Source organism: Paracoccus kondratievae (genome assembly GCF_009301415.1).
GTDB lineage: Bacteria > Pseudomonadota > Alphaproteobacteria > Rhodobacterales > Rhodobacteraceae > Paracoccus > Paracoccus kondratievae.
Window position 1 is genome coordinate 446,863 of the sequence record NZ_CP045073.1, and the last position, 57,394, is coordinate 504,256.

Consider the following 57,394-nt stretch of genomic DNA (forward strand, 5'->3'; position numbering starts at 1 on the left):
GGCGACGATCCGCTTGCCAAGCCGCCTTGCCGTCGCGGCCATAGCCTCGAAAGCGGTAAGGTTGCCGATCCCCTCGATATGCAGGCCAAGTGCAGTGACACGCGGGTCACGCAACAGCGCCTCGCCGACCTCGGGCAGGCCGGTCCGGGCCTGATTGCCCACAGTCACGACATAGCCCACCGGAACCCCGCGCCGCTGCATGGTCAGGTTGATGGCGATGTTCGAGCTTTGCGTGATGATCGCCACGCCGCGATCAATCCGCACCGCACCGTGCTGGTCGGGCCAAAGCGCCGCGCCATCCAGCGCATTGATGAAACCATAGCAGTTCGGCCCCAGAAACGGCATCTCTGCTGCCGCCGCGATCAGCCGCTGTTGCAGATCAGCGCCGTCCGGCAACTCGGCGGCGGCCTCTGAAAAGCCGGCGGCAAAGCAGACGGCCCCGCCCGCCTTCATCTGTGCCAATGCGGCGACAACCGGGATCGTTGCCTCGCGGTTCACGCCGACAAAGGCAGCGTCAGGTGGGAACGGCAAGCTTTGCACGCTGGGGTAGGCCTTGACGCCCTCGATCTGGTCCCTTGACGGATGAACCGGCCAGATCGGACCCGTAAAGCCGATCTTGCGGCATTCGCGGACGATATTGGCACACCATGACCCGCCGCCCACCACGGCGATGCTTTGTGGTCTGAGCAACCGTTCCATCACGCGCCCATAGGACGAAAAAGATCGCGGCTGATGATGTGGCGCTGGATTTCGGAAGTGCCGTCCCAGATCCGTTCGACCCGCGCATCGCGCCAGAAACGCTCGATGGGGAAATCGTCCATCAGCCCCATGCCGCCAAAGATCTGTAACGTCCTGTCCGTGACCCTGGCCAGCATTTCAGAGGCATAAAGCTTGGCGCTCGCTATCTCGCGGTTCGCAGGCAGCCCCTGATCCAGACGCCACGCCGCCGCAAGGGTCAGCCAATCAGCCGCGTCGATCTCGGTGATCATATCGGCAATCTGAAAGCTGACACCCTGAAATTTCGCAATCGGCTGACCAAACTGTCTGCGCTCGGCCGCGTAGTTCAGGGCATAGTCAAAACAACGACGCGCCCGGCCGACACAAAAGGCCGCGACCGTCAATCTTGTGGCGTAAAGCCATTCATTCATGACCCTGAAGCCGCCATCCACCTCACCCAGCACCTGCTCTTTCGGCAGGCGGCAGCTGTCGAAATAAAGCGTGTAATTCTTGTAGCCGCGATGTGAGACAGAGTTATATCCGTCACGGACCTCAAACCCCGGAGTGCCACGGTCCACAAGAAAGCAGGTGATCCGCTTTTTTGGTCCGTACGGGGAATCGTCGACGCCCGTGGCGACAAAAACGATGAAGAAATCGGCATGTTCAGCGCCAGAGATGAAATGCTTTGAGCCGTTGACGATCCAGTCATCACCGCTGCGGACCGCCTGACATTTCATGCCACGAACATCAGAGCCCGCATCAGGTTCGGTCATGGCCAACGCATCCATTTTCTCACCGCGCACGGCGGGGAAAAGGTAGCGTTCGCGCTGATCTCCGACGCAAGCCATCAGGATATTCTGGGGGCGCCCGAAAAAATGCGTCAGCGCCATCGAACCTCGGCCCAGTTCCCGCTCGACCAAGGTGATATCGACATGGGAAAGCCCTGCGCCTCCGACCTCTTCAGGAAAGTTGCAGGCGTAAAAGCCCAGGTCGCGAACCTTTTGCTTTAAAGACTCGGCAACTTCGCGCGGGACCGTTCCGCTGCGCTCAACCAGCTGTTCATGCGGGTAGATTTCGTTTTCAACAAAGTCCCGGACCGTTTTCACGATCATGTCCTGTTCCTGAGTCAGTGCGAAATCCATGGCCTTCTCCCTTGCCGATGCCCCCTGACTATGTAACGGCTCGGCAAGCAAGATCATGCAAAGTAGGTTTATTTTCATGCAGAAATGGCAGGAGGCGAAAATAATTCGGCGAGTCGATGTCCTGCTGTTCGACAGGTTCTCGAACCATTGCCTGGCCAATACGATCGAACCCTTGCGCGCGGCGAATGATCTGGCCGGGGAAAGGCTGTATACGTGGCGTTTTCTCAGCATGACGGGTGCGCAGGTCACCTCTTCCAGCGGATTGCCGGTGATGCCCGAGGCGGGGCTGACCCAGGACGATGGCGCAGACTATCTGATCGTGATGCCCAGCTATGATTTCCGCCAGCACGCGACAGGCAAGGTGGCGCGCGCGCTCCGGGCTGCGGCAGGTAAATATGCAAAGCTGATCGGCATGGATACAGGTGCCTGGTTACTTGCCGCGGCCGGGCTGCTGGATGGACGCCGCGCCACCATTCACTGGGATGAGCTTGATGCCCTTGCCGAGCAGTTTCCGAATGTCGAGGTGTTCACCGACCGGTTTGTCGCGGATGGGAACTGCATTACCTGCGGCGGCGTGACGACAGCTTTCGACCTGATCCTGTCCCTTATCCGCGAACATCATGGACCGATGCTGTCAATCGAGGTTGCCAGCATGTTCATGCATGGCATCAGAAACGACCTCAGGGATATCCGGCCTTTGGACAGCCAGCTTGTCAACGATGCCATCTCTCTGATGCGCAGAGAGATTGAATATCCGCTACGAATACCCGAGATCGCCGGGCGACTTCGGATCAGCCGAAAAAAACTGGAAGAGCTTTTTCTGGAACACACCGGCTCCACCCCGCAATCCATCTACAAATCCCTGCGGCTGCGTGAGGCGCGAAGACTGGCGCAAAGTTCCGGTTTCAGCATAGCCGAGATCGCCACACGCTGCGGCTATGCCGATCCCTCTGCGCTGACACGGGCATTTCAGATCGAATATGGCCATCCGCCAAGTTTTTACCGGGGGCATAGAGGCGGCACAGGTCAGGCCTGACGCATCAGCCAACCTTGTCCTGTGGCAAAGCAGCAAACTCTATTCGCTCTCGGATGACGACGCCGATTATTCCGGCCCATCACTCTTTGCCCCCTTGGATGACTGACGTCGCTTTGGGGCGGTATAATAAGTGTTCAGCTCTGACAGATGCCGGTCGGCATTTTCCAATGCAGCCAATGCACCCTCACGGTTGCGATTGGCCAAAAGCCCGCAAAGCACCTCGGACACGGCCAGCGCAGGGGCAAGAGTGTGAAAAAAGGTCGGGCTTTCCGTAGGGCAAAGGATCACTTCATCTGCCATGGCAGCCAAAGGGGAAACCTCGCTGTCGGTAATCGCCACCATGCCCAGCCCTTTGTCGCGGGCCATGCGCGCCAGCTCAAGCGAATAGCGCGCATAAGGGTTGATCGACACCGCCAGCAGCACATCCTGCGGTCCGGCCCCCATCAGCCCGTCACCGACCGTCCCCGCAGGCCCGTCCAGATGCACGCTGTGCTCTCCCAGCAGCGTCATCACATAATGGAAATGCCATGCAACCAGATGACAAGAGCGCAGCCCCAGCACATAGATGCGGCGGGCCTCGCCAAGACGTGCGGCGGCTGCCTCCAAGCGGCTTACGGCCCCCGGCTCGGTCAGCCGCGCAATCTGCACCGAGAGGCTTTGCAGCATCTGCACGGCCAGCCCGTCTTGGCTTACGCTCGCCCGTTGCTGCTGGGCAGCGAAACCATCAATGCGCTGCCGGATGGCGCGGGCATGATGGGCACGGATGTCGTCATAACCATCCAGACCCAGAAACTTGGCCAGCCGGGTCATGGTCGAGGGCTGCACCCCCGCACTGCGCGCCAGCTGCCGCATTGAGACCAGCGCCACCTCATCTGGATGTTCAAGAATATAGCGCGCGGCCTGCTGCAACTGCGACGGCATTCCATCAAACGCGGCAATGAGTTGAGCCCGCAGGGCGTCTTGATGAGACATTCGTTCCAAGCCTTTGGGTCATGTGCCGTCAGAATTGGTAAAAAACGTGCAAAGTGCAACGTAAAAGCTCAGATTCCGATGCTAGGTTGTGTTGACAAAAAGGATTCCCCTGCGCGTCTGGCTGTGATTCAAGATCATCTCTACGTGGGAGGTGACCTTGGCACGCAATCTGATGTCCGACGACGAATGGGCATTCTTTGAGGGCTTCATCCGAGCCGTCCGGCATCCGAACGGGCGCAAGCCTGCGGACCATCGACTTGTTCTGGATGGCATTTTCTGGGTCGCGCGGACCGGTGCGCCCTGGCGGGACCTGCCAGAGGAGTTTGGCAAGTGGTCATCTGTCTACCGGCAGTTCCGGCGCTGGACGCTCGCCGGGCTGTGGGAGGACATCCTGGATGCCTTGAACCACGCGAAGCTCGCGCCCGACAAGCTCCAGATGATCGACAGCACTGTGATCAGGGCCCACCACCATGCGGCCGGCGCAAAAGGGGGACTCCGAAAGAGGCTCTTGGCCGTTCAAGAGGTGGGTTCTCGACCAAGATCCATCTCCGCGTCAACGGCGCTGGCCTCCCGATAAGGACCGAGATCACGCCCGGGCAGGATTCAGACTACACGGGCTATGATCTGGTGATGGCCGACAACCTTCCGCAGCCCGCCGTGTTGGTCGCCGACAGGGGCTATGACTCTGATAAAATTAGAGAAGACATCGAGAGCCGTAACGCGCTGCCCATGATCCCCATGCGAAAGAACCGCAAGGTGCGCAAGGTCGTCGACATGACCATCTACACCTTGCGCAACATGGTCGAGCGTTGTTTCAACAAGCTCAAGAACAGTCGCCGCCTGGCAACACGCTACGACAAAACCGCAGACAGTTTCCTCGGCTTCATCGACATCGCCTGCATCAGGCTCTGGCTTCGCCATTTGTCAACATGACCTAATATGACCCACCCAGCGTTCTCATCGTCGCTGGCGGTTGAACGCTTTCGCGCCATCGAGCCGCATCTGAATGACGGTGTTACGCTTACGGCATTGGCGCATGCCAGCGTCGCAAGTGAGCGGACGTTGCAAAGGTGGCTGAGCTGCTACCGTACCAAAGGGCTGGCCGGTCTCGAACGTCGACCACGCAGCGATCAAGGCAGACTGCATATGCCTGATCACCTGACTGCGGTAATTCACGAGCTAGCTCTCAAGCGGCCCCGTCCTCCGGTCAGCGCTATTCATCGAAAGGTCGCGGCGCTCGCCGTCGCCGAAGGACATCGGGCGCCCAGCTACTCGTCAGTCGCTCGCGTCGTTCGCGATGTGCCCGAAAGCCGGATCGCAGCAGCAACCAACCCGGCTGCATACCGAGACCATCATGAACTGGTGTATCGTCGGGAGGCGAGCGTCTCCAACGAGATGTGGCAGGCCGACCATACGGTTCTCGACATCCTTGTTTTGGATCAGGCCGGAAATCCGGTTCGCCCGTGGTTGAGCGTGGTGCTCGACGACTTCAGTCGGGCCGTCGCAGGCTATTTCATCAGCCTGGCTGCGCCGTGCGCGCTAAACACCGCTTTGGCACTGCGTCATGCTATCTGGCGTAAAGCTGATCCCCAATGGATCGTCAGTGGCATCCCAGAACAGCTTTATGTCGATAACGGCTCGGATTTCGTCTCCGAACATATCGAGCAAGCCTGCATGGCACTCAAGATTCGTCTTACTCACTCCTTGCCGGGAAGGCCACGCGGGCGCGGCAAGATAGAGCGGGTGTTTCGCACCATCAACGACATGTTTCTGCCCGACCTTCCTGGCCACGTGATCCGAGGCAAGCCATTGTCGGAGCCGGCCTTCTCGCTGGATGAACTTCGTGCCAGCTTCGAGTCATTCGTCTGCCGCGTTTACCATGCCCGTTCACACGGAAGCACAGGCGAAGCGCCCGTCGTTCGTTGGCAGAAGGGGGGCTTTCTGCCGGTGATGCCCGACAGCATCGAACAGCTCGACATGCTGCTGGTGCATGTCCCCAAGTCACGCAAGGTGCTGCGCGACGGCATTCGCCTACTTGGTCGCCGATACGTGGAGCCCACACTGGCGGCCTTTGTCGGTGAAAATGTCGAAGTGCTCTACGATCCGCGAGATCTCACTGAAGTGCATGTCTACCATGAGGGCCATTTCATCTGTCGTGCCCTGAGCCCCGATCATTTAGCCGCGCCATCGCTGCGCGAGATCCAACATGCGCGGCGCAACGCGAAAAGACGTGATATCGGCGCGCTCACCGACATGGAGGCTGCCGATGGCGACCAAGCGGGTCCGGCTCCCCGAACCACCACCGTCCGAGGGCTCCGGCTCTACGCCACTGACGATTGAGTTTCCGACCGAGCAGCCGTTCCTGCCAACCCGAGAACACTCACGCTTCGTGGAGTTCGCAGAGGCTTGCTCGCGCTATCGCTATATTGGCGTATGTCACGGTCGTCCTGGCGTAGGCAAAACGCGATCGGCACGCGAGTTTGCCAGTTTCCCGAACCTGCAAAGCTATGGTGTTCTTGGATCGCTAGCACCTTCACTGGTGGCGGAAATTTCAAAGTGCCAAGCCATTTTCTATACGGTGACGGTCAGCAACACACCCAAGACGATCGATGCGGTGCTGGGCACCAACCTGACCAAGATGGGGTACGCCAGACTAACGATTTCCGCTGGTTCGTCGGAAAATGCCAACTATGAAGCTGCCCGCCGCGCATGTCCTCTCGTGATCATTGACGAAGCCGACCGGCTGACCATCAAGTCGCTCGAACACCTGCGCGATTTAAGCGATCAGAACGGCTTTGGGCTGGTCCTGATGGGCATGCCGGGCCTTGAGAAGCGCCTGGCCCGCTAGGTCATGTTGACAAATGGCGAAGCCAGAGCCTGATGCAGGCGATGTCGATGAAGCCGAGGAAACTGTCTGCGGTTTTGTCGTAGCGTGTTGCCAGGCGGCGACTGTTCTTGAGCTTGTTGAAACAACGCTCGACCATGTTGCGCAAGGTGTAGATGGTCATGTCGACGACCTTGCGCACCTTGCGGTTCTTTCGCATGGGGATCATGGGCAGCGCGTTACGGCTCTCGATGTCTTCTCTAATTTTATCAGAGTCATAGCCCCTGTCGGCGACCAACACGGCGGGCTGCGGAAGGTTGTCGGCCATCACCAGATCATAGCCCGTGTAGTCTGAATCCTGCCCGGGCGTGATCTCGGTCCTTATCGGGAGGCCAGCGCCGTTGACGCGGAGATGGATCTTGGTCGAGAACCCACCTCTTGAACGGCCAAGAGCCTCTTTCGGAGTCCCCCTTTTGCGCCGGCCGCATGGTGGTGGGCCCTGATCACAGTGCTGTCGATCATCTGGAGCTTGTCGGGCGCGAGCTTCGCGTGGTTCAAGGCATCCAGGATGTCCTCCCACAGCCCGGCGAGCGTCCAGCGCCGGAACTGCCGGTAGACAGATGACCACTTGCCAAACTCCTCTGGCAGGTCCCGCCAGGGCGCACCGGTCCGCGCGACCCAGAAAATGCCATCCAGAACAAGTCGATGGTCCGCAGGCTTGCGCCCGTTCGGATGCCGGACGGCTCGGATGAAGCCCTCAAAGAATGCCCATTCGTCGTCGGACATCAGATTGCGTGCCAAGGTCACCTCCCACGTAGAGATGATCTTGAATCACAGCCAGACGCGCAGGGGAATCCTTTTTGTCAACACAACCTAATCCTCCCACAATGGCTGCCTGGGCCGTATTGATCGCAAGCACCCATGCGAGCGCCCATTGTTCGCTCTTCTCGGATGAAGTGGTACTGCCCTTGGACTGATTACTCATAAATTACACCTCGGCTTTCTTGGCAAGAAGTGGAAGCCGCGACCTGCCTTCGCGCACTGCTTAAGCTCATTTGTCGCGGGTGCCGCGCCAGGTCAGCAGGCGCAGCGCATTGGCCGTAACGAGGACCGTAGCGCCCGTATCGGCGAGGATCGCCATCCAGAGCGTGGTAATGCCGAATAGAGTCGTCACGAGGAAGACGGCCTTCAGACCAAGCGCTATGGCGATATTTTGCCAAATATTGCCGAGTGTCGCCTGTGACAACCCGATGAGATCGGCAACACCCGTCACCCGGTTTCTGAGCAGCGCGGCATCTGCGGTCTCCAGAGCAACGTCGGTGCCTGCACCCATGGCAACGCCAACGGAAGCGGCTGCGAGCGCCGGCGCGTCATTGATACCGTCTCCCACCATGGCGATCGGGCCATTAGCTTTGAGGCGACCGATCTCGGCAAGTTTGGCGTCGGGCAACAATTCGGCGCTTGCCTCAAGGCCAAGATGGGCCGCAATGGCGTCGGCCGTGCGCTTGTTGTCGCCGGTCAGCATCAGTGGCCGCACACCTCGATCTGTCAGTCGCTTCACACCTTCGATAGCGTCGTCGCGCGGTTCGTCGCGCAACGCGATCAATCCCTCGATGGTCTTGCCCTTTATAAGCACGACGACTGTCTTGCCCTGGCTCTCCAGTGTGGTGATCGTCTCGGCGATATTCTCTTCGAGGGCAGCCTGTTCGGCGGCATGACGAGGAGACCCGACCGAAGCGAAGCCGTCCTTCAACCGCGCTGTGACCGCTTTGCCGGGTGTGGCAACGCCGCCCCCGAAGGTGACGGGCAGTTCGAGCCCCCGCACCTTTGCCGCCTCCACGATTGCAACCCCGAGAGGATGGCTGGTGCTGCGCTCGACGGCCGCTGCAATGGCAAGGACGGAGTTCTCGTCCCCAATGATCGGCACAATGTCCGTCACCTGGGGATGGCCACGCGTCAGGGTTCCTGTCTTGTCGAAGGCAACAGTTACGACCTTACCGAGTATTTCCAGTGCCGCGCCCCCCTTGATCAGCAATCCCTGACGCGCGCCGGCGGCAAGACCCGAGGCAATAGCCGCCGGCGTGGAAATCACGAGCGCGCAGGGACAAGCAATCAGCAACGTCGCAAGACCCCGATATACCCATGTCATCCAGTCACCGCCGAAGGCGAGCGGCGGCACCACAACGATGAGAGCCGCGACGACCATAGCGCCCGGCGTATACCAGCGGCTGAAACGGTCGATCATACGCGCCGTTGGGGCCTTTGATTCCTGAGCTTCCTCGACCATGTGGATGATGCGGGCAATGGTATTGTCGGCCGCGACATGGCTGATCGACACCCGCAACTCGCCATTTGCATTGATGCTGCCGGCATAGACGTTTGCGCCGGCTTCTTTCAGCACGGGCATGGATTCGCCTGTCACGGGTGCCTCATCGACCTCAGATGCACCGTCAATCACCGTGCCGTCAGACGGCACACGGTCCCCAGGCCGAACAACGACGACATCACCAATGGCCAACTCTTCGGCAGCGACCTGCTCAATGACACCATCACGCTCGCGGAACGCGACCCGGGGCACGAGATCGATCAGCGCTTCAATACCTGCCCGCGCACGGCCTGCCGCCACGGTTTCAAGCAGTTCGCCCACTGCGAACAGAAAGATCACGACAGCAGCCTCTTCGGCCTCGCCAATGGCGACCGCGCCGAGTGCCGCGACTGTCATCAACGTTTCGATAGTGAAGGGCGAGCCGGACATCGCACCGGCGACCGCCCGCCTCGCGAACGGGATAACGCTGATCAGGGCCGCACCTGAATAGAGCCATTGCCCCCAATCCGGCAGGATACGCGCAATGGCGAAGGCAAGCATGAAAAGTGCGCCGGTCAGCAGTACAAGCCGACCCTTGCTGCCTTTCCACCACGCCTCTGTGATGCGCTTCCGAGGCGGACCCGCCTTCGTCTCAGCCTGCTCGATCACTGGCGTGTAGCCGAGCGCTCGGATCTTTTGCTCAATAGTGCCGAGGGCCGTCCGGTCTTCATCGAGTTGCAATGCTAGCGTCTCGTTGGCGTAGCTGACATTGATGTCGCTAACGCCCGGCAGGCGTTGCATCGCCGTCTCGATTTTCAATGCGCACGAGGCGCAGTCCATGCCTTCTATACGCAGTCTGTAAGGGCTCGCTGCCGTCATGGTGTCACCTCGACCATTGATGTGACACCCCAGATAGACCCTGTAGCAACTACAGGGTCAAGAGCCGACCCTGTTTATTCGTTTTTGCGCGGCAATCCGTGCGAATTCGCCGCACAGCTTCATGCAAGAGACTTGTCCCTGTAGTGGGTATAGGGTGCAGATATGCTCCATATGTAAGCTTGATTGGAGCGAAACAGAATGATGCGAAAGCGAGTGCTATGACCACCGGGGCGGGCACGACTGCCAATAGCTGGGCGTTCGTGTTTCTGGCATGGCTCATCGCGCTTGCCGCCTCGCTCGGCGCTTTGTTCATTGGCGAGATCATGGGGCAGACGCCGTGCAATCTGTGCTGGCATCAGCGCGCTTTCATGTTCCCGCTGGCGATCATCCTGGCCGTTGCTAGCTTTAGAGACGATGCCGGCGTTTCTTGGTACGGACTTCCATTGGCTGCCCTTGGCGCGGCGATCGCGGCATTCCACTCTCTGCTTTATGCGGGCATCATTCCCGCAGCCATCGAACCATGTGGACAAGACGGCCCATCCTGTTCGAGCGCGGATATGACAATCCTCGGCGTTTTGCCGCTCCCTTACCTATCGCTCGCCGCCTTCTTGAGCATCGCCCTTCTTCTCCTTCTCGCGCACCGGAAGCGTTCAACATGACCAGACGGTCCATCGTACTTCTCACTGGCCTTGTCGCACTGATTGTCTTTGCCGGCGGTGCCTTTATCTACGACCGCTACGGCGGCAACTCGGCACAGCCCGTTGCAGCAGCGCAAGGGAACGCGCTGGTCAGGGCGCATTCACCGATCATTGGCCCTGCGGATGCACCGGTGACGATCGTGGAATTCTTCGATCCGTCCTGTGAGGCTTGCCGAGCCTTCTATCCTGCCGTTAAGCAGATCATGGCGAATTTCCCTAGTGAGACGCGACTTGTTATCCGATACGCGCCCTTCCATGAGGGATCGGACGAAGCCGTCAGGATTGTGGAAACGGCCCGTCTTCAGGGCCGCTACGCACCCGTGCTGGAGGCCTTGCTGGCGCGACAGCCGGAATGGGCCGTGCATGACGCACCCGATCTCGAAAAAGCCTGGGAAATCGTAGCGGCGGCGGGGTTGGATGTTGAGCAGGCACGGCGTGAGATGTCCTCGGCCGAGATCGATGCCGTTCTTGAGCAGGACCTGGCGGACGTTCAGAGCAATAACGTCCGTCAGACACCAACCTTTTTCGTCAATGGCAGGCCGCTGGAATCCTTCGGCCCGCAGCAACTCTACGATTTGGTGCGTGAAGAGGTGGAGAGCGCCAGAGCGACGCAATAGCGTCAAGATCGACAAACATCGACATCGAACCTACAGTGACCCTGTATTTGCTACAGGGTCATGCAATGAACTCTTCCATTCTGACGATCGGTCATCTTGCAAAGCAAACCGGTACCAAGGTTGAGACGATCCGGTTCTACGAGAAGAACGGTCTACTGCCCGAGCCCTCACGTACCGAAGGTAACTATCGGGCCTATGAGCCGGATCATCTGAACCGGCTGAGTTTTATCCGTCGGGCACGTGACCTCGGCTTCTCACTCGACCAAATCAGAGCGCTTCTCGCCCTCTCCGACAATCGTGGACAATCCTGCGCAGCAGTTGATGCCATCGCTAGCGAACATCGTGCAGAGGTCGACAAGAAGATCACTGATCTGATGGCGCTCAAGGCCGAACTCGACCGAATGATCGACCAATGCGAGTGTGGCATCGTCGCCGATTGCCGGATCATTGAAACCCTGTCGCCAAAATGATCGGAGGCAAGGTCCTTCCGTGAGAACTGCTCTTGCGAACGAGAGCCGACTTCGCGCCAGCCAGCATCAGGACGAGGCTCAAAGGGCGGGCGCGTAGCGCTACCATAGCAGCTTTGCCGACGATCAATGTCTTGATCGACGGCATTTGGCAGGTCGTTCGACAACTTCCGCTTGGAAGAGTTGGCTGATGAAAGCGGCATTTCCGCTCCCACCCTTTCGCGCCATCTGACGATCCGCCAATTAGCGCGACCAAGAAGCCGCCAAATACTGCGCTCGTTTACAACAGACGTTTCTTCAACGAAGAAATAAAACATTTGTTGCCTGATACCATAAGTTTTGGCACAAACGAATCAGGGAGGAGGGGGAGAGCGATTCCCCTTCATCAGCAGGGCAAATAAATGACCAGAATACTCCACCGCTCGATTGCGGCGGCGCTGCCGCATGCCGTCTCTGGACAGGGCGTCTATATTCAGGATGCCGAAGGGCGTCGCTATATCGACGGCTCCGGGGGAGCAGCGGTAAGCAGTCTGGGCCATGGCAATCCCGAGGTGCTTGAGGCCATGCGGGTCCAGATGGACCACATCGCCTATGCCCATACCTCATTTTTCACCACCGACGTCGCCGAGCGGCTGGCCGAGCGGCTGGTGAGACTGGCTCCCGAGGGGCTGGATTATGTCTATCCCGTCTCGGGCGGTTCCGAGGCGGTCGAGGCAGCGTTAAAGATGGCGCGCCAGTATTTCGTCGAGATCGGCCAGCCGCAGCGGCGCCACATCATCGCCCGCCGCCAAAGCTATCACGGCAATACCATCGGGGCGCTCGCCGCTGGTGGCAATGCCTGGCGCCGTGCCCAATTCCAGCCCATCCTGCCCGAAACGCACCACGTTTCCCCCTGCTATGCCTATCGCGACCAGCGCCCGGACGAGACGACCGACGCCTATGCCCAGCGGTTGGCAGCGGAACTAGAGGCCAAGATCATCGAGCTGGGGGCCGATCAGGTCATCGCTTTCGTCGCCGAGCCCGTTGTCGGTGCGACCATGGGCGCGGTTCCGGCGGTCCCCGGCTATTTCCGCCTGATCCGCGAGGTCTGCGACCGGTATGGCGTCCTGCTGATCCTTGACGAGGTGATGTGCGGCATGGGGCGTACAGGCTCGCTTTTCGCTTGCACGGCCGAGGAAGTGCGCCCCGATCTTGTCACCATCGCCAAGGGGCTTGGGGGTGGTTACCAACCCATTGGCGCAGTCATGCTGTCCGAACAGATCTATCGCGCCTTTGCCGATGGCTCGGGGCTGTTTCAGCACGGCCATACCTATATCGGCCACCCGGTCGCGGCCGCCGCCGCCGATAAGGTCGTCGAGATCCTGTCACGCCCCGGAATGATGGAACATGTGCAGGCCATGGGCGAACGCCTGCAAGCGGGCCTGGACGCAACATTAGGTCAATCCCCCCATGTCGGCGATATCCGGGGGCGAGGCCTGTTTCGCGGAATCGAGCTTGTCGCGGACAAGGACGGCAAGGCGTCTTTCGATCCGACCCTTCGCATTCACGCCCGGGTCAAGAAAGAGGCGATGGCGCGAGGGCTGATGTGCTATCCGATGGGCGGCACCATCGACGGGGTGCATGGCGATCATGTGCTGCTGGCACCGCCCTATATCATTCAGCCCGAGGAAATCGACCAGATCATCGACCGTCTTGCCGGCGCCATCGCCGCCGCCACCGCGGGGTAGCGTTGTCATGCAAGCGCGCATCGCCTTTGCCGGTTTCAACCTTGAATCGGTCAGCAGCGTTCCGCAACAGGTCGAGCTGGCCGAGTTCCAGCGCGTCTGTACCCGCGGTGCCGAGATCCTGGTAAGGTTTCGCGGCACCAATACCGTTCCGGGCGGCTGCATCGGGGTCTGTGACGCCGAAAGCGCCGAGCTTGTGCCGCTGTTCCATACGCTTTTGGGCGCGCTGGGTCCGGCAAGCGACGAAGCTGTGGCGCATTATACCGATGAGTTGCTAGAAGGGGTCGCCAAGGCAGAACCGCTTGACGGGATCGTCCTGTTTCTCCACGGCGCTTGCTGGGCCAACAGCTATACAGATGTCGAACGTCATATCATCGACAGCCTGCGTGCCGCCCAGCCTGATCTGCCCGTTGCTGTCGCCCTGGACTATCACGGCAATATCGACGCGCGGATGCTGCAAGGCGCCGATATCGCCGTAGCTTACCGCCATTCCCCGCATATCGACATGGGCGAAACCGGCAAGCGCGCCACCCGCGCCCTGCTGCGCATGATCCGCACCGGACAAAGACCCGGGCTTGCGGTGGCGCGTCCGGGTATCGTCATCCCGTCGATCATGTCGGCCACCTCGCTGCAACCGCTTGCGACCGTCATGGCTGAGGCACGCGAAACTGAGGCCAGGCATGATTGCGACATCTCGGTCATGGCCGGGTTCTCTTACGCGGACGCCGCCAACACCGGCATGTCGGTCATCTGCCTTGACTGGCAGGGGCAAGCCTCGGCCGAGGCCCGGGCCCTGCATTTCGCCCGCCGCCTGCACGGGCTGCGGCGTGAATTGTCCGGGGCCGTCCCGGTGATCTCGGTCGATGAGGCCATGGCAGATCTTGCCGCGCATCCTGCAACAGGCAGACCGGTGGTGCTGCTGGAGCACGCAGACCGGATGAACGATTCCACGCATCTTTTGCGCGCCTTAATGAACCGGAATGTCGGCAAGGTCATGGTGCCGTTCCTGCTGGATCCACAGACGGCGGCACAGGCTCATGCAGCGGGCGCCGGCGCACGCATTCCGGTCAGTCTTGGCGGCAAAAGCGCGCCCGAGACCGGCGGACCGATCAATGCCGAAGCAGACGTGCTATGGTCCGGCCAGAAAAGCTTTACTGTGTCAGGCCGCTATCAGCAGGGCAGCTTCGTCGATCTGGGCCTGACCGCGCTGCTGCAGATCGGGCAGGTGCGGATTTCGGTCACATCGCATTTCGCCTTTGCCGTAGACGGAGATCCTTTCGCCATCTTTGGCGAGCAGCCACAGGATTACGATGTGATCCTGCTGCGTTCCAAGACGCATTTTCGCGACTTTTACGAACCTTTGGCCGAACGCATCCTGGTGGTCGACACCCCCGACCTTGGCCCTGCGGATGTGCGGCTGATCCCCTATCGCCGGCTGGACGTCACCCGGGCATGGCCGTGGTGCGAACTGCCGGAAATCACAAAAAAACCAGAAACAGGAGAGGTATGATGACGATTTCGGGACTTCGCGCCCTCGGCTGGGCCGCTATGGCGACAGGGTTTCTTCAGGCTGGTCCGGCTTTGGCCGAGACGGTCCTGAATGTGGTGATGCAGGCACCATTGCGCACGCTGGACCCGCATCTGAGTACGGCCCAGATCGTGCGCACGCACGGGTTCATGGTCTTTGACACGTTGCTGGGGATGGATGCGGATTACAAACCGCAGCCCCAGATGGCTGACTACCAGATATCAGAGGACGGGCTGACCTATACCTTTACCCTGCGCGACGGACTTAGCTGGCATGACGGCACCCCGGTCACGGCCGAGGATTGCGCAGCCTCGTTGAAACGCTGGGCGGCAAACGATCCGGCCGGACGCAAGATGATGGAATATGTCGCCTCGATAGAGGCGACTTCGGACAGGGTGCTGGTCCTGAAGCTGGACCGGCCCTTTGGGCATGTGCTGGACCTGCTGGCCAAACCCTCACCCGTGCCACCCTTTATGATGCCAAAACGTCTGGCCGAGACCCCGGCGGGCGAGCAAGTGGCCGAAATGATCGGTTCGGGCCCGTTCAAATTCGTCGCCGAAGAGTACCGGCCCGGCGATCAGGCCGTCTATGTCAGAAACGAGGACTATCAGCCGCGCTCTGAGCCGGCCAGCTGGACTGCCGGCGGCAAGGTCGTGAATATCGACAAGGTGGTGTGGAAGGCGATGCCCGACATGCAGACCTCGATCAACGCGCTGCAATCAGGCGATATCGACCTGATCGAGCAGGTGACCATTGATCTGCTGCCTTTGCTGCAGATGAATGACGAGGTGGCATACGGCGTCATCAACCCGCTGGGCAATCAGGTGACGGGCCGCTTCAACCACCGCCTGCCGCCCTTTGACAATGCCGAGGTCCGCCGCGCCGCCATGTATGCACTGGATCAGGAGCAGCTGATGCAGACCGCCATCGGCAATCCGGAATATTACACGCTTTGCGCCTCGGACTACGGGTGCGGGGTGCCTCTGGCCTCGGATGCCGGCTCGCAATACCTGACCGGCAGCCCAGAAGAGCGGATGGCCAAGGCACAAGAAATCCTCAAAAGCTCGGGCTATGACGGAACGCCGGTGCTGATGATGCAGCCGACGGACCTGACCATCCTGTCCACCCAGCCCATCGTCGCCGCCGAACGCCTGCGCGAGGCAGGTTTCACAGTCGAGATCGCCTCGATGGACTGGGCCACGCTGCAATCACGCAAGAACGGTTGGCAGCCCGCGGCCGAGGGCGGCTGGAACATGCTGTTTACCTATTGGGGCGTGACCGGGATCTGGAACCCTCTGGTGCATGCCATGCTGGACGGGTCGGGCAGCGACAACGCCTGGGCGGGCTGGCCGGTCAGCCCCGAAATCGAGACCCTGCGCGAACAGTATCTGGTCGCCACCGAACTGGATGAGCAAAAGCGCATCGCCTCGGAAATCCAGCAGATCGCCTATGATCAGGGCTTTTACTACAATGCCGGAGAGTTCCAGTCGGTCGCGGCATGGCGAAACAGCATCACCGAGCTGCAACCCGGGCCGATCACCCTCTTCTGGGGCGTGAAAAAGCCTGAATAAGCCAGTCCCCACGCGGGTCCATCCCGCGCGCCGACGCTTTACGAGAGGTCGTCATGCTCTATTATCTGCTGCGCCGCCTGCTGATGGCGGTGCCCGTCATGTTCCTGATCGCGCTGATCGTGTTTCTGTTGCTGCGGCTGACGCCGGGCGACCCGGCCCAGGCCATCGCTGGCGATCAGGCCAGCCCCGAACAGATAGCCGCTATCCGCGACAGCCTTGGCCTTGATGCACCGCTGACCACACAGTTCACGACCTGGATCGGCAATATGCTGCATGGCGACTTTGGCAATTCGCTGATTTCACAGCGTCCGGTGCTTGAAATGATCGGCCAGCGTATCGGCCCGACCCTGGCGCTTGCGACGGTGGCGATGATCCTGACCGTCATCATCTCGCTGCCTCTGGGCGTCGCCGCTGCGCGCCGCCATGGCGGGCTGGTGGACCGGCTGGTCATGTCCCTGTCAGTCCTTGGATTTTCAGTGCCGATCTTTGTCATCGGCTATGTGCTGATCGGGATTTTCGCAGTGCATCTGAAGTGGTTTCCGGTCCAGGGCTATAAGCCGCTTTCCGATGGGATCTGGCCCTTTCTGCACCGCATCTTTCTGCCCGGGCTGGCGCTGTCCTCGATCTATATCGCGCTTGTGTCACGCATGACCCGCGCGGCGATGCTTGAGGTTCTGCGCGAAGATTATATCCGCACCGCCCGCGCCAAGGGATTGTCCGAACGCGTGGTGCTGTTTCGCCACGCGCTGCGCAACGCGGCAATCCCCATCCTGACCGTGGTCGGAACCGGGTTTGCGATGATGATCTCGGGCGTGGTGGTGACCGAAACGGTATTCAACGTCCCCGGTCTTGGCCGGCTTGTGGTCGATGCTGTGCTGGCGCGGGACTATCCGCTGATTCAGGCAATCATTCTGCTGACCGCCGGAACCTATGTCGTCATCAACCTGCTGATCGACGTCTCATATGCGCTGACCGACCCAAGGATCCGCTACCAATGACGACGCCCGCCTACCCCGCTTTGCCGCGCCGCCGATTTGCCCGCAACCTGCCGCATTGGACCGTCATCCTGTCGCTGGTGGTCCTTGCCGCAGCACTTGCCATGGCGGTGCTTGCCCCACAGCTTGCCAATTTCGATCCGACACGGATCAATGCCGCCATGCGTCTGCAACCGGCGTCCGAAACCTACTGGCTGGGCACCGACAGCTTTGGCCGCGACCTTTATTCCCGGATCATATATGGCGCCCGCGTCTCGCTGGTGGTCGGTGCGGGCGTCGCGGCAGGTGCGATCCTGATCGGCCTGCCGCTGGGGCTGCTGGCCGGGTGGTTTCGCGGCATTGACGCGGTGCTGATGCGGCTGATGGACGGGATGATGGCCATTCCCGGTATCCTGCTGGCCATCGCCATTGTCGCGCTGACCAAGGCGGGGCTGGTTACAGTCATCATCGCCATCATGATCCCCGAAATCCCGCAGGTGGTGCGGCTGGTCCGCTCACGCGTGCTGGCCGCCCGTGCCGAACCTTATGTCGAGGCTGCCCAGCTGCTTGGCACACCCGCTCCGCGCCTGATCCTTCGCCACCTGTTGCCTGCGACCATTGCACCACTGATCGTGCAGGCAACCTATATCTACGCCTCGGCTATCCTGACCGAGGCAGCGCTGTCTTTTCTTGGCGTAGGTATTGGCACCGAAACCCCGACCTGGGGCAATATCATGGCCGAAGGGCGGCTTTACTTTGCCATGCGACCCTGGCTGGTATTCTGGCCAGCCATCGTGCTGTCGCTGTGCATCCTGTCGATCAATCTCTTGGGCGATGCATTGCGCGACCGCCTTGATCCAAAGATGAAAGGGAGGGCCGAGTGATGGCTGATCACACCACTGCTGCCCCGCCGGTCTTGTCGATCCGCGACCTGCGCGTATCGACCTGCGGTCGCGAGCCCGTCGAGATTCTCAAGGGCGTCGGCTTTGACATCGCACCGGGCGAGACGGTCTGCCTTGTGGGGGAATCCGGATCGGGCAAATCCGTGACCTCTCTGGTGACGATGGATCTGCTGCCACAGGGCGAGCTGTGCGCGACCTCAGGGTCGGTCAAACTGAACGGTGAAGAGATCCTGACCGCCACCCCCGCGCGAACCAAGACGTTGCGCGGATCGGATATGGCGATGATCTTTCAGGAACCGATGACGGCACTGAACCCGGTGCTGAAAATCGGTCTGCAAATGGACGAGGTGTATCGCGCGCACCGCCGCATGAGCCCGGCCGAACGCAGGCAAGCGGCGCTTGAGGTTTTTGCCTCGGTGCATCTGCCCGATCCCCCACGCATCTATGACAGCTATCCGCACCAGCTGTCGGGCGGTCAGCGCCAGCGGGTGATGATCGCCATGGCACTGGCTCTCAAACCCAGGCTGCTGATCGCGGATGAACCGACCACGGCGCTGGATGTAACGACCCAAAAGCAGATCCTGACGCTGATCCGCGAATTGCAGGAACAGCAGAATACTGCCGTTCTGTTCATCACCCATGACATGGGCGTAGTCGCCGATATTGCTGATCGCGTCTGCGTCATGCGTCATGGCGAAATGGTCGAATCCGGCACGGTCGAAGAGGTGCTAAGCCGCCCGACGCAGCTCTATACGCAGGCGCTTTTGCGGGCTGTGCCCTCTTTGACACCGCGCAAGCCGCGCCCCGAGGTAACCGGCACCCCAGCGATCGAGGTCAACGCGCTGGAAAAGGTGTTCCAGATAGGTTCGCTGGCCGGTCAACTTATGGGTCGCGCCCCGCATCGCGTCCATGCGGTAAACCGTGTCAGCTTTCGCCTGGCGCAGGGGCGAACACTGGGCATCGTCGGCGAAAGCGGTTCAGGCAAGTCCACCGTCGCGCGCTGCGTTCTGCGGCTAGAGGATCCCAGCGCCGGCGAAATCCGCATTGATGGTCAGGATATCGCCCGCCTGCGCGCGGGCAAAGCGTTGGCCTCGGCGCGGCGCCGGGTGCAGATGGTGTTCCAAGATCCCAACCGCTCTTTGAACCCGCGGCTGCGCATCGCCGAAAGCATGATCGAGGGGCCGCTGAACCTGGGCGAAAGCCGCGCCTCAGCTCTTGGCCGCGCGGGCGAGCTGATCGAGGTCGTAGGGTTGCCTCGTACCAGCCTGCAACGCTTTCCACATCAGTTTTCGGGCGGCCAGCGCCAGCGCATCGCCATTGCCCGGGCACTGATGATGGACCCCGAGGTTATCGTCGCTGACGAAGCGGTGTCCGCGCTGGATGTCTCGGTACAGGCGCAGGTGCTGGAGCTGCTTGCAGATTTGCAGGCCAAACGTAATCTTGCCATCCTGTTCATCACCCATGACCTGCGTGTCGCAGCACAGATCTGTGATGAGGTGATGGTAATGCGCCGCGGTGCGGTGGTGGAACATGGCCCCGCGGCCGAGGTGCTGGCCCATCCGCGCCATGATTACACCCGCAGCCTGATCGCGGCAGCGCCTGGCCGGGACTGGGATTTTGCCGCAGGACGCCGGCTGGAGGTGCTGACATGATCACCGCAAGTCTTGTCCAGATGGACGTGACAACACTGGACCCCACCCGGAACCTGCGCAAGGTCCACGACCATATCGCCGCCGAGGCGGGGCACGGCGCGCAACTGATCCTGTTCCCCGAACTTGTCAACACCGGCTATGTCGAGCCAATGGTGCCGGGCGGACCCATGACCATCCCGGCCGCAGATTATGCCGGCGCGCTTTATCACGCCTGCGCCGCACCCGATGGGCCCGAGATCGCAGCACTGGCCGAGGCAGCGCAGCAGCATGACACGCATATCGTTATAGGTATGGGGATGCGCGACCCTATACGCGCGGGCGTCATGCGCAATTGCTCGTTGCTGATCGGGCCTTCGGGTGTTCTGGGCTGCTATGCCAAGATCCACCAGTGGCAGAACGAAAAGCTGTATTTCACTGGCGGCGACCAGATCCATACCCACGCTTTTGGTGAAACCCGGCTTGGCATGCAGATCTGCTACGACATCCGCTTTCCTGAAATCACCCGCATCATGGCCATGCAGGGCGCGGGGATAGTCACCTCGGTCTGGGCCTCTTTTGGTGCCGAAGATACGCCAGTCGCGGATGAGGCGCTATTTCTGCACCGGGCCTATACCCGGGCAACCGAAAACGGCGTCTTTTTTCTAAGTTGCAACCGCTGTGGCAGCCATGGCGGACAGCGGTTTTTCGGCCGCTCCTGCGCACTCGCACCCGATGGTGCCGTGCTGGGCGCATTGGACCATGATGGCGAGGATGTGCTGAGGGTCGAAGTCGACCTTGCCCAAATCGCCCGCTATCGGGGCTTTACCGGCATATGGGCCGACCGTGCGCCCCATATCTATGCCAAATACTTTCCCTGACCCGGAGCTTTCCATGACTTCGCCCTGCCCTCCGCTGTCGGATGCCGACTGGCCCGCCGAAATCCTTGACCTGCGCGAAGGCTTTGCCGGAGCGTTGAACGTCTATCGCACCATGGCCCATCACCCCGCACTGTTGCGGGCCTGGGCACCGCTGCGCCAGCATATCGTCAAGGATACCGCTCTGGGGCCGATCCGCTCAGAGCTGGTGATCCTGCGGGCCGCGCATCGCATGGGATCGGATTATGAATGGGCTCATCACGTCAGCCGCGCCCGCGCACTTGGGATGCCGGATCAGCGCATTCTGGGCATGCGCGGCGAAAACGACAACAGACCCGATGGTGAGGATGGGCTGATCGCCGCAGCGGTAGATGCGCTGTTCGAACAGCGCCGCCTGCCAGCGCCGCTTGAGGCAGAGCTGGCCCAGACTCTGGGGCGCAAGGCGGTGATCGACCTGATCGCCACCGTCGGCTTTTATTCGGTTCTGGGTTATATTCTGATGACCTATGAAACCCCGGTCGATGCCGGGGTCGCACAGGAGATGCAGGATCACCCGCTGTAGGGCGCAGCGTCAAGGGCTTGGCCTGAGCCACTGGGCGCCTTTGCCTGGGCCAGGCCCATCAATCTGCTACCCCTCCTGAACCTGCCGCACGGCTGTCAGGTCCAGTCTGACCAGCTCTCCGTTGCCAAGCGCCTGACGGGGCATTCCCTTTCCGCCGTCAACGGCCAGCTGCAAACCACCGAGCCATGCGCCATGGCCAAAAGCCAGGACTGGCCCGGAGGCCGCCAACACCCGCTCGCGCACCCGCGTGATCCGGGCGATGAAATCGGAAAACGGCTCGCCCAGCGGCAAGGTGTGTGGCGCATTTTCCCAAGCACCCGGATGGGCGGCCTCCAGTTCGGCCCAGGTGCGCCCTTCCCACGCTCCAAATGCGATCTCGGCCAGGTCGGGGTCAGGCTCGGCGGCAAAGCCGTGCAGTTCGGCCGTGCGGCGCGCCCGCTCCAGCGGAGAGGTCAGGACCAAAGCGAAATCCCGTCCTGCCAAAGCCTGACGGTTTGCAGCCAGCACCGCCATACCCTGCAGGCTCAGCGGGTCCTCCAAGGCGATATCCCGTCGGCCTTGCAGACGGCCCTGAGCATTCCATGGCGTACGGAAATGGCGGATGAACCAAAGCTCGGCCATGGATCAGGCTACCAGCAAGGGCGCGTTCTGGCTGTCGATCGCCAGCGACACGGGCGCGCCCTCGTCATAAGGTGGCCGACCGGAAGAGTGCAGCGTATCGACGATAATCTTGCCGTCCGCCGTATCTACCAGATAGCGGATCTGGCTGCCCAGAAACTCGCGATGCGCGACCCTGCCCGCAATCGTGCCATCCGACATGCTGATGTGGATATTCTGGGGACGCAGGACGATGCAGTTCGCGCCCTTGACCATGGCTGCTACGGGCAGGTGCTGGCCACCCGCCGTCACGAATTCTGCCCCCTGCAGGGCGCCTTTCAGGATATTCGCGGTACCAAGGAACCCTGCAACAAAGGCATTGGCCGGCTGGTCATACAAATGTTGCGGAGTGCCGATCTGCTGGATCACCCCCTTATCAAGGACCGCCATCCGGTCAGAAGTGGTGTTCGCCTCTTCCTGATCGTGGGTGACGAAAATCGTCGTCAGGCCCAGTTTGCGCTGCAAGGCCAGCAACTCGCGCCGCATCTGAACCCGCAGCGCAGCGTCAAGGTTCGAGAGCGGTTCATCCAGCAGCAGAACCTGTGGTTCGATGGCGATGGTGCGTGCCAGTGCGACGCGCTGCTGCTGCCCGCCTGAAAGCTGGGCGGGCATCCGGTCAGCCAGATGCAAAAGGCCGACAATCTCAAGCGCGCGCTCAACCTTGGGGCCGATCTCGCGTGCAGGCAGGCGGCGTTCTTCCAGGCCAAAGGCTACGTTGCGGCGCACCGACATGTGGGGCCACAGCGCATAGGACTGAAACACCATGCCGACGTTACGCTTCCACGGTGGCAGGTTTGCGATATCACGATCACCGATCAGGATGCGTCCGCGTGGCGTGGGCCCAAAACCTGCAATCGCCCGTAAAAGAGTCGATTTCCCCGACCCCGAAGGGCCAAGAAAGGCAAAGAACTCACCCGGTTCGATGACCATGTCGATACCTTCCAGCACCTTGGTGTCACCGAAGGACAGGTGCAGATCCTCGATACGGATGCCAGCTTTGGTCTGTGTCATCTGTGCTTCTCCGAAACTAGTGCTGATCGCCAGTCATGGTCTGGCGCGCACGCTCGCGCTCAATGATGCGCTGCGAAAGGTAGGTGCCGACCGCCACGATCACGACGGCAAGGATACCAAGCGCGGCCCCCGGACCGCGTCCGGCGGGCGATTGCATGTAAAGATAGATGCCATAGGCCAGCGGCGCGTCCGAGGATCGTCCGACCAGCATGATCGTCGCCGAAAGCTCTACCGCGGCTGTGGCAAAACTGGTGACGAACCCGGCAAGGATGCCCCCGGTCATCAGCGGCACCACGATACGGCGGATAGTGCTTGAGCGTGAGGCGCCAAGGCTTTCGGCAGCCTCTTCAAGCGACAGCGCGACCTGCTGCAGTGCCGCCATACAGGCCCTCAACGCATAAGGCAGGCGCCGCACGGCCAGCGCCACAATGATGATCCCCCAGAAACTGGACATCTGGCCCAACCCGAAAGGCAGCTGGATGCCGTGGAACATGCGCAAATATCCGATCCCCAGCACCACCCCAGGCACGGCCAGCGCAGCGGTTGCCATGTAATCCAGCCATTTGCGTCCCGGCAGCCCGGTGCGGATCACGATATAGGCGATGGCAGTTCCCAGAACGACGTCGACCACGGCCGCCGATCCGGCATAGACAAGCGTGTTCCAGACATATTGTGATGACTGGGTAAAAATCGTGCCAAAATGCTGCACGGTGAACCCGTCTGGCAGCGGCGAGAATGACCAGATCGTCCCGAATGCCAGCAAAAGCAGCCCGATATGGGGCGACAGGACCATGGCCAGGATCAGCAGGATCACGCCCCATGCCAGCCATTTCTCGCGCGGTTTCAGATCCCTGCGGGACAGGCCACCACCACCCTTTTGCACGGTTGCATAGTCCTTGCCCCGCATGAACAGAAAGGACACCCAAAGCGAAAAGACCGAGAACGCCACCAGAATGAACGAGATCACATAGCCCATCGGATCATTGATGCCGACCCCGGTGATGCGCAGATAGGCCTGCGGAGCCAGCATGTTGTTCACGTTCAGCAGCAGTGGCGTGCCCAGATCGTCAAACACCTTGATAAAGACCAGCGCCGCCCCGGCCAGATAGCCAGGCATCGCCAGGGGAAAGACGATACGCCGGAACATCCGCATCCCATACGAGCCAAGGTTTTGCGCCGCCTCTTCCATTGAGCGGTCGATATTGCGCAGGCTTGCCGACAGGTTGATCAAGATGAACGGAAAGTAATGGATCGACTGGACCAGAATGACGCCGTTCAGCCCCTCCATGAACGGAATGCGAAAGCCCAAATACTGGTTCAGCAGCAAGTTGATCGAGCCGTTGCGCCCAAATAGCAGCGACATCGCCACCGCCCCGACAAAGGGAGGCATGATCAGCGGGATCACCCCCAGCGCCTGAATTACCGCCGCACCCCCAAAGTTGAAGCGTGTGGTGATATAGGCAAGAGGCAGCGCGATCACCGTCGCCACGACCACCGACATCAGCGAGACGTAAAACGAGTTAACAAAGCTTTCACGAAACAGCGTCGTGCTGAAAAAGTCCTGAAAGTTCTGCAGTGTAAAGCTACCGGTCCGCGCCTCCAGAAAGGCTACATAGATTACCTGCGCCACTGGCAGGATCAGAAACGCCATCAAAAAGATCGCGATCAAGATACCTGCGACCGCAGCTCCTGACAGGCGCGGAAACAAGGTGAACCCGCTTGAAGCGGTCTGGGAAGTGTTGGGCATGGTGTCCTCGGGGCGTCAAAAGGCGTCACGGATACCCGCGCCGCCACAGGCAACGCGGGATCGAACTTCCTGCCGTCACTTCATCGCTGTGGCCTGGTCAGCCAGTTCCTTGGCCTTGCGATAGTTCTCGACCGCAAAGCTGTCCCAGGCCTGCTCGATTTCAGCCTGACGGCCGACAACCTCAGTCCCGGGTTCAGCGCGCGAGATGGTAAAAACCTGGGTAAAGGCCGGGTCCTGCGCCTCGGCCTCGGTGATCGGCATGGCCTCGATCAGCGCACGGGCCTCGGCAATCAGCGCGGCGGCCTCCTTGTTGCCGGTGTCGGCATGGGCTGCCTCGGCCTTTTGCACGGCAGCAACGGCCCCGCGCAAATCGTCCAACCGATAGGTCACCAGCACGTCGAAAAGCGAGTTCACCAGATTGTAGCGGACCCCGGATTTATCCACATCAAACTCGATCGCACCCGGCGCAAACTCTTCGGAAAACGGGTTCGGAAAGCCATCGGGGGCGCTGGCATAGATCTTGGGATCGACCGGCAGACGCATGATCGCAGGGTCCAAAAGGACTTTTTGCCCGTCTGGCGACAGCAGGAACTCGACGAACTGTTTTGCACCCTCGGGGTTCGGCGCATTTGCAATGATGCCGATATTGGCTGGTACGATGGCGGTCACGCTGGGATAGACCAGTTCGACCGGAAAGCCCGATGCCTTGGACGCGAGTCCAAAAAAGTCGATGACGATGCCAAAGCCGGTCGCGCCCGAATTGACCGCATCCGGAACGCCAAAACTGCGTTCGGTAACGGTATTCATGTTGCCCGAGATCCACTTCCAGGTGGCCCAGCCCTGATCCCAGCCTTCGCCTTGCAGCACGGTCTCGACCGTCAGGTGGGTAGTGCCAGAACGCGAAGGCGAGGACATCGCAACATGGCCGTTATATTCAGCACGCTTCAGATCCTCCCATTCACGCGCGATGGGCAGGTCGTTCGCCTGAACGTAACGGGTGTTATACATGATCCCATAACCCGAGGCAGCGAAGCCGAAATAGGTGCCGTCGGGATCATGGACCGGATAGCCACCGATCACATCGGGAATGCCCTCGAACTTTACGTCCACCTTGGCGAGCAACTCTTCCTCTTTCAGTACCTCGAAGGCGTCGGGGGCAGACGCCCACATCAGGTCAATGGTATTCGCGCTGCGGGTCTCTTGCAGATGCGAGACGGCAGCGTTGGTGTTGCGGCTGACGACTTCAAGCGTCGTACCGGGATGCGCGGCCTCAAAGGCGGCCTTGAACGGGTCGGTCAGGTCACGCGGAAACGAGGTCACTACTGTCACCGTATCGGCAAAGGCGGCAGCCGAAGTCATCATCAGCGCAAAGGCGCTGAATGCAGATATCCTGTTCATGGTTCTCCTCCCACAGGCATCAGGCAGGCCGGACTGGGCGGTCCTGCAATGGCACACCAACTGTGCATTGCAGGAATTAACCTTGCAAGTATTTGTTTTTATTAATTATTTTGTGTCAGTTTTGACACGCCCCGTGGGTCAATTCTGACCCATTCCACAGGACTTACAGCATGTCATGGTGACGCAGCCGCAGATAAAGTCTTTTGCGCGGAATACCAAGCAGGGCCGCTGCCTCGGTCTTGCGCCCACCGGTCTGGATCAGGGCGAATCGCAACAAGCGGGCCTCGAACCCCTCCATGGCTGCGTCATAGCTCATTCCTGCCATCTGATCCGTGGCGCCGGGTGCCGATCCGGGCTGAGGAAAGCTGGTGTCCAGCCCGATCACCAGACGTTCGGCCAGGTTGCGGGCCTCCCGAACGTTACCGGGCCAATCGTGATAAGCGATGCGGCGGCGCAAACTGCTGTCGATATGAGGTTTAGGCAGATTGTGCCGGGCGGCCGCCTCGGCTGCAAAATGGGTAACCAGCATGGCCGCATCCTCTTCGCGTTCGCGCAAGGGAGGCAAAGGCAATGTTGCGTGGAAACGGTGAAACAGGTCCGCCCGCAACCGGGATTCAGCTGTCAGGCTCTCGGGCGGGCGCTTGACGCTGCCAAGGATGCGTATGTCAACCGGACGAGGTCCGGCGCCCAAGGGGGTGATCTCGCGTGCCTCAACGACCCGCAACAGTCGCACCTGCAGCCCGTCGGGCATGGATTCAAGCTCATCCAGATACAGCGTCCCACCCGCAGCCCGTGCGATCAGACCGGGCGAGTCACTGGTGCCAAAAAGCTCTCGGTCCACGTCGGTCTCAGCCAGCGCGCCGCAATTAACGGCGACAAAAGGTCCGTCGCGGCGCGGGGAAAGATCGTGCAGGACACGCGCGACAAGCTCTTTGCCGGTCCCGGTCTCGCCCGAGATCAGCAAATCAAGCTGTAGCCTCGCCAGCGCCCGCAGTTTGTCACGCAAATCGCGCATAGCGGCAGATCGTCCAATCAGCCGGTCCTCGATACGTATCTGGCGCAGGCGGGTATTTTCCAGATGCAGGTCGCGCATTGCCTGCGCCCGCTTTAACACATCCAGCATCAACTCGGGCGGGCAGGGTTTTTCCAGAAAGTCATGAGCGCCGCCACGCATGGCGCGGATGGCGGCCGGCACATCGCCATGGGCGGTGATCAGGATGAAAGGCACGTCAGGCGCGATTTCCCGCGCACGGTCCAGAAAATCCAGCCCCGAGAGTCCCGGCATCCGCAGATCAGAAAGGATCACACCGGGGAAATCTGCCACCAGCACATCCAGTGCTGGCGCTGCCGCATCAAAGGCATGCACACGGAAACCGGCCAGCTCCAGCGTTTCGGCAGCAGCCAGCCTCAGGTCGGCATCATCCTCGACCAGCATCACCTCGGGCACGCCATCCCCCCCTCACTCCAGCGGTTCAGGCGCAACCGGACCTCGGCTCCGCCTTCGGTATGCTGTTCGATTTCCAGATGCCCACCCATGTCCTGCATGACGTTGAACGCTATCGAAAGGCCAAGGCCCAGCCCCTTGCCCGGCTCTTTGGTGGTCACAAAGGGATCTGTCAGGGACTGACCACTCTGACCCCCAAGCCCGATGCCGTTGTCGCGCACAATCAGCCAGACTGGATCGTCGCCGTGCAATTCGATGCGGATCAGGCCCGGTTGTGCAGCGTCTTCGCGCGTATCAATCGCGTCCAGCGCATTGCCAAGGATGTTCAGCAAAACCTGCTCCAACAGGATTTCATCCCCAGCAACCGCAACCCCCTCCAGATCCAGGCAATCAACACGAACCCCCTCGGCCCGAAGGCGATGATCCAGCAGCTCAAGCGCGGCCCGCACCGGCTCGGCCAGCATCACCCGCATATTGCGATGGGCCGAGCGGCGGGCGATGCGACGCAGGTGGCCGATGGTTCGGGTGATCCGCTCCAGCAGCGCCTCGATCCGGGCAATCGCGGCATACGCCTCGGGGTAAGCGGCGCGCAGGTTGTGCAGACGATGTCCGACGGCTGCCAGCGGCTGGTTGATCTCATGACTGATCGCTGCAGACATTTGGCCAAGGGCGGCCATCTTACCCGCCTGCACCAGTTCGCGCTGCGTCATCTCAAGCCGTTCCAAAGCCCGCTGGCGAGCGTGGACCGAGGCGCGAAAGACCTCAACGGCGCGGGCCATCTCGGCAATCTCATCCTCTTGAGAGACGGCAGGGCGCAAAGGGTCGCCATCCTCGCCCCGCGCGATCCGGGTCAGATCGGCAGAAAGCGCCTCGATCCGCAAAAGAATGCGCTTGTGCACAAAGATCGCCAGAATGACCGCCGTCGCGACCGCGCCCAGCAATGTGACAAGCCCCAGTCCGACCGAACCGCGCAAGATGGCAGTCGCGGCAGCATCAGCACGGCGCTGTGCCCCAATCCGCTCGGTCCGGCCCAGATCGGTTAACGAGGCTTGCATCCGGGCCAGGGCCGCCTGCGCAGTTTGCAACTCAGAGACTGCGGCGTGATGCAGTTCCAACCTCTGCCGCTGCTGCATAAAGATGCTTTCAGCCCCCAAGGCGGACGCTTTCAACCGCTCCAGCGCCTCAAGCAGCAGCCTCACATCGACGCGTTCAGGCAAGTTCAGCTGGGCAAGCGCCAACCGGTCCAGCGTATCGCGGCCAAGGATGCCGACCTGTTCCAGCGCATCCAGGCTATCAGCAGAACGCGCCTGTAACAGCAGCGCCGTCAGCGTCGCAGCCTCAGAGCCGATCTGCTGCACCCGATCACGCAAAAGCCAGTCCCGGGACAGCGCCTGCTCGGCCCCCGCACGCGCGGCAAGGTCAGTGTCCGTCGTCAAGGCCGCCAGCTGCGTGTCCATATTAAAGGACAGATCGCTAAGTATCCCCTGCACCTGATCCTGCACATCGGCATGGATCCAACGCAGGTCGGCCCCGACCCGCGCGTCAAGCTGGGCCCGCCGGGTCAGATCTGTGCTGATCCTGCCAAAACTGATCAGGGAATGACGCAAGGTACGCTCGGCTCTTTCGATCTCTGCACGGGTCCCCGCACGTTCAGGCGCGGCCTGCCACAGCGGCGAGGAAAGAACGCCCTCGACCCCCTGCGAAGCGCCGTCGATAGCGCGCTTCATCCGTTCGGCAGGCATTGCCGGGTCCGCCACCAGTTGCATCGCCAGCGCCGCAAGCTCGCCCGTCGCCTCAGCCAGTTCACCCGCAAGCGCAACAGCGGGGATGCGATCCTGCGCCAACGCACGAAAATCCCGTTCGGCGCGCAGCATCACCACCATGCCGACCGCCAATACCCCAGCCGCGATCAGCACGACCAGCACCAGGGCCGCCATCAACCGCCCCCGGATCGAGCCCCGGCGGATCATGACCGCTCCAACGCGCGGATCAGTGCCTCGGCGTCGCGCAGGATCGTGTATGAGCGTTCGGACCACTCCAGCAGCGTTTCGCGATCAGTCGGGGCCGAACGCGCCTGATGTTCGGTCAGCGGCATCCATGTCAGCAGCCGGCGGATGCGTGCCTTTTCGGCCGCTGGCGCATGGTCGAGCGCACGCAAACGCCGCCACAGATCCCGGCGCAGCAACAGGTCCCGGGCAACGAAGGCCTCAAACAGCTGCTTGACTTGCCAGTAGCGCCCTGCGGCCAGCTCCGGGTCATAGCGGGACCAGCTGAAATTCAGGGCCGCCAGAACCTCAGGGTCAAGCATATCGGGTTGCTCGGCGCGGATCCGGGGATCGACCGGGATACGCCGGATATCGGGGCGCAACAGGATGCGCTGGCCCTCGGGTGACAGGATAAAATTCACGAACGCCCTGGCTGCCTCGGGCTGGACGCCCCCTTGTAATGCGGCAATCCGCGCCGGGATAAGGATAACCGGGCGGCCATAGCGAAAGTTCAGCCCCTCACGCGTCAAAGCCAGAAAGTCGATGGTCAGTCCGATCGAGTAATCGCCATCCTCAACCCCCTCAAGTACACCGAAACTGCGCGCCGAAATGGTGTTCAGCTGCCCTGCCAGCTCCAGGATCCAGGCCCAGCCCGCCTGCCATCCGCGATCTTGCAAAATCGTCTCTAAAAGAGAATGCATCGTGCCTGATCGCATAGGGTGCGACATGGCGATATCCTGGTTGAACCCAGGTTCAAGAAGGTCATTCCAATCCTGCGGCACAGGTCTGTCATCCGCATTGCGCCAGGTCCATCCGACAGCGGACCACGCAAAATCCGCATATGAACCGTCGCCCAGATCAGCCAGACGCCCGGCCTTGTCCAGCACGACAAAAGCTTCGGGGGCCGAAGCCCAGAACAGATCAAATCCCCGATCATTCCCGGCCAGAACCTCATCGACCGCGGCATGGGTATTCTTGTTCAGCACCCGGATGCGGATATCGGGATGTTCGCGACCAAACGCCTCGACCAACGGGTCAACCACATCCGCCTGATATGAGGTGATGATCCGCAGTTCATCCGCAAAAGCAGGAACGGTAAGCAAGATGACCGCCCATAACATGGCGGCCAGCCTGAATTTTGCGCTTTTGCGATGATCTGGCGCGTACATTTCCCCCTCTGCCGACGGATTGTTGCATTACCAGCCACAGCAAAGCAACCGACCCCGGGGCAAATGCACCCGGCTGCTACAAAACAGCCTATGCGCGGGTTCCTGCCCCTTTATCAGCAAGATCGTTGATCTGTTTTTCAGCTTTCTTAGACATTGCTGGGGATATCGCGGCCCGGATCCGCACCGACCGGCTTTGCTTTGACCAACTTACAGTTAGCCCGGCGGCGCGTGCGCGACCAAAGCCACGTGCTACTGGGTCGAGTTTATGATCACTTCTTCGCCGAAGTTTCCGTTGCGAGGCTCGGGCTTATAGCTGGAATTCTGGGCCCGCATCACACGAACTGGCCGAATCCCTGCCTCAAGCGCAGCGCGCATGTCGCTGTCAGCATCGCCATAGTATATTTTCAGCTCATGATCCTTTAGAAACTGGACCTTGTTTTCGGACGAAGCGGTGAAAACGACGTCATTCATTTTTCCAAGGCCAAAGGCGCTTTTCAAAGTGGCAGTCAAGGTTTCCCCACCGCTACCTTTCGTGCGTCCGGTGATAAAGTAAATCTCGTCACCGCGCGCTACATGCATATCCAACAGCTCTCGCGCAACTTCTTTCGGCATCGAATACCGGTCGCAATTGTTGGTGTGGATATCGGTCCAGAACTCATCCATCTTAAGGTAATCGTCAGAGCCGGGCGAATATTTGTTCTGACCATAATAAAAGCAGGGGCTGGAAAACAGCACCGTATCATCCACATCAAAGCCAACGGCCATGGGTGGTTGCCCTTCCAGACTGGCCACAATTTGCGGGACTGAAACCCAGCGCACCGGTGCGGTCGCCAGCAGCTCGGAAGTCGTGACGCCGGGATTAAGATTAGAGATATCATCTGCCAGAGCTGGCCAGGCTGCAAGCACCAACGCCATCGAGATCATTCGTTTCGACATATGCGATCTCTGTCCTTTTTTCTGTGAACGGTATTATGCCCATTCCGGTGGTGATATGAGCGGTATCCTGGCTCGGGCTGGGTCAGTTCACGATACCGAAGCTTGCCACCAAAGCAAACGCGCTGCCTATCGCCTAACCCGTCACCTTCACCAGACCGCAATCCACGCGACCGCGCAAGTTGCGAATTGACAGCTCCGCCCTGCCCGCCCAATACCGGCAGAAGGGATACAGGAGCGCGCGCAGCTGCCTGCACAACATCTGTTGTTCGCGATCAGTTCAGAAATTCACCCTATCGCCGCCTTTCAGGCCCAGGATTTCGCGCGCCTCCTCGGGGGTGGCGACCTCGCTGCCCAGATCCTCGATGATGCGGCGGATCTTGGCGACCTGCTGGGCATTGGATTCCGCCAGTTTCCCGCGCGAGATCAGCAGCGAATCCTCAAGCCCGACACGGACATTGCCGCCCATCTGGCTGGCCGTGGTTGCAAAGGGCATCTGCGCGCCGCCCGCGCCAAGAACCGACCAGCGGTAATCATCGCCGAACAGCCGGTCGGCGGTGCGCTTCATGAAGATCAGGTTGTCGATATCGGGGCCGATACCGCCCAGGATGCCGAAGATGAACTGGATGAAGACCGGCGCCTTGAACAGCCCGATATCCATGCAGAAGCGCAGGTTATAAAGATGGCCGACATCGTAGCATTCATGCTCGAACTTGATATCGTGGGGGGCAAGCTGGTTCGCAGCGTTCTCGATATCAGCGAAGGTGTTGCGGAAGATATTGCCGTCGGACTTGGCGACGTAGTCGCGCTCCCAGTCGAATTTCCAGCTGTCATAGCGCTTGGCCAGCGGGTGGAAGCTAAAGTTCATGCTGCCCATGTTCAGCGAACACATCTCGGGCGAGAAGCGCAGCGCGGGCCGGATCCGCTCGTCTACGGTGTTGGTCAGGCTGCCGCCGGTCGAGATGTTGATGACGGCATCGGTGGATTGCTTGATGCGCGGCAGGAAGGCGGCAAAGGCATCGGGGTCGATGGTGACGCCGCCGTCATGGGGACGGCGCGCATGCAAATGCAGGATCGCCGCCCCCGCCTCGGACGCCGCGATGGCCTGCGTGGCGATATCTTCGGGCGTATAAGGCAGCGCGTCAGACATTGTCGGCGTATGGATCGCACCAGTAATGGCGCAGGTGATCACAACCGGCTGTTTCTTGCGGGACATGAGGTTCTCCTTGACGGGGGCGCGTCACTGCGCCGGAACGACGGATGCGGATTTCTCAAATCGCGGCAGGCACAGGATCACCACCGATCCCGCGACCAGCAGGCAGATCACCGTCCAGATGGTCGAATTGTAATTGCCCGAGGCGTCATAAAGCCTGCCCGCCAGCGCCGGCCCCGTGGCCGTACCGATCAGGAACATCGAGTAGATAAAGCCATAGACGAAGGCATAGCGGGCCATGCCAAAATATCGCGCGGTCAGATAGGCGATCAGATCAGCCTCAGCCCCAAGCGACAGGCCGATCAGGGCCGCAGCAAGCGGCACCATGCCCGGACCTCCGTAAAGCAGCAAGAGACAGCCCCCGGCGGTCGCGAGAAACAGGGTCGCAGCCACATAAGGAGCGAAAAAGCGGTCGATCAGCCAGCCGGTGAGCAGCCGCCCACCCAGCACGCCAAAGCCAATGACCGAGGCGGTACTGGCCGCGGCAATCGGCGTCATGCCCGCATCCCGCAGCAACGGCACCATGTGGACGACCAATGCAGACACCGCCACGGCGACAGCTGCAAATGAGATGCCCACACTCCAGAACAGCCGGCTGCGGAACAGTTCGCCCCGACCCTCGGCAAGGCTGGCTTTTGCGACGCGCGGCATGGGGGCGCTGCGAAACCCCAAAAGAACAAAAGGCCAGGGAACCAGCGCCAGCAGGGCCAGGACAAGGTAACCCGTCCGCCAGCTATAACTTTGGTTCAGGCTGGCAAGCAGCAAGGGAAGGGTGATGGCGGCAACGGCAATCCCTGCTTGCGAGATGCCAAGCGCCAACCCACGCACCTTGTCAAAGGCTCCATTCACCGCGCGGGTGTAATTGATCGGGGTCGTCCCTGCCCCGGCCAAAGCGGCCAGTGCGTAAAGCATATGGAATTGACCGATCGAGCCCTCAAAACGGCTCATTGCGTAAAGTACCCCGGACAAAAGCGGGATCGAAACCAGCGCTACCAGCCGCGTCCCGACACGGTCGATCAGATTGCCCAGAAACGGCGCGATCACCGCAAGAACCAACGTCGTATAAAGGAATGACGAGGTTACTTGCCCCCTGCTCCAGCCGAATTCAGCCTCCAGCGGAGCGACAAAACTGCCAAGGCTGTAGAAGGGCAGAGAGCTAAGCCCCGCCGCACTGCCAAGCGTTGCTGCCAGCAGCAGAACGCCGTTCCGACGAAACTCGCCAGAGCTTTCTTGATTCTGGATCATCGGTTTATCCCTGAAAAGACGTGAGGACATGCCCGCCGCAAGCGCGGCGGCGCAGTTCATTCGTCAAAGATGGCGACGGCGCGGGTCCAGCCGGCAGAGGCCGCGCGGATCTTGACCGGAAAGCACGACACCATAAAACCAAAGGACGGCAGGCCTTCCAGATTGTGCAGCTTTTCAATCTGGCAATAGCCGCGCACCATCCCGGCGCGATGCCCTTCCCAAATGATGGCGGGGTCGCGAGTTTCTTCCCACCGCTTGCGGGTATGGACGAAAGGCGCATCCCAGGACCAGCCGTCGGTCCCGACGACACGGATACCGCGCTGCGTCAGCCACAGCGTCGCCTCGCGCCCCATACCGCAGCCACGGGACACGTAATCCGGCTGACCATAGGCAAGCCCGGCCGAGGTATTGACCAGCACGATATCGCCCGGCATCAGTTCGTGGCCGATACGGGCCAACTCGGCCTCGATTTCGGTAGCCGAGACCAGATGCCCGTCCGGCAGATGGCGAAAATCCAGTTTGACGCCGCGACCATAGAACCAGTCCAGCGGCAATTCATCAATCCTTGCCGCCGGAACACCGCCATCCATGGTGGAATGATAGTGATAAGGCGCATCGACATGGGTGCCGTTATGGGTGGAAAGCCGAACTTTCTCGAGCGCCCAGCCCTCGGACCCCGGCAGTTGCTCTACCGTCATGCCAGGAAAGAAGGCAATGATGTCCGGTCCGGTGGCATCATGGGCAAAATATTCGATGCTGGGCCCCATGCCCGGCGGGTCGGCATAGTCCGTATTCTCAATCGGGACCGACAGATCAACGATGCGGCGGCTTGACATGCGCACCTCCTCCCTCAAACGCAGGGCATGACCGACCAACCCCCGCGAATGGATACGCAAGGTGGTGCCGTCAGGACGGCAGACAGATATGCCCACAAACATGAGCCCGGGGGCCCAATTCTCCCTCGACCTGACCTGCCGCGCAATTCGCAGCTTTTGGACCGGGTCCACTGCTGATAGCAAAGAATCAATGACCCGTAAAGAATTTGATTGGTCGTCCGTTCAAATTTGAGATCCGCCGCCATGACCGAGAAACCAACCTCTGACCGCATCCTTGACGCCGCCGAGCGCCTCTTTGCCGAACATGGTGGCGAGGATGGTGTTTCGATGCGCGAACTTGCGGCGGCGGCCGATGTGAAGCTGTCACTGCTGAGCTATCACTTTGGCGGCAAGGCCGGCCTTTATCGCGCAGTCTTTGCTCGCCGGGCCAACCAGCTGGCCGAGGCGCGCAGCGATGCGCTGGCTCAGGCGATCGGGCGCCCCGAATTCGGCATCCGGGATTTGGCCGAAGCCTTTGTGCGCCCTTCGGTCGCGATGCGCTATTCCGGCAATCAGCAGGGGGCAGCTTTCGCATTGCTGACAGCCTTTGAGGCGATCGACCCGCGCGAGGCCAGGCGCGGCATCCTGGCCGAGCATTATGACCCCACCGCGCAGCGCTTTATCGCGGCGCTGTCGCAGCTCTATCCCGGCGCACCGCGTCAAAGCATCGCCGACGCCTATCTGTTCATGGTCGGCGCACTGGTCATGACGCTGGCTTCGGGCAGCCGCTTTGCGCGTCTGGGCGCACATGACAGCAGCAAGCAACCCTCCCCCGATACCGAAAGCCTGACCCTTCATCTGATCGACTTTTGCACGGGGGGTGTTGATCGGGTGCTGTCAGCCCATAAACCGACGGCAGGGTGACGGCAGCCTGTCTGGACGACGCCCTCAACAATGACGACATGCCCATCACAGGCACCAAGACGGCGGGCGCGGGCTTGCTGATACTCCGGCGCATGATAACAGGCATACGCACTGGCAAGGTCAGGAAAGCGGATCACGGCATGACGCTGAAGGGCAGGAAGGGCCTATCGGCGACGCCGATCTTTGCTGTCCTCTGCGCCTGCGGCCACAACACCCGCAAAATCCTTACCCATCTCGGGGCGCTTTTGTCCCTGTTGCTTCAGCGGGTCGCCGCAATCCTTGGACAGGAAAATCCACGCATCAAGGTCAAAATAGCCGCCTGAAAGGTTGTTCAGACCGGACTCTTTACCCCACCGCCTGATCTCGCCTGCATCACAACCATCACCCGCGTTGCCGCCCCCCTATCGCAGGCGACCGATATGGCCTCTGGCGACAGCACTGGACTGTGCAGATCACCGCCTCTTTGGTGAGGCGAGGACAGTGAAAGCACCCTCATCACATCCGTGCAGCAGAGCTCAGGTTAGTTCCCAGTGTTTCCGCACCTGCCTTCACGCAGGCCGCACAGGAAACTGTCCCAGCTTTGCTGGGGTCATGTGATGCGCCCCATCGCGCAGCTTGCAAGAAAGCCGAACAGAACGATGAAGCACTCAGCCCCGCAGCCCTGTTTGGCATCAGGCAAACAATAGGATGACGGGCCAGGCACTCCGATCAACATACTCATAACCCACAAACCAGCGCAGACATTGTTGACGGAGCCGATAGCACGTCGTCGGCATCATCGGATGCCAGACGGGCAGCCGCCTGGGCAAGCGGCCGCCTTATCTGTCGCGCGATATGATCAGGGGATAGCAGCGACTGCATCAATCTCGACCCTGACAGCCGGATCATAAAGCGCGGCGACACCGATCAGCGCACTTGCCGGAGGGCGGCTCTGGTCGATGTGGCGATCTCTTACAGAACGGATTGTGCCAAGGTCAGCAGAGGACAGGTCGCGGATATAGATCGTCATTCTGGCGACATTCGAGAAATCCGCATTCGCCGCCTGCAACGTGTCTTTGAGGTTCTGGAACACCTGCTCCAGCTGATCTTCCAGCTCTGGTCCCGCCAGGGTTCCATCCTGGCGCAGCGGCACATGGCCCGACAAAAACAGCAGCTTGCCACTTTCGACCAAAATGGCCTGCGAAATATTGGGGATGTTGATGTCAGCGGGATTCACCGCCTGCATTTGTGCCTTGAGGGTCATGTTTTTGAAACTCCGATATCAGTGCGGTCCGTCGGACCGCTGGGAAAGGCGCCGGTCAAAAGTCAGCGCGACAAGGGGAAAGCCAGCCCGCAGAAGGCATGTCTTGTAAGCTGGCAGGCAGGATGGAGCGTGAAAAGGACACGCCTCTTTTCGCCCGTCCAGTGATTATGCGGCCAGTTCCTGGTTGATCCTCAGCCGGGAAGCTCTGTCCATTCTACGCAGCGCGCGCCTATGCAGCATACGGGGGACAGAAAGTTGGGGGCGGCCTCATGCCCGGAACTGTTTGAAGGGTCAGGCTGCGGACTGGCCGCGGCGCACGCCGACAGACAACGCAAGAGTCGCCAGCAACAACAGCGCAGCGGGGCAGAGCCACAGCGGCACAGTGCCGATACGGCCCAGCGTTTGCGCGACCGGGGGCGCGAAACTGGCACCAAGGAACAGCGCAAAGCTGTAGATGGCAAGGGCAAGGCCACGGTTGGTATTGCTTGCCCGGCCCGCGACGGTTGCGATCAGGCCGGGAACGGCAAGAGCAACGCCCGCAGCAAGGGCGGCGGCGGCCGCGCCAATTGCAAGCGACGAACCAGCCGTAGCGATGGCAAGCGCCAGCGCCGCAAGCACCAGGCCCGCCCGCGCAGTCACCGTGGCACCGTATCGACGGGTCAGGGGCGCCGCTGCGAATGCCAGCAGCAACGGCGGCAAACCGATCAGGCGCAGGGTCTGCAGATCAATGCCAAGCTGTGCACCCAGAGCCTGCGCGCCACCGTAGAATGAGACAAACCCGAACAGGACGGTAACCGCAGCAGCCCAGGCCGCAAGGATGACCGGATCGCGCAAAAGCGAACCAAGACGCGACCCGCCCGAGACAGGCGCAGAAGCAAGCGTCGCGCGCCCTGCCGACACCGCAAAAAACAGACCCGCCGCACCAAGCAGATAAAATGGGGCAAGCTGAAGCATCGTCTGGGTCATGCCTCCAGGCGCCCATGCAGCAAAAAGTTGCGCCAGCGGGGCTGCACCAAGAAATGCGAAACTCATCAGCGATACGCCTAGCGGGCGATGCTTTGGCGGCAGTTCCTCAGTCACCAGCGACAAGGCAACAGGGGGAAAGATCGAGGCAGCAAGGCCTTGTACCGCCCGCGCTGCCAAAAGTGCCTGAAAGCTGTCGGCGAGGGCAACAAAGCCAGTTGCGATAGCCGTCGCAATCAGGCCGATCAGGATCATCCGCTTGCGGCCCAGACGGTCCGACATCGGCCCAAGCAGCAGAAAACCTGCCGCATATGCCACGCCGAAAGCGGTGCCGGCCAAGGCTGCCTGTGCCGGATCGATGCCAAACCGTGCCGAGATTTCGGCGACCATCGGGATCGTTACATAAAGCTGGCCAACCACCATGAACCCGCAGGCCATAAGCAGCGCGAGCAACGAGATATGGCGCACTGCCAGGGCCTCGGCCCTAAACTGAGACCCGACGTTAAGTGTAGATTTAAGATGCATGTAATCCTGTCCCCTGCCCGTCCTATTGCTGCTGCGCCTCTGCGATCAGCTTGTGCATACGGGCAATGCTGGCTTCCAGATCGCGCCGGAACGCGGTCAATTCACTGATCTGGGTATCGGCCTTGGCGATCTGCGTCTGCAGGATCTCCAGCACCTTTTCCTTGCCCTTGATGCCGCTTGCATCTTCAAAATACAGGTCGATGACAGCGGCAATTTCGTCCAGACTCAGCCCAAGACGCTTGAGCGCGGCGATCTTTTCCAACCGCTTGAGCGCGGTCTGGTCGTAATAGCGATAACCCGCACCCTCACGCTCGGCAGGTTTCAGCAGGCCCAGACGTTCGTAATAGTGGATCGTGCGATGGCTGACTCCAGCCCGCTCGGACAGTTCTCCGATTTGCATACGAGACGACAATTTCGCACCACATTAACCTGACGTTGGGTGTATATCTAGGGAGGCAGAGGCAGGTTGTCAACCGCGCCCCCAATTCGTCCCTGCATACGCGGGGATAAGTCCGATTTCTGCCAGCGCCCAAGGCGGGTGGCCGGTTCATCCCCGCGTATGTGGGACCAGACTTGTTGCAAACCTTTGACTATCCTGCATTTCCACCATGTCAATAAAACTACTGATTTTGCTGGCCGAAAACAGCGGCGATCCGGGCCCCAAAAATCGTCACCCTACCCAAGCGCCAGACTTAGCCCCGCCACTCGGTCACAAGCATCTCTCTGAACCGCATGGCCGATGGTGACAGGCGCGCCCCGCGCCGCTCGACCAGCCCGATCGAGCGGGTGACAATCGGATCGACCAGCTTGATCGTCGCGATCAGCGGATGCTCGCGTTGCGGGGTGGCGAGCTTTGGCAGGACCGATATGCCCAGACCCGCCTCGACCAGCCCCAAAGAGGTGGAAAGGTGGTTCACCTCGTAAAACCAGTTCAGCTCAAGCTGCTGATTTGCGGCGGCAAGAGCGTGGTCCAGCACCGCACGGTTGCCCGATTTCTTGGAAACGCCGATCAGCGGATGGCCCTGCAGCGCCTCCCATGGCAGGGTCGAGGTCGCGGCCAGGGGGTGGTCGCGGCGACAAGCCAGAACAAAGGGATCCTCCATCAGCGGGGTAAAGATCAGTTCCTCGCGTGAAGCGCCGATAATGTTGATGCCGAACTCGACCTCGCCATTCGCGACAGCATCCAGCCCCTCGTTCGCCGACAGGTCCATGATGCGAAAGCGGATACCGGGAAAGCGTTGGTTAAACGCTTCGATCACCCGCGGCAGAAAGTAGAAGGCCGCGGTCGGCACCGAAGCCAGCGTCACCTGTGCGCGGTGGCGGCCACGCAGATCGCTGATCGACAGGATCGATTCCTCGAATTCATCGACCAGCCGGCGAACCAGAGGCATCAGCTCGCGTCCTATCTGGGTCGGAGCCACGCGCCTGGTCGTACGCTCGATCAACTGAGCGCCAACCGCCTCTTCAAAGGATTTGATCCGCCGTGACAGCGCGGGAGTGGACATGTTCAGATAACGCGCCGCCTCGCTGAACGAGGAAAATTCCAGCACGGCCAGAAAGGCGCGAAGATCCAGAAACTCGAAATTGTTTTGCATTACGCAATAATAATGAAATTCTTTGCAATTCACAACACAGTCTGATTGTAGCAATTGCTTCTTCGTGAGGTGGACGGTGGCACCTCGGAGGAGAATCAGCGTGGACGATCAGATCCGCATTCCTTGCGTCATGATGCGCGGCGGCACGTCTAAGGGGCCGTTCTTTCTGCGCAGCGACCTGCCCAGCGATCCGCAACAGCGCGATCAGCTGCTGATCGAGATCATGGGCTCGGGCCATCCGTTGCAGATCGACGGGATCGGCGGCGGCAATACCCTTAGCTCCAAAGTCGCGATCATCGGCCCGGCCACGCGCGAAGGGGCGGATGTCGATTACCTGTTTGCACAGGTGAACGTGCTTGAGAGGCTGGTGGACACCGGGCCGAACTGCGGCAATATGCTGTCCGCCGTCGGCGCCTTTGCCATCGAACAGGGCCTTGTTCCGGCCCAGAACGGCGAAACCCGGGTCAAGGTTCACAACGTCAACACCGGCAAGATCATCGAGGCGCGCATCCAGACACCGGGTGGCGAATTGCGTTATCAGGGCGATACCCAGATCGACGGCGTTCCCGGAACAGCCGCACCGGTATATCTGGCATTTCTGGAGGCGATTGGCGCAAAGACCGGCAAGATGCTGCCCTCGGGCACCCCGCATGAGATCATCCACGGCATCCCGGTGTCGCTGATCGACGGCGCGACCCCGGTCGTGATCGCACGAGCCGAGGCTTTTGGCCTGACCGGTTCGGAAAGCGCGGCGGAACTGGACGGGAACCGCGATTTCATGGCGCGTCTTGAAGAAATCCGGGTCGAGGCCGGCTCCCGGATGGGGCTTGCAGGGGTACGCAACTCGGTCCTGCCAAAGCCAGTGCTGATCGGCGCGCCAAGGAATGGGGGCAGCCTCGCGGTGCGCTATTTCACCCCGCATAGCTGCCACAGCGCGCTTGCGACCACGGGGGCAGTCTCGATTGCGATTGCGGCGACCCTGCCCGACAGCATTGTTGGCGCAGCGCTGTCCGATTTGCGCTATCCGGCTGATCTGACATTTGAACATCCGACCGGTCGCATGAACGTCCGTGTCGAACTGGATGAGGCGGCAGGAGGCAGGCCAGTCGTCTTTGTGACCCGCACCTGCCGCCGCCTTTTCGAGGGTGCCGCGCTCGTGCGCCGCAGGAACTGACAAGCTTGACGGCGTCGAGGAGGCGCTCGCCACCACTCTGAACACAAGGGAGGAATTCAGGATGATGAATTATACACGCCGATTCATGCTGGGCGTTGCCGCAGCGGCCCTGACGCTGACCTCGATGCCCGCGATGGCACAGGACTATCCGTCAAAACCCGTGACGCTGGTCGTCTCTTACGCGGCAGGCGGGGGTACAGATGCCATCGCGCGGATCTTTGCCGCGCGGCTGGAAACCGCGCTTGGGGGCCGGGTGATTGTCGAAAACCGCCCCGGCGCCGCCGCAAACATCGGCACCGATGTCGTCGCCAAGGCCCAGCCCGACGGCTATACGCTGCTGATCGGCAATCAGGGGCCGATGGTCGTGAACCCCCATATCTTCAGGCTGCGCAACGACCCAGCCGAGACGCTGGACCCGATCGCAATGATTGCCGATGCGCAGCTGGTCGTCGTCGCCGGCCCCAGCCTTAAGGTCGACAGCATGCAGGCGCTGCTGGACAAAGCAAGGGAAAGTCAGCTCGTCTATGGCTCGGCCGGCAATGCCTCGGCAAGCCATGTTGCCACCCTTCTTTTGGGCCAGACCGCCGAGGTCAAACTGAAGCACGTCCCCTATAAAGGCGCGGGTCCTGCGATCAACGACCTTCTGGGTGGGCATGTCGATTTCATGGTCACTACGGTCCCCTCGGTCATCGGGCTTATTCAGGACGGCACGCTGAAGGCTTTGGCCGTCACCGGCAAGGATCGTTTCCCCGGCCTGCCCGATGTACCGACCGTGGCCGAGGCCGCGCTGCCCACCTATAGCGCCACGGCCTGGTACGGGTTGCTGGGACCCAAAGGCCTGCCGCAAGAGGTACGCGACAAGCTTGCGGCGGCCACGCAAGAGGCACTTGCCGATCCCGCCTTTATCGAGAGCCTGAACAAGGATGGCGGCGTGCCCTCTGATCTGGTCGGACAGGATTTCGCCGGTTTCATGGCCGCCGAGCGCGCCCGCTGGGGCGAGGTCGTCAAAGCCGCCGATATCAAGGTGGAATAAGCGATGACCCAAGGCCCAGAAACAATCCAGGTCGATCTGCCGGCGCATGAGCCAGCGCAGCCCCTGCCGCCTCTGTCAAGCCCATGGCTCGGTCGTGAACGGCTTGCCGGGCTTAGCCTGATCGGTCTTGGCCTTTTTGCGCTTTACGCCAGCGCCGATCTGCCCTTTGCAAGCGAAAGCGGCGTGGGGTCGGGACTGTTGCCGCGCGCGCTGGCCTTGATCCTGATCGCGCTGGGGTTCGTGCAGATTGCGGTCACCTGGTCTGACAAGCCTGAATCGACCGGGCGCTGGCCGGTCCGCGACATGCTGCCGGTGCTGATCGGGGTGTTTCTGTTCGCAATCACCATCCGCGGCTACCAGTTCGGCACCTTCGAGATCCCTGCGCTAGGTATGGCGGTGGCAACGCCCTTGGCGACATTTCTGTCCGGTCTTGCCGCAAAGGATATGCGCATCGGCGAGCTTGTCGTCTTTAGCGTGATCCTGACCGTCGTTTGCATCGGTCTGTTTCGCTATGCGCTGGGGCTGTCGCTGCCCGTGGCCCCATGGTTGATCGGATACTGACATGATGGCCGTTCTTGAACATCTGGGGCTGGGCCTTGCGGTCGCGTTCACCCTGCAAAACATCCTGTTCTGCTTTATCGGCTGCCTTATCGGCACGCTGGTTGGCGTGCTGCCGGGCGTCGGACCGGTGGCGACAATTTCGATCCTGCTGCCGGTCACGCTGTCGCTTGACCCGACCGGGGCGCTGATCATGCTCGCCGGTATCTATTATGGGGCTCAATACGGCGGCTCGACCACCGCAATCCTTGTCAACATCCCCGGAGAGGCCACCGCGGTCGTGACCGCCATCGACGGGCATGAGATGGCGAAAAAGGGCCAGGCCGGGCTGGCGCTGGGACTGGCCGCCATCGGTTCGTTCATCGCGGGCACGGTGGCCACCGTCGTCATCGCTGCGCTTGCAACGCCAATGACGCGGCTGGGCCTGCTGTTCGGGCCGGCCGAGTACTTCTCGCTCATGATCATGGGGCTGGTGCTTGCGGTCGTGCTGGCGCATGGCTCGCTGGTCAAGGCGCTGGCGATGATCGTCGCGGGCGTGCTTTTGTCCTGCGTCGGCGCGGATATGGAAACCGGGCGCGAGCGCATGACCTTTGACATCTACATGCTCAGCGACGGGATCGAGTTCACCGTGCTGGCCATGGGCATTTTCGGCTTTGGCGAGATCTTCAAGAACCTTGCCGATCCCGAAAAGCGGGACGTGATGCGCAACAGGATCGGCCGCCTGTTGCCAACGCTGAGAGAGCTGCGTGAGAATTTTGGCGCGATCCTGCGCGGGACCGGCCTCGGCTCGGTTCTGGGCGTGCTGCCGGGCAATGGTGCGATCCTTGCCCCATTCGCCAGCTATGCTTTGGAAAAACGCCTGTCCGACCGGCCTCAGGATTTCGGCTCGGGCGTGCCGCAGGCTGTCTCGGGTCCTGAATCGGCCAATAACGCGGGTGCGCAGACCTCGTTCATTCCGCTGCTGACGCTGGGCATTCCTCCGAATGCTGTCATGGCGCTGATGGTCGGGGCGATGATGATCCAGGGCATCGTGCCGGGACCGCAGGTGATCCAGAACAGCCCCGATCTGTTCTGGGGACTGGTCGCCTCGATGTGGATTGGCAACCTGATGCTTGTTGTGATCAACCTGCCTCTGATCGGGCTGTGGGTAAAGCTGCTGAAGGTGCCTTATCGCCTGCTTTTCCCGGCCATTGTCGCCTTTTGCTGCATCGGTTTGTTCTCGATCTCGAACGACGGGGCACAGGTGATCATGGCGGGGATCATGGGCCTGGTCGGCTTTGCCCTTTACAAGCTGCAGTTCGAGCCTGCGCCGCTGGCCCTCGGCTTTGTCCTGGGCCGGTTGCTTGAGGAAAAGCTGCGTCAGGCGCTGATCATCTCGGACGGAGGCATGGGCACTTTCGTCACCTCGCCCCTGTCGGCGGCACTGCTGCTGATCGCACTGGGGGCGCTGGCGGTCGCCGTTCTGCCCTCGATGCGAAAATCGCGCGAAGAGATATTTACCGAAGCTTAAGATGCCAATACGCGGCCCTGGAAGGGCCGCGTATTCTCACCCCCGAATACATCTTACAAGGCAAGGCGCACGACACTTTCCACGCCGCCCTTGACTTCGCCCTCAGGCGTCTTGACGGTGACGTAAAGAACGGCGTTCTGCGCATCCAACGCAAGGCTGTTCGGCGCGCCATCCATCAGGACACGGCCCACCAGTTCAAACGTGTCACTGTCCAGAATGGCCAACGTCCGGTCGCCGCGATTGGTGACATAAATGCGGCGACGTGTCGGGTCATGCAGGACCGCAATCGGCCCGACGCCAACCGGTGCGTGCCGGATCTCGCGCCCGGTCGCCGCCTCAAGCTCAAACAGGCGATTGCCGCGCCCCTTGCGGCGATAGGTCGGCAGGTGCTCTTGCCAGAGCGTATCGAAATACGCATGGCCCTGATCGGTCGCAAATATCCGCCCGCCCGCGGCATCAAGCGCCAGATTAAGCAGCTGGTCCCCCGGCGTCTCGGCCTTTCCGATGATTTTATGCGTCGCGCGGTCCAGCGTGATGATCTGGCCCTGCATGTTCGAGATGAATATCCGCCCCTGCCCTTGATCCAGCGCGATCCCCGTCGCGACGAACCCAAGGCCCGGCACCACCCGCTCTACCGCAAGGGAATGCGTATCAATGACATGCAGCGCGCTGTCCGAGAATGAGACACCCGGCGCGTAAAGCCGGCGTTGCTGTGGATCGGCAATAAGTTCGCGGAAATGATAACCGTCCCCGAACGCGGTCAGAGGGATGATCGCAGTGACGGCACCGGCGGCAATATCAATCACCGTGATCTCTGGTTCGGTGCCGCCGCTTGCATAAAGGCGACCCGCCGCATCATCCAGCGCAAGGCCAAAGCCCTTGCCCGGCAAAGGAATCTCAGCCTCGACCGCAAGCGTGTCGGGGTCAAGGCGCAGGATGCGTGACGACCCCGGGGCCCCTGCAGAGGCGACAAAAACCGCGCCCTGACGCCGAGAGTGGACAATTTCGTAAAGACCCGGCGCAACGGCTTTTTGCAACATCCGGTCCTGCCTTTTGCGGTTTTCGGGACCCTCGCCCGGTGCGGATTTAATGCGCATAGGCGCGGCTTACGTCGTCGATCATGATTTCCAGCGGCGTGATGCTGGCTGCGGTCACATACCAGGCCTCGGGATCGACAAGGATCACCCTGCCCTTTTTCCAGGCGTTGGTTTCACGCAACAGCGGATTGCCGATGGTCTCGGGGTCCAGAACGGACCGATGCTCCATCACCGCGGTTCGATCAATCACGAAAATGATGTCAGGGTTGGTGGCCTGAATGAATTCGCTGGTCACGGGTTGACCATGAACCCCGGTCTCTGCCGCGTCATTGGCAGGTCTGACCCCGAAGGTTTCGAATACGAAACCATAGCGTGAATGCGGGCCAAAGGCGCTGAAAGCACCGTTGTTGTGCATGACGATCAGTGCACGCTCAGGACGGTCGCGGGTCAGGTCGCGCAGGGCGATCAGCTTTGCGTCAAGAGAAGCCAGCCTTTCCTGCGCCCGCCCCTCCTTGCCAAAAATCCGGGCGAGCAGCAGGAAGTGATCCCGCACGACCTCGATATGGCCCGCCCCGCTATCGCGGTAATCGACATCGAAATGCAGGACCGGGGCGATGCGGCTCATCTCGCGGTAATGTTCCGCCTGTAGCGAGGTGATAAGGATCAGGTCCGGGCGCAGGGCATGGATCTTTTCAACATTGGGTTTGACGATAAAGCCCAGATCCGCAACCGCCGGATCTTCCCGGTACTTCGAAAGGAAATGCGGCACATAATCCTTGGCCGTGCCCGCAACCGGCACGCCAAGCTGGTCCAGGAAATCAAGCTCATTCATGTCAAGTGCCGCGACCTTTTCGGGCCGATGCTCGATGCTTGTCGTTCCCAATGCATGTTCGACCTGAATCGGGGCAAAGGGCACAGCCTCGGCGCTGGCAGGACCGGGCAGCAGGATCGCCAGCGCAAGCGCCAGCAAAAGGGGGGCGCCGCAGCGCAGTCGGGGGGATCGGCTCATCCCGCTTCTCCTTTCGGGGTGAAGTAATCGCAAAGCCGGCCATGCGGGCGCGGCAGGATGTGGAAATCAAGGCCATAGAGATCGCGCAGCCCGGCCTCGGTCACCACCTGATCGACCGTGCCCGAGGAATGCAGCCTGCCGTCCTTTAGCGCGATGATCTGGTCAGAATGGTTGGCAGCAAAGTTGATGTCATGGATCACCGCAACGACCGTCCGGCCCAGATCGTCGCAAAGCGAGCGCAGCGCCTGCATGATCCGCAGCGCGTGGCGCATGTCGAGATTGTTCAGCGGCTCATCAAGCAGCAGGCAATCGGTCTGCTGGGCAATCGTCATGGCCAGAAAAGCCATCTGCCGCTGACCTCCACTAAGCTCATCAAGCCGCGCCTTGCGGATTGTATCGAGCGACAGAAATGCAATGGCCTCATCCGTGGCGCGGCGATCCTCGGCGGTCGGACGGCCACGGTTGTGGGGAAAGCGGCCGAAGGCGACCAGTTCCTCGACCGTCAGGCGTAACTCGATGGCGGGGAACTGGCGCAACGTGGCAACGCGCCGGGCATATTCAGCCCGGGAAATGCGGGCAATATCCGCACCGCCAAGCGTGATCCGGCCTGAACCCGGTTCGGCCAGACGCGCAATCAGCATCAGCAGCGTCGATTTCCCCGCGCCGTTCGGCCCGATAATCGAGGTAAGGCTTTGCCTTGGAAACCGCGCAGTGATCCCCGTCAGGACGGCGCGCGTACCGTGGCTTTTGCCGATGTCGGTCAGAAGGATCATATCATGCTCCTTTGGCGCAGCATCAGCGCCAGAAACCAGACGCCACAGGCAAGATTGACCAGAATGCCGACCGTGGTGCGATAATCGAACAGGTGTTCGACCATCAGTTGCGCCAGCAGGAACATACCGACAGCGATAGCGCAGCCCATGGGCAGGGTCAGGCGATGACCTGCGCCCGGCGCCAGTGCATAGGCAAGGTTGGCGACGAAAATCCCCATGAAGGCTGTGGGGCCGATCAGACTGGTCGATACCGCGACCAGCACCGCGATCAGCATAAGCAGCCTGCGCACCGCACGACGATGATCAATGCCCAGCGACATCGCCTGATCCCGGCCAAGCGCCAGCACATCAAGGGCCGGCAGCCCGCGCCAGCCCGCCAGACAGATCACGCAGAACAGGATGGTCGAGACAAGCAGACGCCAGGGCTCAACCCGCTCAAACGAGATCTGCGCGGCGGACTGAAAGATCGCGAACTCTCCGGGGCTGATGCGCAACTGGAGGAATTGCGTGACGGTACCGATCACCATGGTCAGGACCAAACCGACCAGCATCAGCATCCACAGGTCCGCCCGCCCATCGCGAAACAGCCAGCGGTCAAGGGTAAGCGAATAGCCCAGCATAAACAGGATCGAGAGCAGGAAGCCCCCGCTGCCGCCCCAGAGGGTCAGGCCTGAGGCCCCAAGGGTCAGGACCAGAACCGATTGCAGCAGCAGATAGACTGCCTCATATCCCATGACCGCCGGGGTCAAGATCCGGTTGCCTGCGACAGTCTGAAAACTGATCGAGGAAAGCGCCACGGCGCAGCCTCCGACGATCATCGCAGCAAGCTTCATCAGTCGCCGGGGGATCAGCCAGACCGGGTCAGCCGCAGCGCCTTGCAGGACAAAGGCCAGCGCCAGCAGGGCAAGACCAAACGCAGTCAGGGCAAAAGTCGCGCGCGCCGTCATCGCCTGCCCCACAGGATCAGAAACAGAAACATCAGCCCGCCGACACCGCCGCCCGTCAGACCGACCGGCACCTCGTAGGGCCAGATGATGAGCCGCCCGAAAAGATCACAGATCAAAAGCAGCATCGCACCACCTGCCGCAATCATTGGCAGCGTGCGGGTCAGGTCATCCCCACGCCAGAGCGAGACCAGATTGGGCACCACCAGCCCGACAAATGGAATCGCCCCGACCGTGATCACCGTCGCCGCCACCGTGGCCGAGACGAGGACAAGCCCAAGGACCACCATCGCGCGATAGCCAAGGCCAAGGCTTGCCGCGACCTCTGCCCCCATGCCGATCAGGGTAAAGCGGCGGGCAAAGACATAGGTCGCGGCGACCACCGGCAGGACCAGCCAGACGACCTCATAGCTGCCCTGCACGACCTTTGAGAAATCGCCCAGCATCCAGCCCTGCATCCCCTGCAGAAAGTTGCGGGAATAGGCATAGAATTCGGCCAATGCGCCCAGCACACTGCCATACATCAGCCCCGCCACCGGCACGAGTACCGTCGCACGCAGCCTTGCGGTAATCACGGCAAAGATCAGGCTGGCAGCAAGGCAGAACGCCATGGCCAGCGCCATACGGACACCCTGCCCCGCCCCGGGCAACAGGGTCAGGGCGACCAGAATGCCCAGCTTGGCTGCCTCCAGCCCGCCGGTGGTCGCGGGTTCGACAAACCGGTTACGCAGGATCTGTTGCAGAACCGCGCCACAGACAGCAAGCCCCGCGCCGGTCAACACCACTGCCGCCAGCCTTGGCAGACGGCTGGCGGTCAAAGTCAGCCATGCCTCACCCGAAAACGTGGTCAGCTGCGCCAGTTCCATCCGCCCTGCCCCGACCATCAGCGACGCAAGGCAAAGGGCGGCAAACAACGCCCCCGGCAGGGCCCGGCCCATACCGCGCCGCCGCCAGGGGCGACAATCGTTACCTGCCCCCGGCCCGGCTGCGGGGGCTACAGGCCTGTCCATGGATCAAAAATCCATACTGGCTGACAAAAGGAAGGTCCGCGGCGCACCATAGCCACCGGCAAGATTGCCACCGGCCCAATAGGCCTTGTCAGTGACGTTCTGGATCGTCGCGCGGACCGTCAAAGGGTTGCCGCCTATTTCGGCCTCATACCGGGCACCGATGTCGAGTACCGTATAGGCGGGCAGCGACAAGGTGTTGTCGTTGCTGGCATAACGCTTGCCCGTATGGTTCAGGGCACCGGTCAGCGTCAGGCCGGGCACCGGGGCAACGTCATATTCCACCCCGAGTTTCGCCATAAAGGCCGGAGTTCCCGCCGCCTTCCTGCCTTCATTCTCTGAAACGCTGGCCTTGGTGATCTTGGCATCGGTATAAGACGCGCCGCCCAGCAGACGCAGACCGGGTGCAACCTCACCAAAGACGTTCAGTTCAATCCCGCGGTTGCGCTGTTCGCCGTAAACGCCATAGACCATGGTCACGGGGTCCAGATAGGCGCTTGGCTTGGTGATCTGAAACAGTGCCAGTGTTGTCGCAAATGCGCCCTGATCCCATTTCCCGCCCAGTTCGACCTGCCGCGTCCGATAGGGGGGCAGGGTCTCACCCGCGTTCACTGCGTTTGCCGGGGCATCCTGCCCGGGGCTCAACCCCTCGATATAGTTGCCATAGAAAGACAGCTGGTCGGTCGCCTTATAGACAAAGGCCAGTGCGGGAGAGGTCCGGCTGGAATCATAGCTCGCGCTTGTCGTGCGAACGCCCGTGGGGCTGATCATCACATTCGAGCTTTCGACGGTCTGATGACGCAGGCCAAGGGTCAGCTGCAACCGGTCGTCAAACAGCTTCATCGTATCGGCAACGCCGATGCTGGTCAGTTTCTGATTGATGATCTGGGTCGGACCGCTGGCATCATAGCCGCTTAGATCCGGGGCATGGCCCCAGTCGGGATTGGCGATATTGGTGGTCGAGGTAATTCCCAGCCGCGCATCCTTATAGGTGTTGCCGGAATCGAAACGGGTCGCGGTAATGGTCCAGTCATGCCCGACCGCACCGGTGATGAAACTGCCGCGCAAGCCCAACTCGGCTGATTCCTGTGTCCCGTCGCGACGCGAACGGATGGCGCTGACCGTCATGTCCCCGGCATTGTTCAGCAGCGTGCTGCTGGTCATCAGCGCGTCATATCCCCCGGTGCGGCGGCCATATGCGGCCCAGGCGGTGATATCGTCGGTAAGATCAACCTCTCCGCGCAGAACAAAGGTCTCGGTCTCATTGGTGTTAAAGGACCACGGCGCGGCCAAGGAATGCTCGCCGCTGCGCGCCTTGGGCAGGGTGGTCACGTCGCTGCCTGCCGAAAGGCCGAAATAGTTCACGCCCTTCATATCCTCGCGCAGCTTGTAATAGTCCAGCGCAGCGCGGGCCCGCTCACCCCGCCAATCCAGCGCCACCGAACCCATATCGACGCCATGCTTCTGGTTTTCGACCGCAGTATCGCCGTCGCGGGTTACCGCATTGACGCGCAGGCCCCATTCCTTATTCGCGCCGAACCGACGACCAACATCCGCATGAAGGCCCCACAGGCTGTCCGAACTGTAAGAGGTCGTCACCCGGGTCAGGGGATCGTCGCCCGCGCGTTTGGGAACCAGTGCCACCGCGCCACCCACACTGCCGCCCGGAGGCATCCCGTAAAGGAAGGTCGAAGGCCCCTTTAGCACCTCGACCCGCTCGGCGAATTCGGTGGTGCCGCGCATGTTCGGCGCCATCCCGACCAGCCCCGCAAAGGTCACGTCATCGGCCGAGCTGAAAAAGCCGCGAATCGTATAGGTCTCATAGATATTGCGCTTGTTCGGAACATAGATCGCAGGATCCGTGCCGCCGATAGCCGAACCGATATCCTGCGCCTCGCGGTTGCGCAGATGCTCATCGGTATAGGCGATGGTGCTGTAGGGCGTCTCCATAAAGTCCTTGTTGCCCAGGATACCGACGCCGCTGCCGGCAGCCACCTGACCGCCGGAATAGGCGGGGGCCGTACCACCCTTGGCCCGCAGGACAATGGTGTTCAGCCGGATCGCCGCACCTTCTGCCGGCTCTGCCGCGCCGCTAGGCGCCTCTTGCGCAGCGGCAGCAGTGGAAAGCGCAAGCCCGGCCAGAATCGTCGTCACCCACAGCCGGCGGGCGACGGTCCGAACGCGGCCTGTCTCGCCCGGTATCATGTTGGAATTCTTCATGGTCATTGTCCCCGCAGTATTTAGTTGCATATGTCTCAACTAAATTCGGAGATGGCCTGTAAACCAACCTACAGAAACAGTCAACTTAATGTTTTGGTCAGATGAAGAGCCCAGATTTGGTTAGAAACGACAGGCGATATGCTCTATGCGCGCCTGCGTGGCCGCCCCATCAAGACCAGAAAGGAACGCCATGAATTCGGACACCCCTGCCGCACCCCGTGGCCGCCCGCCGACCATCACGCGCGAGCGTATCGCCAATGCCGGTATCGCCATCGGCCTGCCAGAGCTGACCTTTGTCGGGGTCGCAGCCCGGCTGGGTGTCAGCCACATGGGCCTTTACAAGCATGTCTCGGGGTTGGAAGAGCTGCGCCGCCTGATCGCCGAAGAGATATTTCTGCGCTGGCAGTTTCCCCCACCTGCCCAAGCGAGGCGCGAGAACCTGCAAACCTATATGACCGGGTTTGCGGAATCGATCTGGCGTCTTGTCGCTGCCCATCCGGGGATCGCCCCCTATCTGCTGCGCGGCGACATGATCACCCCCGCGATGACCGAAAAAATCGTCGCGCATCAGGAGGCAATGATGCTTTCATGCGGGCTGACCTTTGCACAATCCCGCTGGCTGCTGCTGACCATCGCTTTCCATTGCGTCGCCGTCGCCGATACGGTGCTGCCCCGGACCGCACGCGACGCACCAACTGACCCGGATGAAAACCCGATCGACCCCGAGCACCGCGACGGAATTCGCGCCTTGATCATCGGGGCGATGTCCATCCTCGATCAGATCGAGAGCTTTCCCTATCCGGTCGAGGCGACAGCCGGATACCAGAAGGGCTGAAACCCCACAGCTTGCGCCATTTCATGCGGCCTCCCAATATCTGGGGGCCAAGGCTTGCCGCCGCCCGTGATGCGGGGCAGAACTAGGCGGCAATCATCCAGCCTCCCCGGCGGATCTTAGTAAGGTATGATCCATAATGACCAACAAGACCATCGAACTGCTTGCCCAGCGGCGGACCCAATATGCACTTGGAAAGAGCCTGCCCCATTCTCAGGATAAGGTTGAAGCCCTGATCAAACAGGCCATCCGCCTGTCGCCCTCGTCCTTCAATTCGCAAAGCTCGCGCGCTGTCATCCTGTTCGGCGCGGAAAGCGATAAAGTCTGGTCGCTGATCGAGGCAGAGCTGCGCAAGATCGTCCCCGCCGACGCCTTTGCCTCGACCGAGGCCAAGATGAAGGGGTTTGCCGCCGGTGCCGGCACCGTACTGTTCTATGAAGATCAGGACACGGTCCGCGACCTGCAAGAACGCTTTCCGCTTTATGCGGATGCCTTCCCGGGTTTCTCCAGCAACTCGGCGGGGATGGCCCAGCTGGCAGTCTGGACCGCGCTGGCCGAAGAAGGGATCGGCGCAAGCCTGCAGCACTATAGCCCCATCGCGGATGAGGCTTTGGCGCAGGCCTTCGGCATCCCTTCCAGCTGGAAACTGATCGCCCAGATGCCCTTCGGCTCGAACGAAGCCGCGCCGGATGAAAAGACATTCATCGAGGATGAAAAGCGTTTCGTCACACTGGGCAGGTAAGCCTTAGCGGGGGCGGCTGCCGCCCCCGACTTTCCCCGACGGTTCAGGTGGCCCGCCCCAGCCACCGCATTGCATCACGCTGACCAGCCGTTTGCCGCCGTGATGCAGGACAATTCCTGGCAGCCTCGCATTCCGCCCGCAGCTCATTTCGCGGCACAAATTTCCGGATGTTCCCGAAGGCGGCCAAAGGCAGGTGGTCGCGCACCTCCAGCCGTTCAGGGAAATACTGCCGGTCAAGGCGCTGGCCGGACAGGAAATCCACCGAGGATCGCCGCGACGGAATGAACGCCTTTGCTGAAAATCGAAAGCCCTTATTTCGCAACCGCTAAGCCGACTTCGGCCAGCAGGGACGGATCATCGCGGCGACATTCTTAAGCCACCGCCAAGCCCAGATCAGCCTCAAGCCGCGCCAAAGCCTTGGCATCGGGCGAGATTGCGACCAGCCGGTTCACCTGCATACCCTCGGGCAGCGCGGCAGGATCAAGCGACAGCGCGCCACCTGCGAGTTGTACAAGAAGGGGGCGCTCGATCCCCGCGCATCGGACATAGCCCTTAAGCCGGTGAACCGCGTGCCGATGCCGTTCGATGATCTCGGCCAGCCGCCCGCGTTCGGGCGCGGGGCCGAGTGCGATGGTGCGGCTGGCAAACAACCTTTGGTGATCACGCTCGGGCGCAAGCGCCAAAAGGCTGCGGCCATCATGGGGCGCAGCCAGCGCCTGCATAAAGACCCCATCCAGCGCACGATGCTGGCTTGCCAAAGGGTTCAGCCCGGCAGTCAGCCTTGCCACCCGGCGCATGGATGCACGGGAGGCGATATCAGCACGTGACAAAAAGACGGCGTCGGCACCGCGGATCTGGCTTTCCACGACCTTGCCTATCCGCGGGTCAGCCAGTCGTTCGGGCAGCGTTTGCGGGTCAGTCACCGCCACCACCGCCCGACAATCCAGATCCGGCTCGGCCAAAGCAAAGCTCGCCAGCCGCCGGGGTTCAGCAACGCCGCTTGCCTCGATCATCAGCCGGTCGACCTTGTTGCCAAACCGCAGGGCCCGCTCAAAGGCCTCGAACAGCCCACCGCCCATCGTGCAGCAGATGCAGCCGTTGCTAAGCTGGATCGTATCCGCTGAGCGGAGTGAAATCAGTGACACGTCAATCGCTATATCGCCGAAATCATTGACCATGACGAGGATACGCTCTTGCCGCTGTTCAAGCAGGCGGTTCAGCAGCGTCGTCTTGCCCGCACCCAGATAGCCGCAGAGGATATTGACCGGCAAAGGTGCCATGTTCAGAACGAACCCGCCTGAACCGGCTTGCCGCCAAAAATGGTGCCCCAGACCCGGACTTCGCGCAGACTCTCGGGGCCAAGCACATACGGGTCATCCTCAAGCACGGCGAAATCGGCACGTTTGCCGACCTCGACCGAGCCCAGCTCTCCGTCAAGCTTCAGCGTATAGGCGGCACCCAGCGTGATGGCGTTAAGCGCCGCGTCCAACGAGATCCGTTCCGAGCTGCCAAGTTGCCGGCCGCTGTCGGTCAGGCGGTTGATCGCACACCATGCCGTAACCAGCGGTGCCAGCGGCGTGATCGGGGCGTCCGAGTGGATCGCCAGCGGAATCCCCATTTCAAGCGCGCTGGCGCAGGGGTTCATGCGGCAGGCGCGTTCGGGGCCGACGGTCACCTCATAATGTTTGTCGCCAAAGTAATACAGATGATTGGCGAACAGGTTCACGCAGCATTGCAGCGCAGCGATGCGGCGCAACTGGGCGCGGTCGGCCAGTTGGCAGTGCTGCAGGGTGTGGCGGTGATCGGGGCGGAAATGGCCTGAAAGCGCCGCCTCCAGCGCCTCGATCGCGGCAAGGCTTGCGCCGTCACCGTTGACGTGGATGTGCATCTGGACGCCCTCGCGGTTCAGCTCATCCACCAGGGTGTTCAGCGCCTCGGGGGCGATATTCCAGATGCCGTTGTCGATACCGCTGTGAAAGCCCGGCGCATTCAGTTGCGCGGTAAAGCCCTGAATCGAGCCATCCGTGACAATCTTGACCCCGCCAAGCCGCAGCCGGTCCGTCGAACGCGCCCGCAGCTCTTTTGCGCGCACAGCCACGGCCTCAGGCGGCAAAGACATGGCCGAAAGCATGGGGACCAGCCGCAGCGGATAGCCTTCATCACCCGTCATCGCAAAAAGGTCGGCCAATGTGTCATCCGGCAGTTCGTTCAGAAGGTCGGTCGAAGTCGTAACCCCCGCCCGGCAAGCAGAGCGCGCAAAATTCCAGACAGCCTCGGGATCGCCGCTTAATGAGCGAAAGCTTGCGCCGACCCGGCGCATGACCGGGAACATGGCGCCCATTTCCTGCAACTCGCCGTGCAACGCGCCATCCTCGGTGTGCACAACGCCGGGAATATCGGTGTTCTCGTCATATCCGGCCATTTCCAGTGCGACGCTGTTGGCGGTCAGCAGATGCACGTTCGAATGCAGCACCATGACCGGCCGCGTGGTCGATACGCGGTCAAGATCCAGCCGCGACAACCGGTCTCCGGGCACGAAAAGCGGATCGAAGCCCCAGCCGATGATCGGCCCGTCGGCCAGTTCCCCGGCCCGATCACGCAACCGCTCGACCAGCGCATTGGTGCTGCCGATCCCCTTCCACAACCGTCCATCCGGGGCGATGCGGTCGTAATGACCCAGATAGGTGAAGCGCCAGACCGAACCTTCCATCATATGGGCGTGACCTTCGACAAAACCGGGCATCAGTACCTTTTCGGCAAAACGCTCATCATAGCGCAGCTCTCCACGACCGCGCATCTCTTCGGGTCCGCCGACCGCAAGGATGCGCCCGTCACTGGACACCATGACATGCGTGGCCTCGGGCCGGGATGGGTCCATGGTGATGATGCGGCGGGCTGAAAATACGGTCGGGATCATGAAATTTCTCCGTCAGAAGCGGCGTTCAGAGCAGATTAGCCGTGACAAAGATCCTGTGTGAAATGCATAATTTCGGGGTATTTCCGCTATTTTGATGAGGGTTCGATGCATTACACGCTGAAACACCTGCACTACATCGAAGCGGCCGAGCGGCACCAATCGATCACTGCCGCAGCCGAGGGGCTGGCAGTTTCGCCCTCATCCATCGCGGCCGCCATCGACCATATCGAGGCACAGCTGGGCCAGCCGATCTTTGCCCGCGTGCCCTCACGCGGGATTGCAGCAACCAGCTTTGGCCGCAAGATCATCGACGAGATCCGCCTTTTGCTGGCAGCGCAGTCGCGTTTCGACGGCAAGATCACCGATCTTGAGCAACGCATCGACGGCACCGCCCGAATCGCCTGTTTCACGCCGCTGGCACCGATCCTGCTGCCGACCATCCTGTGCGAAGTTCGCGAACGTTACCCAAATCTGGCAATCGAGGTGATCGAGGGGAACTGGGAAGAGCTCGCCCGCGCCGTCGATACGGGTGACGCCGATTTCGCCTTTTGCTATGGGATGGCTAACGACATGACCTATCGCTTCCTGCCGCTTTTCGTTGCCCATCCCCATGCAGCGTTGCCCGCGGTTCATCCGCTGGCCAGCGGACGTTTCGTCACGCTGGAACAACTGGCGCCCGAACCGCTGGTGGTGCTGGATCTCGACATGTCGCGGCGCTACCTGATGGAGCTTTTTTCGGCGCGGGGGCTGAAACCGAACGTGGTCTATTCAGCCCGCTCGACCGACATGATGCGGGCGCTGATCGCCGCCGGAATGTGTTACGGGATCTTTAACATCCGCCCAATGAGTAAGCAGACCTATGCCCGGGGCGATCTGGTCCGGCTGCCGCTGGCGGGCGAACATGACGCCCCCCGCGCGGGGGTCCTGACTCGCCGTGACGTACAACTGTCGCCAGTTTGCGAAGCGATTATAGCTACTTGCGAGATGCAGGCGATGCGCGGGGAATTTGACCGCGCCTTTGTGCGGCCCTACCTTCCACAAGATTTCTGAGGAATTCTGGCGCAAAAATGCATTTGCCGGAAAGGCCGCCTATGGCCGATCCATTGGATGCAGCGCCACCACAGAATTTGGCGCGCGACCAACAGGAGATTCAGATGATCCCGAGCCCTGCCTTTTCACGTCGGTTCCTGCTGGCCGGCGCGGTCGCCCTGGCCGCACTTGGCACCGCCCCCTCCATCTCTGCGCAGGAGGCGCAAAGAGGTGGCACGCTGGTCGTCGCCTCGGTGCAAAAACCACGCCACCTGAATGCCGCCGTCCAGTCGGGCATCGCAACCGCCGTCCCCGCCG

At 61.1% G+C, this 57,394-nt stretch carries 54 protein-coding genes (2 of these 54 running past the window's edge); 25 read left to right on the forward strand and 29 right to left on the reverse strand.

Annotated features, from left to right (window positions below):
• Nucleotides 1–699, reverse strand: partial view of an acetate--CoA ligase family protein gene (locus F8A10_RS13520; protein WP_152367578.1) — the start only. Its footprint begins 1,335 nt before the window's first position; the window shows 699 of its 2,034 coding nt (coding positions 1–699); it begins with the start codon at nt 697–699; the stop codon falls past the left edge of the window.
• Nucleotides 699–1,859: an acyl-CoA dehydrogenase family protein gene (locus tag F8A10_RS13525; protein ID WP_010394402.1), complete on the reverse strand. Its 1,161-nt coding sequence runs from the start codon at nt 1,857–1,859 to the stop codon at nt 699–701. The genes F8A10_RS13520 and F8A10_RS13525 overlap by 1 nt, the downstream gene beginning before the upstream one ends.
• A gap of 76 nt (nt 1,860–1,935) precedes the next feature.
• Here F8A10_RS13525 and F8A10_RS13530 point away from each other — a divergent pair, with 76 nt between their 5' ends.
• Entirely contained in the window at nt 1,936–2,895 is a 960-nt protein-coding gene (locus F8A10_RS13530) for a GlxA family transcriptional regulator (protein WP_010394399.1), read from the forward strand.
• Between the two features lie 66 nt (nt 2,896–2,961).
• Here F8A10_RS13530 and F8A10_RS13535 read toward each other — a convergent pair whose 3' ends face one another.
• A complete protein-coding gene (locus tag F8A10_RS13535) occupies nt 2,962–3,867 on the reverse strand; it encodes a MurR/RpiR family transcriptional regulator (RefSeq protein ID WP_010394396.1) in 906 nt (301 codons plus the stop codon).
• Between the two features lie 151 nt (nt 3,868–4,018).
• Here F8A10_RS13535 and F8A10_RS13540 point away from each other — a divergent pair.
• From F8A10_RS13540 to F8A10_RS13550, 3 genes are all read left to right on the forward strand, one after another.
• A protein-coding gene (locus tag F8A10_RS13540) for an IS5-like element ISPko5 family transposase (RefSeq protein WP_152367113.1) occupies nt 4,019–4,800 on the forward strand; the annotation gives its coding sequence in 2 pieces (ribosomal slippage) (nt 4,019–4,349 and nt 4,349–4,800; 783 coding nt in all).
• Between the two features lie 6 nt (nt 4,801–4,806).
• The gene (locus F8A10_RS13545; protein WP_152367579.1) at nt 4,807–6,207 is read left to right on the forward strand and encodes a Mu transposase C-terminal domain-containing protein; all 1,401 of its coding nucleotides are present in this window, start codon (nt 4,807–4,809) and stop codon (nt 6,205–6,207) included.
• Nucleotides 6,134–6,715, forward strand: coding sequence for an ATP-binding protein (locus F8A10_RS13550; protein ID WP_152367580.1), 582 nt, complete (start codon nt 6,134–6,136; stop codon nt 6,713–6,715). Before F8A10_RS13545 ends, F8A10_RS13550 begins: the two co-directional genes overlap by 74 nt.
• A gap of 1 nt (nt 6,716) precedes the next feature.
• On the opposite strand, the gene F8A10_RS13555 is transcribed toward F8A10_RS13550, so the two are convergent.
• Nucleotides 6,717–7,498, reverse strand: a protein-coding gene (locus tag F8A10_RS13555) for an IS5-like element ISPko5 family transposase (protein WP_152367113.1) whose coding sequence is annotated in 2 segments (ribosomal slippage) — nt 6,717–7,168 and nt 7,168–7,498 — 783 coding nt in all. Because the reading frame shifts where the segments join, the coding sequence is not laid out codon by codon here.
• A 244-nt stretch (nt 7,499–7,742) separates the two neighbouring features.
• Nucleotides 7,743–9,875, reverse strand: a complete 2,133-nt coding sequence (locus F8A10_RS13565; protein WP_152367581.1) for a heavy metal translocating P-type ATPase — start codon at nt 9,873–9,875, stop codon at nt 7,743–7,745.
• Between the two features lie 218 nt (nt 9,876–10,093).
• Here F8A10_RS13565 and F8A10_RS13570 point away from each other — a divergent pair, with 218 nt between their 5' ends.
• From F8A10_RS13570 to F8A10_RS13620, 11 genes are all read left to right on the forward strand, one after another.
• Nucleotides 10,094–10,534, forward strand: coding sequence for a disulfide bond formation protein B (locus F8A10_RS13570; RefSeq protein ID WP_152367582.1), 441 nt, complete (start codon nt 10,094–10,096; stop codon nt 10,532–10,534).
• Entirely contained in the window at nt 10,531–11,190 is a 660-nt protein-coding gene (locus F8A10_RS13575) for a DsbA family protein (protein WP_152367583.1), read from the forward strand. The genes F8A10_RS13570 and F8A10_RS13575 overlap by 4 nt, the downstream gene beginning before the upstream one ends.
• Nucleotides 11,191–11,255: 65 nt before the next feature.
• Nucleotides 11,256–11,660, forward strand: coding sequence for a MerR family transcriptional regulator (locus tag F8A10_RS13580; protein ID WP_152367584.1), 405 nt, complete (start codon nt 11,256–11,258; stop codon nt 11,658–11,660).
• A gap of 398 nt (nt 11,661–12,058) precedes the next feature.
• A complete protein-coding gene (locus tag F8A10_RS13585; RefSeq protein ID WP_152367585.1) occupies nt 12,059–13,384 on the forward strand; it encodes an aspartate aminotransferase family protein in 1,326 nt (441 codons plus the stop codon).
• A gap of 7 nt (nt 13,385–13,391) precedes the next feature.
• Complete coding sequence (locus tag F8A10_RS13590; RefSeq protein WP_152367586.1) at nt 13,392–14,891, forward strand: M81 family metallopeptidase; 1,500 nt, start codon at nt 13,392–13,394, stop codon at nt 14,889–14,891.
• Nucleotides 14,888–16,480 carry an ABC transporter substrate-binding protein gene (locus F8A10_RS13595; RefSeq protein ID WP_227493505.1) on the forward strand — a complete coding sequence of 531 codons (1,593 nt, stop codon included), beginning with the start codon at nt 14,888–14,890 and terminating at the stop codon, nt 16,478–16,480. Before F8A10_RS13590 ends, F8A10_RS13595 begins: the two co-directional genes overlap by 4 nt.
• Nucleotides 16,481–16,533: 53 nt before the next feature.
• Nucleotides 16,534–17,478 carry an ABC transporter permease gene (locus F8A10_RS13600; protein WP_010394385.1) on the forward strand — a complete coding sequence of 315 codons (945 nt, stop codon included), beginning with the start codon at nt 16,534–16,536 and terminating at the stop codon, nt 17,476–17,478.
• Complete coding sequence (locus tag F8A10_RS13605; RefSeq protein ID WP_010394384.1) at nt 17,475–18,338, forward strand: ABC transporter permease; 864 nt, start codon at nt 17,475–17,477, stop codon at nt 18,336–18,338. Before F8A10_RS13600 ends, F8A10_RS13605 begins: the two co-directional genes overlap by 4 nt.
• Complete coding sequence (locus tag F8A10_RS13610) at nt 18,338–20,008, forward strand: ABC transporter ATP-binding protein (RefSeq protein WP_152367588.1); 1,671 nt, start codon at nt 18,338–18,340, stop codon at nt 20,006–20,008. Before F8A10_RS13605 ends, F8A10_RS13610 begins: the two co-directional genes overlap by 1 nt.
• Complete coding sequence (locus F8A10_RS13615) at nt 20,005–20,865, forward strand: carbon-nitrogen hydrolase family protein (protein WP_152367589.1); 861 nt, start codon at nt 20,005–20,007, stop codon at nt 20,863–20,865. Before F8A10_RS13610 ends, F8A10_RS13615 begins: the two co-directional genes overlap by 4 nt.
• A 13-nt stretch (nt 20,866–20,878) precedes the next feature.
• A complete protein-coding gene (locus F8A10_RS13620; protein WP_010394381.1) occupies nt 20,879–21,424 on the forward strand; it encodes a carboxymuconolactone decarboxylase family protein in 546 nt (181 codons plus the stop codon).
• Nucleotides 21,425–21,490: 66 nt separating this feature from the next.
• Here F8A10_RS13620 and F8A10_RS13625 read toward each other — a convergent pair whose 3' ends face one another.
• The 11 genes from F8A10_RS13625 to F8A10_RS13675 all read right to left on the reverse strand — a co-directional run bounded on the left by F8A10_RS13625 (nt 21,491) and on the right by F8A10_RS13675 (nt 35,062).
• Entirely contained in the window at nt 21,491–22,045 is a 555-nt protein-coding gene (locus tag F8A10_RS13625) for a histidine phosphatase family protein (RefSeq protein ID WP_152367590.1), read from the reverse strand.
• A 3-nt stretch (nt 22,046–22,048) separates the two neighbouring features.
• Nucleotides 22,049–23,092, reverse strand: a complete 1,044-nt coding sequence (locus F8A10_RS13630) for an ABC transporter ATP-binding protein (RefSeq protein ID WP_152367591.1) — start codon at nt 23,090–23,092, stop codon at nt 22,049–22,051.
• A 16-nt stretch (nt 23,093–23,108) separates the two neighbouring features.
• On the reverse strand, nt 23,109–24,839 hold the full coding sequence (locus F8A10_RS13635) for an ABC transporter permease (RefSeq protein WP_010394373.1): 1,731 nt from the start codon (nt 24,837–24,839) through the stop codon (nt 23,109–23,111).
• Between the two features lie 75 nt (nt 24,840–24,914).
• Nucleotides 24,915–26,237 carry an ABC transporter substrate-binding protein gene (locus tag F8A10_RS13640; protein WP_152367592.1) on the reverse strand — a complete coding sequence of 441 codons (1,323 nt, stop codon included), beginning with the start codon at nt 26,235–26,237 and terminating at the stop codon, nt 24,915–24,917.
• A gap of 163 nt (nt 26,238–26,400) precedes the next feature.
• A complete protein-coding gene (locus F8A10_RS13645) occupies nt 26,401–27,684 on the reverse strand; it encodes a sigma-54-dependent transcriptional regulator (RefSeq protein WP_152367593.1) in 1,284 nt (427 codons plus the stop codon).
• The gene (locus F8A10_RS13650) at nt 27,672–29,651 is read right to left on the reverse strand and encodes an ATP-binding protein (protein ID WP_152367594.1); all 1,980 of its coding nucleotides are present in this window, start codon (nt 29,649–29,651) and stop codon (nt 27,672–27,674) included. The genes F8A10_RS13645 and F8A10_RS13650 overlap by 13 nt, the downstream gene beginning before the upstream one ends.
• Nucleotides 29,648–30,769, reverse strand: a complete 1,122-nt coding sequence (locus F8A10_RS13655) for an ABC transporter substrate-binding protein (protein ID WP_227493506.1) — start codon at nt 30,767–30,769, stop codon at nt 29,648–29,650. Before F8A10_RS13655 ends, F8A10_RS13650 begins: the two co-directional genes overlap by 4 nt.
• Nucleotides 30,770–31,084: 315 nt before the next feature.
• Nucleotides 31,085–31,750: an acid phosphatase AphA gene (gene aphA, locus F8A10_RS13660; protein ID WP_406611791.1), complete on the reverse strand. Its 666-nt coding sequence runs from the start codon at nt 31,748–31,750 to the stop codon at nt 31,085–31,087.
• 298 nt (nt 31,751–32,048) lie between these two features.
• Nucleotides 32,049–32,984, reverse strand: coding sequence for a BKACE family enzyme (locus F8A10_RS13665; protein WP_010394359.1), 936 nt, complete (start codon nt 32,982–32,984; stop codon nt 32,049–32,051).
• A gap of 24 nt (nt 32,985–33,008) precedes the next feature.
• Complete coding sequence (locus F8A10_RS13670) at nt 33,009–34,226, reverse strand: MFS transporter (RefSeq protein WP_010394357.1); 1,218 nt, start codon at nt 34,224–34,226, stop codon at nt 33,009–33,011.
• A gap of 56 nt (nt 34,227–34,282) precedes the next feature.
• Complete coding sequence (locus tag F8A10_RS13675) at nt 34,283–35,062, reverse strand: cyclase family protein (protein WP_040601774.1); 780 nt, start codon at nt 35,060–35,062, stop codon at nt 34,283–34,285.
• Nucleotides 35,063–35,305: 243 nt separating this feature from the next.
• Between F8A10_RS13675 and F8A10_RS13680 the strand changes: the two genes are divergently transcribed.
• Nucleotides 35,306–35,965, forward strand: a complete 660-nt coding sequence (locus tag F8A10_RS13680) for a TetR/AcrR family transcriptional regulator (protein ID WP_085502707.1) — start codon at nt 35,306–35,308, stop codon at nt 35,963–35,965.
• On the opposite strand, the gene F8A10_RS13685 is transcribed toward F8A10_RS13680, so the two are convergent.
• Nucleotides 35,896–36,102: a DUF1330 domain-containing protein gene (locus F8A10_RS13685; RefSeq protein ID WP_083825820.1), complete on the reverse strand. Its 207-nt coding sequence runs from the start codon at nt 36,100–36,102 to the stop codon at nt 35,896–35,898. The two genes, F8A10_RS13680 and F8A10_RS13685, sit on opposite strands and share 70 nt — an antisense overlap.
• A 3-nt stretch (nt 36,103–36,105) precedes the next feature.
• Here F8A10_RS13685 and F8A10_RS13690 point away from each other — a divergent pair, with 3 nt between their 5' ends.
• Complete coding sequence (locus tag F8A10_RS13690) at nt 36,106–36,288, forward strand: hypothetical protein (protein WP_406611792.1); 183 nt, start codon at nt 36,106–36,108, stop codon at nt 36,286–36,288.
• 515 nt (nt 36,289–36,803) lie between these two features.
• Here the strand turns inward: F8A10_RS13690 and F8A10_RS13695 are convergent.
• From F8A10_RS13695 to F8A10_RS13710, 4 genes are all read right to left on the reverse strand, one after another.
• Entirely contained in the window at nt 36,804–37,208 is a 405-nt protein-coding gene (locus F8A10_RS13695) for a RidA family protein (RefSeq protein ID WP_010394350.1), read from the reverse strand.
• Between the two features lie 291 nt (nt 37,209–37,499).
• Nucleotides 37,500–38,696: an MFS transporter gene (locus tag F8A10_RS13700; protein ID WP_152367597.1), complete on the reverse strand. Its 1,197-nt coding sequence runs from the start codon at nt 38,694–38,696 to the stop codon at nt 37,500–37,502.
• A 22-nt stretch (nt 38,697–38,718) separates the two neighbouring features.
• Nucleotides 38,719–39,096 carry a MerR family transcriptional regulator gene (locus tag F8A10_RS13705; RefSeq protein WP_152367598.1) on the reverse strand — a complete coding sequence of 126 codons (378 nt, stop codon included), beginning with the start codon at nt 39,094–39,096 and terminating at the stop codon, nt 38,719–38,721.
• 292 nt (nt 39,097–39,388) lie between these two features.
• Complete coding sequence (locus F8A10_RS13710) at nt 39,389–40,291, reverse strand: LysR family transcriptional regulator (RefSeq protein WP_010394341.1); 903 nt, start codon at nt 40,289–40,291, stop codon at nt 39,389–39,391.
• Between the two features lie 100 nt (nt 40,292–40,391).
• Here F8A10_RS13710 and F8A10_RS13715 point away from each other — a divergent pair, with 100 nt between their 5' ends.
• The 4 genes from F8A10_RS13715 to F8A10_RS13730 all read left to right on the forward strand — a co-directional run bounded on the left by F8A10_RS13715 (nt 40,392) and on the right by F8A10_RS13730 (nt 44,566).
• Entirely contained in the window at nt 40,392–41,465 is a 1,074-nt protein-coding gene (locus F8A10_RS13715) for a 4-oxalomesaconate tautomerase (protein WP_152367599.1), read from the forward strand.
• Nucleotides 41,466–41,526: 61 nt separating this feature from the next.
• Nucleotides 41,527–42,498 carry a Bug family tripartite tricarboxylate transporter substrate binding protein gene (locus tag F8A10_RS13720; RefSeq protein ID WP_050804171.1) on the forward strand — a complete coding sequence of 324 codons (972 nt, stop codon included), beginning with the start codon at nt 41,527–41,529 and terminating at the stop codon, nt 42,496–42,498.
• Between the two features lie 3 nt (nt 42,499–42,501).
• Nucleotides 42,502–43,059 (forward strand): tripartite tricarboxylate transporter TctB family protein, encoded by a 558-nt coding sequence (locus F8A10_RS13725; RefSeq protein WP_010394335.1) that lies wholly within the window; start codon nt 42,502–42,504, stop codon nt 43,057–43,059.
• Between the two features lies 1 nt (nt 43,060).
• Nucleotides 43,061–44,566 (forward strand): tripartite tricarboxylate transporter permease, encoded by a 1,506-nt coding sequence (locus F8A10_RS13730; protein ID WP_085502697.1) that lies wholly within the window; start codon nt 43,061–43,063, stop codon nt 44,564–44,566.
• Between the two features lie 53 nt (nt 44,567–44,619).
• Here F8A10_RS13730 and F8A10_RS13735 read toward each other — a convergent pair whose 3' ends face one another.
• The 6 genes from F8A10_RS13735 to F8A10_RS13760 are packed head-to-tail and all read right to left on the reverse strand — an operon-like array spanning nt 44,620 to nt 51,556.
• Nucleotides 44,620–45,606 (reverse strand): YncE family protein, encoded by a 987-nt coding sequence (locus tag F8A10_RS13735; RefSeq protein WP_152367600.1) that lies wholly within the window; start codon nt 45,604–45,606, stop codon nt 44,620–44,622.
• Between the two features lie 46 nt (nt 45,607–45,652).
• Nucleotides 45,653–46,612, reverse strand: coding sequence for a siderophore ABC transporter substrate-binding protein (locus F8A10_RS13740; RefSeq protein WP_010394328.1), 960 nt, complete (start codon nt 46,610–46,612; stop codon nt 45,653–45,655).
• Complete coding sequence (locus F8A10_RS13745) at nt 46,609–47,385, reverse strand: iron ABC transporter ATP-binding protein (protein WP_152367601.1); 777 nt, start codon at nt 47,383–47,385, stop codon at nt 46,609–46,611. Before F8A10_RS13745 ends, F8A10_RS13740 begins: the two co-directional genes overlap by 4 nt.
• A complete protein-coding gene (locus F8A10_RS13750) occupies nt 47,382–48,332 on the reverse strand; it encodes an iron chelate uptake ABC transporter family permease subunit (RefSeq protein ID WP_152367602.1) in 951 nt (316 codons plus the stop codon). Before F8A10_RS13750 ends, F8A10_RS13745 begins: the two co-directional genes overlap by 4 nt.
• The gene (locus tag F8A10_RS13755) at nt 48,329–49,339 is read right to left on the reverse strand and encodes an ABC transporter permease (protein WP_319805339.1); all 1,011 of its coding nucleotides are present in this window, start codon (nt 49,337–49,339) and stop codon (nt 48,329–48,331) included. The genes F8A10_RS13750 and F8A10_RS13755 overlap by 4 nt, the downstream gene beginning before the upstream one ends.
• A 3-nt stretch (nt 49,340–49,342) precedes the next feature.
• A complete protein-coding gene (locus tag F8A10_RS13760) occupies nt 49,343–51,556 on the reverse strand; it encodes a TonB-dependent receptor (protein ID WP_152367603.1) in 2,214 nt (737 codons plus the stop codon).
• A gap of 190 nt (nt 51,557–51,746) precedes the next feature.
• Between F8A10_RS13760 and F8A10_RS13765 the strand changes: the two genes are divergently transcribed.
• Both F8A10_RS13765 and F8A10_RS13770 read left to right on the forward strand, forming a co-directional pair.
• Nucleotides 51,747–52,391, forward strand: a complete 645-nt coding sequence (locus tag F8A10_RS13765; protein WP_010394315.1) for a TetR/AcrR family transcriptional regulator — start codon at nt 51,747–51,749, stop codon at nt 52,389–52,391.
• A gap of 136 nt (nt 52,392–52,527) precedes the next feature.
• On the forward strand, nt 52,528–53,130 hold the full coding sequence (locus tag F8A10_RS13770) for a nitroreductase family protein (protein ID WP_010394313.1): 603 nt from the start codon (nt 52,528–52,530) through the stop codon (nt 53,128–53,130).
• 371 nt (nt 53,131–53,501) lie between these two features.
• On the opposite strand, the gene F8A10_RS13775 is transcribed toward F8A10_RS13770, so the two are convergent.
• Nucleotides 53,502–54,410 (reverse strand): CobW family GTP-binding protein, encoded by a 909-nt coding sequence (locus F8A10_RS13775; protein WP_152367604.1) that lies wholly within the window; start codon nt 54,408–54,410, stop codon nt 53,502–53,504.
• 2 nt (nt 54,411–54,412) lie between these two features.
• On the reverse strand, nt 54,413–56,047 hold the full coding sequence (locus F8A10_RS13780; protein WP_152367605.1) for an amidohydrolase: 1,635 nt from the start codon (nt 56,045–56,047) through the stop codon (nt 54,413–54,415).
• A gap of 57 nt (nt 56,048–56,104) precedes the next feature.
• On the opposite strand from F8A10_RS13780, the gene F8A10_RS13785 reads away from it, so the two are divergent.
• Together F8A10_RS13785 and F8A10_RS13790 are read left to right on the forward strand one after the other, a co-directional pair.
• Nucleotides 56,105–57,097, forward strand: a complete 993-nt coding sequence (locus F8A10_RS13785) for a LysR family transcriptional regulator (RefSeq protein WP_010394307.1) — start codon at nt 56,105–56,107, stop codon at nt 57,095–57,097.
• Nucleotides 57,098–57,201: 104 nt separating this feature from the next.
• A protein-coding gene (locus tag F8A10_RS13790) for an ABC transporter substrate-binding protein (RefSeq protein ID WP_152367606.1) crosses the window boundary here: on the forward strand, nt 57,202–57,394 show its 5' end (the start). 1,400 nt of this gene lie beyond the right edge of the window; 193 of the gene's 1,593 nt are visible here — the first part of the coding sequence; the start codon lies at nt 57,202–57,204; the stop codon falls past the right edge of the window.

Coding starts and splice junctions, on each gene's coding strand:
- F8A10_RS13525 (WP_010394402.1), bottom strand. CDS start 1,859: ATGGATTTCGCACTGACTCAGGAACAGGACATGATCGTGAAAACGGTC.
- F8A10_RS13530 (WP_010394399.1), top strand. CDS start 1,936: ATGCAGAAATGGCAGGAGGCGAAAATAATTCGGCGAGTCGATGTCCTG.
- F8A10_RS13535 (WP_010394396.1), bottom strand. CDS start 3,867: ATGTCTCATCAAGACGCCCTGCGGGCTCAACTCATTGCCGCGTTTGAT.
- F8A10_RS13545 (WP_152367579.1), top strand. CDS start 4,807: ATGACCCACCCAGCGTTCTCATCGTCGCTGGCGGTTGAACGCTTTCGC.
- F8A10_RS13550 (WP_152367580.1), top strand. CDS start 6,134: ATGGCGACCAAGCGGGTCCGGCTCCCCGAACCACCACCGTCCGAGGGC.
- F8A10_RS13565 (WP_152367581.1), bottom strand. CDS start 9,875: ATGACGGCAGCGAGCCCTTACAGACTGCGTATAGAAGGCATGGACTGC.
- F8A10_RS13570 (WP_152367582.1), top strand. CDS start 10,094: ATGACCACCGGGGCGGGCACGACTGCCAATAGCTGGGCGTTCGTGTTT.
- F8A10_RS13575 (WP_152367583.1), top strand. CDS start 10,531: ATGACCAGACGGTCCATCGTACTTCTCACTGGCCTTGTCGCACTGATT.
- F8A10_RS13580 (WP_152367584.1), top strand. CDS start 11,256: ATGAACTCTTCCATTCTGACGATCGGTCATCTTGCAAAGCAAACCGGT.
- F8A10_RS13585 (WP_152367585.1), top strand. CDS start 12,059: ATGACCAGAATACTCCACCGCTCGATTGCGGCGGCGCTGCCGCATGCC.
- F8A10_RS13590 (WP_152367586.1), top strand. CDS start 13,392: ATGCAAGCGCGCATCGCCTTTGCCGGTTTCAACCTTGAATCGGTCAGC.
- F8A10_RS13595 (WP_227493505.1), top strand. CDS start 14,888: ATGATGACGATTTCGGGACTTCGCGCCCTCGGCTGGGCCGCTATGGCG.
- F8A10_RS13600 (WP_010394385.1), top strand. CDS start 16,534: ATGCTCTATTATCTGCTGCGCCGCCTGCTGATGGCGGTGCCCGTCATG.
- F8A10_RS13605 (WP_010394384.1), top strand. CDS start 17,475: ATGACGACGCCCGCCTACCCCGCTTTGCCGCGCCGCCGATTTGCCCGC.
- F8A10_RS13610 (WP_152367588.1), top strand. CDS start 18,338: ATGGCTGATCACACCACTGCTGCCCCGCCGGTCTTGTCGATCCGCGAC.
- F8A10_RS13615 (WP_152367589.1), top strand. CDS start 20,005: ATGATCACCGCAAGTCTTGTCCAGATGGACGTGACAACACTGGACCCC.
- F8A10_RS13620 (WP_010394381.1), top strand. CDS start 20,879: ATGACTTCGCCCTGCCCTCCGCTGTCGGATGCCGACTGGCCCGCCGAA.
- F8A10_RS13625 (WP_152367590.1), bottom strand. CDS start 22,045: ATGGCCGAGCTTTGGTTCATCCGCCATTTCCGTACGCCATGGAATGCT.
- F8A10_RS13630 (WP_152367591.1), bottom strand. CDS start 23,092: ATGACACAGACCAAAGCTGGCATCCGTATCGAGGATCTGCACCTGTCC.
- F8A10_RS13635 (WP_010394373.1), bottom strand. CDS start 24,839: ATGCCCAACACTTCCCAGACCGCTTCAAGCGGGTTCACCTTGTTTCCG.
- F8A10_RS13640 (WP_152367592.1), bottom strand. CDS start 26,237: ATGAACAGGATATCTGCATTCAGCGCCTTTGCGCTGATGATGACTTCG.
- F8A10_RS13650 (WP_152367594.1), bottom strand. CDS start 29,651: ATGATCCGCCGGGGCTCGATCCGGGGGCGGTTGATGGCGGCCCTGGTG.
- aphA (WP_406611791.1), bottom strand. CDS start 31,750: ATGGCGTTGGTGCTTGCAGCCTGGCCAGCTCTGGCAGATGATATCTCT.
- F8A10_RS13665 (WP_010394359.1), bottom strand. CDS start 32,984: ATGTCCCGCAAGAAACAGCCGGTTGTGATCACCTGCGCCATTACTGGT.
- F8A10_RS13670 (WP_010394357.1), bottom strand. CDS start 34,226: ATGATCCAGAATCAAGAAAGCTCTGGCGAGTTTCGTCGGAACGGCGTT.
- F8A10_RS13675 (WP_040601774.1), bottom strand. CDS start 35,062: ATGTCAAGCCGCCGCATCGTTGATCTGTCGGTCCCGATTGAGAATACG.
- F8A10_RS13680 (WP_085502707.1), top strand. CDS start 35,306: ATGACCGAGAAACCAACCTCTGACCGCATCCTTGACGCCGCCGAGCGC.
- F8A10_RS13690 (WP_406611792.1), top strand. CDS start 36,106: ATGACGCTGAAGGGCAGGAAGGGCCTATCGGCGACGCCGATCTTTGCT.
- F8A10_RS13695 (WP_010394350.1), bottom strand. CDS start 37,208: ATGACCCTCAAGGCACAAATGCAGGCGGTGAATCCCGCTGACATCAAC.
- F8A10_RS13700 (WP_152367597.1), bottom strand. CDS start 38,696: ATGCATCTTAAATCTACACTTAACGTCGGGTCTCAGTTTAGGGCCGAG.
- F8A10_RS13705 (WP_152367598.1), bottom strand. CDS start 39,096: ATGCAAATCGGAGAACTGTCCGAGCGGGCTGGAGTCAGCCATCGCACG.
- F8A10_RS13710 (WP_010394341.1), bottom strand. CDS start 40,291: ATGCAAAACAATTTCGAGTTTCTGGATCTTCGCGCCTTTCTGGCCGTG.
- F8A10_RS13720 (WP_050804171.1), top strand. CDS start 41,527: ATGATGAATTATACACGCCGATTCATGCTGGGCGTTGCCGCAGCGGCC.
- F8A10_RS13725 (WP_010394335.1), top strand. CDS start 42,502: ATGACCCAAGGCCCAGAAACAATCCAGGTCGATCTGCCGGCGCATGAG.
- F8A10_RS13730 (WP_085502697.1), top strand. CDS start 43,061: ATGATGGCCGTTCTTGAACATCTGGGGCTGGGCCTTGCGGTCGCGTTC.
- F8A10_RS13735 (WP_152367600.1), bottom strand. CDS start 45,606: ATGTTGCAAAAAGCCGTTGCGCCGGGTCTTTACGAAATTGTCCACTCT.
- F8A10_RS13740 (WP_010394328.1), bottom strand. CDS start 46,612: ATGAGCCGATCCCCCCGACTGCGCTGCGGCGCCCCCCTTTTGCTGGCG.
- F8A10_RS13745 (WP_152367601.1), bottom strand. CDS start 47,385: ATGATCCTTCTGACCGACATCGGCAAAAGCCACGGTACGCGCGCCGTC.
- F8A10_RS13750 (WP_152367602.1), bottom strand. CDS start 48,332: ATGACGGCGCGCGCGACTTTTGCCCTGACTGCGTTTGGTCTTGCCCTG.
- F8A10_RS13755 (WP_319805339.1), bottom strand. CDS start 49,339: ATGGACAGGCCTGTAGCCCCCGCAGCCGGGCCGGGGGCAGGTAACGAT.
- F8A10_RS13760 (WP_152367603.1), bottom strand. CDS start 51,556: ATGAAGAATTCCAACATGATACCGGGCGAGACAGGCCGCGTTCGGACC.
- F8A10_RS13765 (WP_010394315.1), top strand. CDS start 51,747: ATGAATTCGGACACCCCTGCCGCACCCCGTGGCCGCCCGCCGACCATC.
- F8A10_RS13770 (WP_010394313.1), top strand. CDS start 52,528: ATGACCAACAAGACCATCGAACTGCTTGCCCAGCGGCGGACCCAATAT.
- F8A10_RS13775 (WP_152367604.1), bottom strand. CDS start 54,410: ATGGCACCTTTGCCGGTCAATATCCTCTGCGGCTATCTGGGTGCGGGC.
- F8A10_RS13780 (WP_152367605.1), bottom strand. CDS start 56,047: ATGATCCCGACCGTATTTTCAGCCCGCCGCATCATCACCATGGACCCA.